This window comes from Roseococcus suduntuyensis, assembly GCF_014196305.1.
GTDB lineage: Bacteria > Pseudomonadota > Alphaproteobacteria > Acetobacterales > Acetobacteraceae > Roseococcus > Roseococcus suduntuyensis.
Map to the genome: position 1 here is coordinate 243,102 of NZ_JACIDJ010000004.1, position 57,671 is coordinate 300,772.

Sequence of the window (57,671 nt, forward strand, 5' to 3'; positions counted from 1 at the left end):
AGGAAGACGAGATGACCGGGCAGGGCCACGCCGCCCACCTGGACCCATCCCGACAGGGACCACAGGATGCCGATGAACGTCACCAGCAGCAGCAGGCAGTAGAACAAGGTGCTGGCAAGATCGACGGCGGCCTCGGTCGCGATGCGGATATCCTCGGCGATGCGCCCGTCCGGGTTGGCGTGATCGCCCGGAATACGTTCGGCCTGATAGTGCCGGGCATCGTTCATCCAATCCCCGATGACACGCGCCGTCAGCCAGCGCCGCCAGTCGAACTGCAGCCGCCGGCGGACCATAAGGTGCGCCGTGTTGGTCGCCATGGTGCCCAGCATGATGAGGACGAATATGCCGATCTGGTCCATGGCGCGGTCGGTCGAGCGCCGCTCCAGTGCGTCGAACAGATCGGCGGTCCAGATATTGAGCCAGACCACAAGCGCGACCTGGGCGACCACGAGCAGGGCGAGCGCCAACGCCAGCAGGCGCGGCCGCCAGCGCCCGCATTCTGTCCAGTAGGGACCGGCCAGCCTGATGAAGTCGCGAAAGAAGCGTTTCGTGTGGCTTGCTTCAGTGGTGCGGTTCATCGAACCTTCTTCCTGGCATCCCGGGCAGGTCGGACCCGGTTGGCCGATGCAGGCAGGGGCCGAACCCGCATGATTGCAGGGCGCGGCGCCTTACACCACCGTGCCGAACAGCGCGCCGATCCCGGCGGTCAGCGCCATTGCCAGCGCGCCCCAGAAGGTCACGCGCGCGGTGGCGCGCAGGACATTCGCGCCGCCTGCCTGGGCGCCGATGGCACCCAGCAATGCAAGGAAGGCGAGCGAGGCGGCAGAGACAATCCAGACGAGCAGATGGGTCGGTGCGACGACCACCATCAGCAGAGGCATGGCCGCGCCGACCGCGAAGGTCGCCGCCGAGGTCAGCGCCGCCTGGATAGGCCGCGCGGTGGTGATTTCGGAAATGCCGAGCTCATCCAGCGCATGCGCGCCAAGCGCGTCCTTGGCCATCAACTGCTCGGCCACCTGCCGGGCCAAGCCGCGCTCCACGCCACGGCGGACGTAGATGTCGGCCAGTTCCTCGTGCTCGAAGCCGGGGTTATCCCGCAATTCCTGGGTTTCCCGTGCCAGGTCAGCCTGCTCCGTGTCGGACTGGGAGCTGACCGAGACGTACTCGCCCGCCGCCATCGACATCGCTCCTGCGACCAAGCCGGCCACGCCGGCGATCAGGATGTCGCTCTGGGTGGCCGCAGCGGCCGCCACGCCTACGATCAGGCTGGCGGTGGAGACGATGCCGTCATTCGCCCCAAGCACCGCGGCCCGGAGCCACCCGATGCGCGAGACCAAATGGCGTTCCGGGTGCAGGTGCAGGCGCGGCATGTGATCTTCCTTGCGATGAGGGCGGCGCCGGCCGAGATCGGGCGGTGCTGCATCGCACCTCGCTTGCGGTCAGGGCGCACGACGCGGGATAGCTTCACGGGGCTTTGGCGTCGCAATGAAGAGCATGAAGCGCGCAAGGGGGCGCTTGAACAGAAACAGGTAGGCGACGTGCAGCCCGACGATGATCATGAGGAAGTTCGACAGTCCCTCATGCAGTTCGCCGACGATGCCGTGCTCCTGATCTTCGCCACGGGCTTCTGAGCCTCGCCAGCCTTCACGGCTGTCATCCCGCGCGTATGCCTGGCTCACGACGACGCTGGTTGCCATGCCGAGCGTCCTGCCGCGATCCATCGCAATTCCCGTGGCGGTGGCCAGGATCAGGCAGGCGGCGATGCCGGCCAACAGCGTCTTGCTGATGGCTGGGTGAGTAAAGGCATTGCCGAGCGTCAGTCCCTCGAACTGAGGATAGAAGCGTGACAGGCCCAGTTGCCGCAGGCCCGAGAGGGCCGCGACAAGGCGACCACCGATGATGATGGCGATGGCGTAGCCCAGTACGGCGTGGATCGAGCCCAGCTCGCCTGTCAGGAAGGCGGCAATGACCAGAAGGCCGAGTGTGGCGTGATAGGCCCGCAGGCCCTGCATGATGGACATGACAATCCTTGCGCAGCAGGCTGGGGATGCCGCATCTGGCCACGCTAAGCGTCATCGCCGCCGATGTCCTTGATGGGCGTCAATCTCTCAGACCGGAGGGGGCGCATTGAAATGGCGCTCACAGCCACGGGCGCACCTCCCATCATCCTGGACCAACTGTCGGCAAGAGAGGCGCTGCGTCGTCACCCCGCAGCTAGCATGACTGGCTCCAGATCTCATGGCCCGCGCCGCTGCGGATGCCGCCGCCGCGTTGAGGAGCCAACGGCGAGGGTGAGGGGCGGGCTGGCCATGATCAAGGCTGCGACGTCTGCTGCATCATCGGCAGGGCTGGTCATGGGTCGGTTTGGCGCAAGCGGATAGCTGCTGCCCAGCAGACCGCCGCCCAGGCGGCGCCAAGCGTCCAGCCGGCCAGCACGTCAGTCGGCCAATGCACGCCCAGATACACGCGGCTCACACCCACAATCGTTGTCAGCAGAACCGCGAGCGAAGCAATGAAGATCTTGATGCGTGGCTCCGGCTGGGTGCTGGCCAGCAGCGCGCCGATGGTCAGGAACACCGCTGCTGACATGGTGGCGTGGCCGCTCGGGAAGCTTGCGCTGAAGACACGGGCCGCGTGTGGTACCAAGTCCGGACGCGGGCGGTCGTACCAGGCTTTCAGGACAAGTTCGAGGCCCATCGCGCCGAGCGAAGCGACGACCAGGATCACTGCCTCCGCTCGCCGCCGTGCCAGTGCCAGAAAGCCGGTCACCGCCACCACCAGGAACACCATCACGCCGGAGCCGCCCAGCGCGGTGAAGTCTCGGAGGACTTCCTGTAGCCAAGGTGAACCAAGCGGATCCGAAGGTGCACCCGGAGCGCGAAGTGCCAGAAGCAAGCGCTCGTCCAGTGCCCTGGTGTCCCCTTCACGGACTTCACCGGCCAGGGCGAGGAAGGCCCAGACCGAGGCTGCGGCGCCCCCGAGGAGCGCGATCGGCAACAACTCCACCGGTTGCAGACGGGTCCGGGGCAGCCAGCGTCGCCACCCGGATGCCCCTGCCGGCCTTGATGGCATCTGCGTCAAGTTGGACCTGCCCGGGTGGCGAGTCGCTTCAGACTTCGGCCGCCATCGGACGGCCGACCGTGCGGGCGAGCAGCGCCGGATGCGGAGCGACCACCTTTCAGGCTGGCGGTGGCTGAGGATCCATCACCCATGCTTGTCGGGCACGCCGCCGCTCTGCACTGACCAGTCGGCAGGCTCGTCGTCCTGGTCCGCCTCGGCCACCGCCGATGTGGCCTGCACCTTGCCGGGCTTGTGATGGGCGGGCGCGTAGATCGCGTAGACCTGCATCGGTGTCGCCCCGATGTTGGTGATGTTGTGCCAGGTTCCAGCGGGAACGAGAACACACCAGCCGTTCGACACGTCCTGCTCGAAGGGCATGTCGTCCTTCGCTGGCCCCATCTGAACGCGGCCCTGGCCAGCATCGAGGCGCAGGAACTGATCCGTTTCCGGATGCGCTTCAAGGCCGATATCGCCGCCGACGGGGATCGACATGAGGGTCACCTGCAGATAGCGCCCGCTCCAGGCGACGGAACGATAATCCCGGTTTTCCTTCGTCGCAGTCTCGATGTCGAAGGATTGCGGCTTCGGACCATTGTCCTTGATCGTCATGGTGGCCTCTTTGCGAATGCTTCCGGGCGCGGCCCTTCGCTTCCGTGGCCGGTCGGTGACGTCCTTGCGTCAGTTCAACGCACGAGGCCGGCAAAGAGACAGTCATGGCTAAAAATGTAATTCGTCCGGCGGTTGGGTGTCTTGATGCAAGCTAGCCAGAATCGTCGCCGGCCTACGGTGCCGGCCACAGTTTCCAACCGGGCGACCCGGCTCTCCCTCGGCCTGCAGGAATCGGAACACGATGTCACCCCGTCGCCTGCCCCAGGGAAGCCGGCGCTTCGTAACGCCAACCGACAGCGTCGCCGTCGCCAGATCGAAGGTCGCCGCGGAGATGTTCCGCGCCATCACGCGCACGGTGTTGCTCGACCACACAGCCACCAGCGACGCCTGCGCCAAGTCGCCCGCCCGCGCTCCGTTCACCGTGACATCGAGCAGCGTCGTTGCCCCCGGCGCCAGGCTGGGCAGATCCCAGGACACCTCTGCGGCAAGCTCCCGTCGCCCTGAGCCGAACAGCGCCCCGGTCAACAGCGGCGTGCCGTTCAGCACCGCGGGCGCCCGGTGCCGGTTGATGGACATGGTCGCAGCCGCCTCGTCGCAGGTCTGCAGCACCTTCCGCCTAGCCCGAGCTATTCAGACTTTGTTGATGCCGACTTGGAATTATGGGGGACCCACGTGCCAGAGAGGCTAAGAATGCCCGTCTCCTACCCCCGTCACAGGCGCTTTGGACGCCGCCCAGCCATGCTGGTTCTATCCACGTTCAGCCTGGCGCTGCTTTGGACCCAGCCGAGTGACGGGGCGGGTTCCACGGCGGTGTTTTTCGACAGCATTGCGGAGGGACGGACGGATTTCGACAACCGCGTGACTGCGGCGGGTGGCACGGTCAGGATCGACCTGCTGAGCGGCCTGACCAGCGGCACGACAGCCTGGACACGCGGCGACTTCACAATCTCGGCGCCCAACGGCGTCAACCGCTCGACGCGCACCACCAGCTTCAACAACGTGCAGGGTCCAAGCGGCACCTTCAACAGCGGCGCCAGCATCCGCATGGTGGCGGACAACACCGATCCCGCCGGGAACGGCCTTGTCTTCGCCTTCGCATCCCCGATCAACGCCTTTGCGATCGAGCTGGAAGGCTGGGCGACCTGCTGCTTCCCCAGCGCGCTTTACATTGCCTTCGATGGCGGCACGCCCATCCTGATCGGTTCGGCCAATGCAACGACCGACAACCCGGGCGTGGCCCGCTACAATCAGACCATGAACCTCGTCGCCGCGATCCGCGACAGCGGCACCTTCTCCACCGTCGCCTTCTATGGCGACGCCACCGGCGACACGATGTGGGGCGGCGGCACGGTGCGCTATGCGCTGGTGCCGGTGGGCGGGCTGTCTGGCGGCGGCGGCACTGGCGACGGTGACGGTGGTGGTGACGGTGGCGGTGACGGCGGCGGCGGCGACGGCGACGGCACTGGCGAAGCTGGCGGCGGCGGTACTGGCGAAATTGGCGGTGGCAGCGTGATCGACGCAAGCCGCCTTTCGTTCAACGAACGCCAGGCGGCGGCGCAGGCCAGCATCATCGTCTTCCGCGGTGGCACCTTCCGGCCCGATGTCGCCGTATTGCTGTTGCAACCCGTCGTGGTGGAGGCGGCGAACGGAACCATCGACACCAGCCAGGGCGGGGTCATGCTGATGGGCTCCATCACAGGTGACGGCCAGTTGCAGGTGGTGGGTGGAGGGGTGCTGACGCTCCTGGGCACCGCCTCGAACACGGGCGGTGCGCTGGTTCAGCAGGGCACATTGTCGGTGCAAGGGCTGCTCGACGGGCCGCTGGTGGTCTTGGCCGGCGGCACGCTGACAGGCAGCGGCACGATCAATGGCCCGGCCACCATCGATGGTATGCTGTCCCCCGGCAATTCGCCCGGCATCATCATCTTCAACGGGCCGCTGCTGCTTGGGGCGGGGGCCACCACGCGGCTGGAGATCGACGGGCCGGGCACCGGCACGGGCAGCGGATCGCACGACCAGGTTATCGTGATGGGCGTGGGGACAACGCTGACGGCGGGCGGCACCATCGTCCCCGTGCTTCGGGACATCCCCGGCGCGGCCACCAACACCTTCACCCCCGTGATCGGGCAGTCCTTCCGCGTCATCCAGGCGCAGGGTGGGCTGCTGGGCAGTTTCGCAGGGCTCACGCAGCCCGCCGGCGGCCTGCCGGCCGGATCACGCTTCGACGCCATCTACCACGCCAATGCGCTGGACCTGGTGCTGACGCCATCGCGCTACGCGGACCTCGCGCCGCTCGGCCTGCGGCAGCGGGCGAACCAGGCGTCGGTCGGCGGCGCGATCGACGCCATCCGCCCCGCGGCGGGGCTGCGGATGGACAGCGCGGCCGCGAGTGTCTTCGGTCCGCTCTATTCGCTGCCGGCGCAGGCCATCCCGGCCGCCCTCGATCAGATATCCGGCGTGGTGCACCAGGATGCGCTGGCAGCATCGCTGACCCATCGGCGGATGTTCGGCGCAGCCACAAACCGGCGCCTTGCGGCGATCCGCAGCGGCGATGCGGGGTTGGTCGGAGCGCAGGGCGCCCTGGCGCCGCGCGTGACGCTGGACAGCGCGCGCACCGCGCGGATGTCCGTCTTGCCGGGCGCAGGCAATGGCGGCTGGGCGCCGCATGAGGCCACGGAGGATGGCTCGCGCGGCGGATTCGAGGGTTGGTCGGTCTGGGGCCGGGCGATCGGCGGCTGGGGCAGCAGGGGCGGCGACGGCAGGGCGCCGGGTTACGGGCTGCAGTCCGGCGGTGCGGTGGTGGGTATGGACCGCTCCTTCGCTCCGGGCCTGATCGGCGGCGTGGCTCTCGGCTTCCAGCGGGGCCAGGTGGATGGCGATGGCGCCACGGGCCGGGTGAACATCGAGAGCTACCAGGCCAGCCTCTACGGCCTTTATGCCCCGCCGACCGAGGCCGCGTGGAGGCCCTTCGCCGATGTCACACTCGGCGCCGGGCTCAGCCGCTACGACGCGCGGCGGACCATCGCCTTCGGCACGCTTGCGCGCCGTGCCATGGCGAACAGCCAGGGCACGGATGCGTCGGTGGAGGCCGGCATCGGCGTCTCCACCCGGATCGAGGGCATCGAGATCGAGCCGCGGCTGCATCTGCGCTGGGACCGCATCGCGCGGCGCGGCTTCACGGAAAGGGGGGCAGGGCTTCTGAACCTGTCGGTCGATGGGCGCACGGCGGATGCGCTGCGCGCCGGCGTCGGGGTTTCCGCGGCGCGAAACTTCGACCTCGGAAATGGTGTCAGGCTGCGGCCGGAGGCGCGGATCGGCTATGCGCGGGACATGCAGGATGGGACGGGCCGAGGCACGCACCGACTGGGCGGCGCGGCCTTCGGCGTGGAGTCCGCGCGCCCGGGCCGTGACCGCCTGATGGCAGGGATCGGCGTCACCGTCTTCCGCGGCGACAGCTTCGCCGCGGCGATGGATTTTGATACCGCGCGGACGGAACGCGGTTCGGAGCATGTCGCGACGATCGGCCTGCGCTGGGTGTGGTGACGAAAGCCCGGCGCTGCCGGGCATCGCGCCTTCACAACGTCGAGCAGGCGCTCGAGATGGCGCGGTTATGGAGTTGGTGGAAGGGCAGCGGACCGCCCGGGCTGGGGTGCTGCCCATCGTCCCGAACTGCCGGCGCGTGAGCTTCGGCAGCAGGTGCTGGAGCCCCTCATTCTGGCTCTCCAGTGCGTCCCACTCTGCCCATGGCTGCCTTGCGGCGCGTGGTTCTGATCGGCTGAGGTGCTTGGCTGCTGGGTGGCGCGAAAGTCCGTTGTCGCCCTAAAGCCTAGGTCGCGTGGACAAACTTGATCCATAGACGGATCGAGGAGAGCGCGGCGAAGCCGAGGAAGCTATCGGCGGTCTGGTCGTAGCGGGTGGCGACGCGGCGGCTGTTCTTCAGGCGGTTGATGAAGCACTCGATGCGGCTGCGCAGCGCGTAGAGCGGTCGACTGACGCTGTGCTGGACGTGGCGGTTCCGCTTGAAGGACCTCACCAACGCGGACGTGATGCAGTTCATGCGTGACATCGCGTCCGGCAAGACGACGGCCGACGTAAAAGCGACGCCATTCGGCCATCGGCTATCTCAGCCTGTAGCGTTCGAGCGCTTAGCCAGAACAGGCTGAATTTGGTGTCCATGGAACCGGCAGCAGACCGATCCGGAGCCACACGCGTTTGCCCTTTGCGGATCCTTGAAGCTCAGCCGGATAGAGAGCCGAATTCGTCCTCTGGTGGCCGTGGGTTCCAGCCCCACCCGGGATGCAACAGCCCTCAGCCGCGCGCCTCCTCCGGCGAAAACGTCGCGTGCCAGTGGCGCGCGATGTCCACCCCGCGGCAGAACCACACCCCTTCGCGCTGCCTCATATGCTCCAGAAGCCGCACCAGGCCCGGCGCGCGGCCGGGCCGACCGATCAGCCGGTCGTGCAGGCCGATGGAAAGCAGCTTGGGCGCGCCCCGCTCCCCCTCGAGGTAGAGCGTGTCGAATGCGTCGCGCATGTATTCGAAGAACTGCCCCGCCGTGGAGAAACCACTGTTCTCGTTGAAGCGATTGTCATTGGCTTCGTAGGAATAGGGAATCACCAGATGTGCCCCGCCCGGCATGTCCACCCAGTAGGGCAGCTCATCGGCCAGTGAATCCCGATCGTAGAGGAAGCCACCCGCCTCGCAGATCAGCCGCCGCGTGTTGGGGCCGGGCCGTCCGGTCATCCAGCCCAGCGGCGCTTCCCCGGTCAGGGCGCGCAGCAACTCGATGGCCCGGCGGATGTGCGCGCGTTCCTCCGCCTCGTCCACCGCGCCATAGTCGATCCAGCGATAGCCATGGCTGACGATCTCGTGCCCGCGGTCGAGGCAGGCGCGGACCAGCGCGGGATGCTGCTCCAGCGCGCGCACCACGCCCAGCACGCTGACCGGCACGTCGAAATCCCGGAAGATGTCCAGCACGCGCCACACCCCGCGCCGGCTGCCATATTCGAAGACGCTCTCCACCAGCGGCACGCGGCGACCGGCGAAGGTCGGCACGCCGATGTCGTTCAGCATGCCCTCCGAGACGGGGTCGCCATTGTCGAGCGTGGATTCGCCGCCGCCCTCCACGTTGAGGTTGAAGTTCACCGCGATGCGCGCCCCGCCCGGCCAGCGTGGGTCGGGCGGGAATTCGCCATAACCGACCAGGTCGCGCCGCCGCATGGGGTCGGGGCCGAGCGCCATCAGGCGGGCACCGCCAGCGGGGCGGCCATGGCGTCATGGCCGAAGAACCAGTCCAGCGCCTCCTCCGGCCCGCGCATCCAGGTGTTGGCGAGGGAAATGCGCTGCACCTCCGCCACCCGCGGAATACGCGTGGCGGCATAGTGATGGAAGGCCTCCGCCGCATCGTCGAATTCGTGCAGGCAGCGGGCCAGGGCCGCCGCGTCCTCGATGGCCGAAGCGCCGCCAGCCGCCATATAGGGGCGCACCGGGTGGCAGGCATCGCCCAACAGGACGGCGCGCCCCTGGTGCCAACGGTCATCGCGCGGACGGTCGCAGATCGGCCATACCGCGCATTCCGTCGCGCCCTCGACCAGGCGGCGCAACGCCGGCGTGGCCTGGTCGAAGCTGGCCAGGAAGGCGTCGCGCGGCAGGGGGCGCGAAAGGTCCGTGCCGTCCCAGTGCGCCCCCGGCACGCTCGCCATCACGTAGAGCTCGTCGCGCCGGCTTGTCAGGAAATAGCTCAGCGCGTGGCGGTCCGGCCCCCACCACTTCGTGCAGTCATCGACAGGCAGCCCGCCGAGCCGCGCCGTGGGGAAGATGGCGCGCTGCGCCATGCGCCCGGTGAAGCGCGGCGGCGCCTCGCCGAACAGCAGCGCGCGCAGCCGCGAATGGATGCCGTCGCCGCCGATCACGATGTCGGCCTCCAGCGCCTCGCCATTGGCGAAGCGCAGCGCGACGCCCTGCGGGGTCTCGCGCATGTCCTCCAGCCGGTGGCCGAGATGCAGGCTGCCGGGCGCCAGGGCAGCGCGCAGGATGTCATGCAGGTCCGCGCGATGGATGTTCAGGAATGCGGCCCCGAAGCGCGCCTCCGTCGCCGCGTCCAAGGGCAGGGCGAAGCTGGTTTCGCCGGTCACCCAGTCGCGGCTGAGGAAGGCGGCCGGACATATCCCGGTGTCCAGCAACGCCGCCTCGATGCCGAGATGCCGCAGCACCTTGACCGCGTTCGCGCTGAGAATGATGCCCGCCCCGATGCGCCCGAAGCCGGGCGCCTGCTCATGCACCGTGACCTGATGGCCGCGCCGCTGCAGCAGCCCCGCGACGGTCAGCCCACCAAGCCCCGCGCCGATGACGGCAATGCGTGTCCGAACGTGCAAGGCGGCCCCTTTTGACAGATCATTCGATATGGAATGATTTGCAGAGGCGTCTCTCCTGTCAAGGCGCTTCCTGCTGCTCCATGATCTGGGCGATGGCGTCGGCAAACCGCGCCAACTCCTCTTCCAGGCGGCGGCGGCCGTCCTCGCCCAGCGGCGCCAGGTGCCGCCATTGCACCTCGAAGACGCGGGGGATGGCCTCATTGATCACCGCCTCACCCGCGGCGGTGAGCTGAATTCGCAGGGTCCGACGGTCGCGCGGCTCAGGCAGCCGCGCGATCAGCCCCTGCGCCTCCAGCCGGTTCAGCCGGCTGGTGAGGCCCGCGCCGCTCAGCAGCAATCCGGTCGCGAGTTGCTTGGGGCTGAGCCGGTAGGGCTCGCCGGCGCGGCGCAGCGCGGTCAGCACGTCAAAGGTCCCGCGCACCAGGCCAAGCGGCGCCAGCACCTCGTCGATGAACCCGGTCGACTGCATCTGGATCTGCGCGATCAGCCCGTAGATCCGCACCGGCGCCGGATCGATGTCGGGGCGTTCGGCCTGCCATTGCCGGAAGATGGCGTCCACGCGCTGCTGCGCGTCGCGCCGCCCGGGGGCGCGGCGCGAAGGGACGGAAGAGGGAGAGGAAGGCCTGGACGCCAAGGACGACACCGATGTTGCGACGCCCCAACCCAAGCCCGGCCCCGCGATGCTGGCAAGCGTGGCACCCGCCGCCCGCGCGGCCGGTGCGCAGCACCTGGGCAGGCCTGCCCGGCAAGCGGGCAGTTCCGGCCCCACCGGCGGAGAAATCCCCGCGGGCCGCGTCCCGGACGGCCAGAAATACGCTTTCATTCGTAAGCGAATGATTGACGGAGCATCGCATGCCCACGACCCACCGCAGCGCCCGCCTCACCCGCCGCACCGGATGGCGCGCCCTTGGCGGCGCGCTGCTGGCCGCGCCCGCGCTGGCCCGGCACGGGCACGGGCAGTCGCGCCTGGAGGATGTGACGCTCATCACCGATTTCGGCTTCAACGGCCGCCACAGCTATTTCTACCTGGCGCTGGAGAAGGGCTTCTACCGGGAGGCCGGCTTCAACGTCAGCATCCTCCGCGGCCAGGGCTCGGCCGATGCGATCCGCCGCGTCGCAGCCGGCAACGCCACGTTGGGCTTCGCCGACGCCGGCGCGCTGCTGCTGGCCCGCGGCAACGACCAGGTGCCGGTGAAGCTCAGCGCCATCATCTATGCCTCGCCGCCCCAGGCGCTGTTCGCGCTGCAGGAACGCGGCCTTGCCGCGCCCGCTTCGCTGGCCGGGCGCACCCTGGCCGACACGGCATTCAGCTCGGTCCGGCTCCTGTTCGGCGCCTATGCCCGGGCGGCGGGCATCGATCCGGCCAGCGTCACCTGGGTCACGGCCGAAAGCGCCACCCTGCCCTCGCTGCTGGCGAACGGGCGCGTGGACGCGATCGGGCAATTCACCGTCGGTCAGCCGCTGCTGGAGGCGGTGACGGCCCCGCGCCCCCTCACCCGCTTCGCTTATCGCGACGTCGGGCTCGATTTCTACGGCAACGGGCTGATCGCGACCGAGAATACCCTCGCCACCCGTCCCGACCTGGTGCGCGCCCTGACGGCCGCGACGCTCAAGGGTCTGCGCGAGGCCATCGCCAACCCCGAGGAGGCGGGCGCCATCATGCACCGCGCCCATCGCCAGGTGCAGCCCGCGGTGGCGGCGGGCGAGACCCGCCTGGTGGGTGAACTGGCCAGCGTGCCGGGCCAGCCGCTCGGCGCCATCGACCCCGCGCGGGTCGCGAGCACGGTGCGCGTCATGTCCGACGCGTTCACGCTCCGCAGCCCGGTCGCCCCGGACGAATTGTTCGTCCCGGGCCTGGTGGGATGACACCCGCCGCGCTGGAACTCCTCGGCGTCACACGGCATTTCGGCAGCGGCGCCACGGCGGTGCATGCGCTGGGGCCGCTTGATCTCAGCATCGCGCCGGGCAGCTTCGTGTCGGTGCTGGGCCCCTCGGGCTGTGGCAAATCGACGCTGCTGCGGCTGGTGGCGGGGCTCGAAGCGCCCAGCGAGGGGCGGCTGCGCCGCGGCGGGGAGGCGCTGGACGGGCCATCCCGCCGCGTCGGCGTGGTGTTCCAGGAGCATGTGCTCTTCCCCTGGGCCAGCGTGCTGGACAACGTCCTGCTGCCGGCCGATGTCTACGGCCTGCCCCGCGCCGCCGCGCGCAGCCGGGCCCTGCACCTGCTGGAGCGCACCGGCCTCGCGGATTTCGCGGCGCAGCGGCCGCACAGCCTGTCGGGCGGCATGAAGCAGCGCGCCGCCTTCTGCCGCGCCCTCCTGCCCGACCCGGAAATCCTGCTGCTGGACGAACCTTTCGGCGCGCTGGATGCGCTGACGCGGGAAGAACTCTCGCTGGACCTGTCACGCCTGTGGGGCGAACTGGGGCGCACCGCCCTGCTCATCACCCATGACATCGAGGAGGCGATCCTGCTGGGCGACCGCGTCGTGGTGATGTCGGCCCGGCCGGGCCGCATCCGCGCCGACTTCGCCGTGGACCTGCCGCGGCCGAGGGGCGTGGACACCGCCTCCTCGCCGCGCTACCAGGAGATCAAGCGGGAGATCCGCGCCCTGCTGTTCCAACGCGCATGAGGCAGCTTTCGACACCGCTGATCTGGCTCACGCTCGTTCTGGCCTGGGAGGGGGCGGTTCGCGCCCTGGCCGTGCCGGCCTGGCTGCTTCCAGCGCCCAGCGCCATCGGCGCCATGGGCTGGGAATGGCGCGCCGAGCTTCTGGCCAACACGCTGGTCACGCTGCGCGAAACGGTGCTGGGGTTCGCGCTGGCGCTCGGCCTTTCGGTGCCGCTCGCGGTGCTGGTGGCGTTCAGCCGGCTGGCGCAGCGCGTGGTCTACCCGATCCTGCTCGGCCTGCAATCGGTGCCCAAGGTGGCGCTGGCGCCACTGGTCACGCTGTGGTTCGGCATCGGCGAATGGCCCAAGATCGTGATCGTGGCGCTGGTGTGCTTCTTCCCGATCCTGGTGAACATCATCGCGGGTTTCGACGCGGTGCCGCGTGCCATGCTCGACCTGATGCACGCCATGCGTGCCTCGCCCGCCGCCACCTTCCGCCGGCTGCGCCTGCCCATGGCGCTGCCGTATTTGTTCACCGGCTGCAAGGTCGCGATCACCTTCGCGGTGATCGGCGCGGTGATCGCGGAATTCGTCGCCGCCCAGGACGGGCTGGGCTACCTGATCCTGATGGCGTCAGCGCAGTCGCAGACACCGCTGGCCTTCGCGTCCATCCTCATGCTGACGCTGATGAGCATCCTGCTGTTCCGGCTGATCGAGATGGCCGAGCGGCGCCTCGTGGACTGGAAGCCATGAGCGCGTCGTCTCCTTGCCACCCCGCGCAACCTGGTCGCATGGTCCAGATTGCAACACAGTGAGGGATCACGACGGCCCAGCGCCACCGCGCCTGGCTGCAGGCGGAGGAGGCACGGGCACGGCTGAAGGCGGATTGGGCGGCCTTCTTCGAGGAGTTCGACGTGCTGATCGCCCCCTGCTCGACCGTGGCCGCCTTTCCGCTGGACGAGGCACGACCGAGGGAGGAGCGCGTGCTGCGCGTGAACGGCCGCGACCGCGACTACAATGACCAGCTCTTCTGGGCGGGTCTGGCCACGCTGCCCTCCTTGCCGGCCACTTCCGTGCCCATCGGGTTGAACGGCCAGGGGCTGCCGCTCGGCGTGCAGGTCATCGCCGGCGCGTGGGAGGATCGGACGGCCCTGGCGGCGGCGGCCATCGAGGCGCTTCGACCCGCCACATGGCCGCCGGGCTTCGCATAGGGGCGGCCGCGCCCACTCACTCCGCCGCGCGCGCCTGTTCGAAGAAGCGGTTTTGCGGCCGCTTCAGCCGCAGATGGTCCCGCAGGGTGGTGCCGGTGTATTCGGTGCGGAACAGGCCGCGCCGCTGCAGTTCCGGCACCACGCCCGTCACGAAATCCTCCAGGCCTTCGGGCACGTGCGGGAACATGATGTTGAAGCCGTCGCAGGCGCGGGTCTCCAGCCATTCCTCCATCTCGTCGGCGATGCTGGCCGGCGTGCCGACCATGGCCGCCCCGGCATAGCCGCCGATGCGCTGGGCCAGTTGCCGCACCGTCAGCCCCTCGCGCTCCGCGAGGCGGATGGCGCGCTCGCGCCCCGATTTGCTGGATTCCGTCTCGGGGATGTCGGGCAACGGGCCGTCAGGGTCGAAGCGGCTGGCATCCACGCCGAGCAGGGAGGAAAGCGAGCCAATCGCGCTTTCATAGTGCACCAGCGCATCGAGCCGCGCCCGCTTGGCCCGCGCCTCCTCGATGCTCTCGCCCACCACCACCAGGCAGCCGGGCAGGATCTTGAGCTGTTCCGGGTCCCGCCCTGCCGCGGCGGCGCGGGACTTCACATCGGCGTAGAAGGCGCGGGCATCCGCGATGGGGCCGCCGGCGGCGAAGATCATCTCGGCCGTCTCGGCCCCGATCTGCCGCCCGGCCTCGGAGGCGCCGGCCTGCACGATGACGGGCCAGCCCTGGACGGGCCGCGCCACGTTCAGCGGGCCGCGCACGCTCAGCTCCGGCCCCTTGTGGTCCAGCACATGCATGCGCGCGGAGTCCCAGAAGATGCCGCTCTCCTGGTCGCGGAGGAAGGCGTCGTCGGCGAAGCTGTCCCACAGCCCCGTCACCACGTCGTAGAATTCGCGGGCGCGCTTGTAGCGTTCGCCATGGGCCATGTGCGCGTCCTGGCCGAAGTTCAGCGCCGCATCGGGGTTGGCGGTGGTGACGAGGTTCCACCCCGCGCGGCCATTGCTGATGTGGTCCAGCGAGGCGAATTTCCGCGCGACATGATAGGGGTCATTGTAGGTGGTGGAGGCGGTGGCGATCAGCCCGATGCGCTCCGTCACGGCGGCGAGTGCCGGCAGCAGCGTCAGCGGGTCGAAGCTGGTGACGGTGTGGGAACGCCGCAGCGCCTCGATGGGCATGTTCAGCAGCGCCAGGTGGTCGGCCATGAAGAAGGCGTCGAACTTGGCCGCCTCCAGCCGCTGGATCAGGTGCTTGAGGCGCGGGAAGCTGAAATTCGCATCCGCCCAGGCGCCCGGCCAGCGCCAGCCCCCGGTGTGGATGGTGACGGGGCGCATGAAGGCGCCGAGGTGAAGCTGGCGTGTGGGCATGGGGTGGAACTCCTCGATCCATCAGCCTCGGCGGCGGCGCGCCGTCCTGGCGCGCCGGAGAGATGAGCATGTGCGCGCCGCCTCGCCAGGGTGCGCGAACCGGATGGGTGCCATGCGGCCTCGTGCGGGCGGCGGGTTCGCGGCGCTACGCGCCAGGAATGACGGCACCGCCAAATTGCCGCTCGACGAAGGCGCGGACCTCGGGGTGGGCATAGCCCTGCGCGAGGCGCCGCGCCCAGGGCTGCGTGTCATCCGCGCGCCGCACGACGACAAGGACAGTGTAAACGCTCTGCTCCGTCTCCCGCGCCAGGGCATCGCGCAGCGGGTTGAGGCCCGCGGGCACGGCGAAGTTCCCCGTAATGGCGGCGGCGTCCACATCCTCCAGCGCGCGCACGATGGAGGCGGCCTCCAGCTCCACGATGCGAAGCCGGCGCGGATTGGTGGTGATGTCCGCCACCGTGGCGCGGTGGTCGGCCCCCTCGCGGAGGCCGAAGGCCCCGTTCTGCGACAGCAGCAGCAACGCGCGGCCGCCATTGGTCGGGTCGTTCGGGATGGCGATGCGCGCCCCATTGGGCAGGGCGTCGAGGGCGCGATGGCGGCGCGAGAACACGCCCATCAGCGTGAGCACCGTGCGGCCGACCGGCACGAAGTCATAGCCGCGCTGGGCGCGCTGCGCCTCCAGGAAAGGCAGGTGCTGGTAGGCATTGGCGTCGAGGTCACCCGCGGCCAGCGCGGCGTTGGGCTGGATGAAGTCGTTGAACTCGACGGCGCGCGTCGCGAAGCCCTCGCGGGCCAGCACCTCGGACACCTTCTCGAAGACCTGGGCGTGGACGCCCTGGGTCACGCCCACGCGCAGCGGACGCGCAGCGGTGCCGAGGGCAGGTTGCGCCATGGCGGCGGCGGGCAGCAGCGCGGGCAGCGCCAGCAGGGAACGGCGGTGGAACGGCATGGCTGCTCTCCTCAGAAGGCCGGCACCACGGCGCCCTGGAAGGTCGCCTGCACAAAATCCTTCACCTGCTGGTTCTGGTAGGCCGCGACCAGGCGGCGCACCCAGGGCGCCTCTCCCGCCCTTCCATCCCCATCCCGAGATCAGAACATGACCCATCCCTTCCTGCGCCGTGCCCTCATGGCCGGACTTGGCGCCGCGGCGCTGCCCGTAGACGCCCAGCGCACCCAGCCGACCTTCGCCTATGACTGGGATTTGCGCCCGGTCCCGTCGCTGGCCACCGCCTGGGAGCAGTCGGGGAATGGCCTTACGCTTGGCTCATGCGGGCCTCGATGCTGACGATCCTGCGCCAAGACCATGTTCGGACGGCGCGCGCGAAGGGCCTTTCACAGTTCCGGGACGAGGTGGTGCACGCGGGACGATGCGCTGCTGCCAATCATCACCGCCATCGGGCTGCAGGCAGGCAGTGTCATGGGATGGGCGTGCTGGTGGAGACGGTCCTCTCCTGGCCAGGCCCAATTTGGCGGACCCAAATGGCTTCGAAACATCGACCTCTGCCTTCGGAGACGCGGCTCGACCCCTTATTGCGGGCATCACAACCTCGGTGTTGGGATCGAGCCAACCCCAGACCAGCACTCGCTCGTGATGACAGTAGGCTACGCTCCTTCTGCAATTCCGGCCCTGGCACCATTCCTTTTCCGCCACGCTTTCTTTTTGTCGCCGCCCCCGCGGGCGCGGACGAGGCGGGCTACGCGGGCCTTGAAGACAGCGTGGACCACCACTGGGGGCGGCTCTTCCTGGCCGCAGGCCTGGCGATGCTGCGGAATCTCGGCCTGGAACTCGGCCGCGATGCCGAGAGTGGCATCGCTCCGCCGCACAGAAATTCCTGCGCGCACAAGTCGAAAACATCCCCTACTTCTGATGAATGTTTCGACGCTGCTGCGCCGTCAAAGCTGCACGAGGTCGGCGAATTTGGCCCTGAAGCGTTCATGGACGTCAGAGGGCGCCGACGCCTCCAAATGATGGCAGAAGGCAAAGAGATCGTTGAAACATGACATTGTGGGCGGATCTTTATTTTCGATGATATGACCATAAGTGCGGATCATCAGATGCACCGTATTGGTATTATGAAAGAATTCATGAAACAATAAATCTTCCACATTATTATGCCCAGCCGATCCGACAAGAAGAACGGAACGTATAGCAAGATTTTTGATGTGTTGCGCTGCAACATAATCGCCTTCACGCAACAAAATAATGAATTTTACAGCAAGTCCTGCAATAATTCCATAGCCTGATTGATAGCGTATCGGATTGCTGGAAGCCAAATCCAGGCTGTACAGGCCCTCCACCAGTGTCAGATGATAGTCCAGGGTCTCTTCCAGAGCCACACGATCGCCAATGCCGATGGCCGCATGCCAGAGGGCGGAATTCATCGAGAGCCGAACCGAAAAGCGGTCGTATCGAATCGAATGATGAACACCGAGCGAATCAACCAGGCCGCGATGCGCAAGCAAAAACTCCATTGACCGGCGCAGCGCTGCCAGGTCATCCGTCTCCAGACACTTGTAGGTGTGAGCGATCGCGCAGTTGAGCCGATGGGCTGGGCTGACGGCGGGCGCCTCCATGATCGCCCCCAGGATGCGCTTCTGTTCCTCGAGCGATGGCGGCCTTGTGTCGCGGAAGCTGTAGAAGGTGAAGAGATCGATGGAGGAGCAATCCGGCGTGTCTTTCACAAGCTCGGCGAAGAGACCCTCGCTGGCGAGTGCGGTGCTTTCGGGGAAGATGGCAATTCCTTGCGCGCCGACCGCGGCCGCCAGCTGCGGGTCCGCGATGCGGAGGTGGCGCAGGACGGCGAGATAGATCCCTTCGAACACGTGGCGATGCCGGGACCACCGGATCGCCGGGGCGGACCAACGCTGGATCAGCGCAGCAGCCTCCGGCAGGCGGCCGAGCAACAGCAAAGCCATACAGCGCTGGGCGGCCGCCTTTGGCTGATCCTGCAACTGTGGGGTTTGCTCACCCAGCAACCGCAGGGCCTGCTCCGGCTGGCCGGCGCCATTGTAGAGCTGCGCCAGCTCGATGATCAGGCGAGGCCGCTCGGGGCCCGTGGCGCCGTCCAGCCCTTGGCTGATCGTTCGGATGGCATCTTCCCAGCTGCCCTGCCGCGCCAAGGCGCGGGCCTGCGCCCTGATGTCCTCCATGTCCTCCCGTCCAATCTCAGGCCACCGACACTGCCGGCAAGCCCAGGAGTTCGACTTGCCGCGCGCAGTGGCGCAGCACCTGCGGCCCCCGCAGGTTCGGTCCGATGACCGCAGGGCGACGGTAGAGCCAGGCCTCCGGATTCTCCACCGTGGTCGGCTCCCCAGCGGCGATGGCGGTGATCGCACGAACGAAGCCGGCCACTTCCGCGGCCGCGGAGCGGCCCTGCATCAGCCGTGCGCCTCCCGCCGAGAGGTCCGAGGCCAATTCCCGGTGGACCAGAAGCGCGGCGATCGCCTCGGCAATCGACTCGGGCGTCTGGTGCGCCAGGAGGCAGCCTTGCTCCGGCAGGTCGAGCAGGTTGTTGCTGCGATAGAGATCCACGACCGGCAGGCCGCAGGCCATCATCTCGAAGGGAATGCGTGACGGGTTCGAGGAGCTCATGCAGACGCCGACCGTGCTGTCGTTGTAAAGTCGTGCCAACTCCTCGGGTGGTATGATGCCGAGCTGCTCTGCCTTGAACCACAATGGAATCTTTTTCCCGCCATAGAGGCGGATCGGCACATCCGGAAAATTCGCGGCGACGATCCCGAGCGCCTCGATCAGCAGATGGGTGCAGCGGCGTGGCTTTTCCGGCTGCAAGATGGCGCAGATGCCGGGACTGCGCTCCGACATGGACCGTTGCAGGCTGTACACCGCCAGATCGACACCGAAATCCATCCGGTATGGGCGGTTGCCGAAATTCTGCGTCAGCGTCTGGTTGAGCCACCGGCCAAGCGTGATCGTCTCAAGTCCGAAAAGGTAGCCATTCTCGCCGGCGATGAAACTGTCGCCCATCGGGTGGAACATGGACTCGTAGTCTTGCACGAGATAGGCGCGCGAACGGGCGGGGGCGTCGCGCGCGATGCGGGCCGTGTCCCAGCGAGTGGCGACCACCATGTCGGGATTGCCCAGATCGGACGGCCAGTGGCGCACCGGCAAGCCCTCGATCCCGTAGAAGCTGGCGAGCTCGGCCTCGGCATCGCGCCCTTGCTGGGGCGCGTCGACGAGCACCATGTCCACGTCCATTCCGGCGTCGCGCAGCGCCACAGCGTAGTTGAAGATGGTACGCAGGCCGCCGGAGCCGTGGATCGGAGCTGGTGACAAGATGCAGATGCGCATGGGGTGTCCAATCAATGCAGCAGGCGGCGAAGGCACAGGATCAGGCTGGTCTCACAGGGCCCGGGATGAAGCGGCAGCAGAACCGAGACCGACCCGCCAGGCGCCACGATGACCGCGCCATCCGGCCCGGCCTCGCCGCCCAGGATCTCGGCCGGAAGCAGATGGACGCTGCGCGTCATCTCCCCGGTGAGGGCATCGCGCCGCGCCACGAGCACCCGCTCGACCCGCACACCTGGCTCGTCGCCGTAATTCACCCAGTGTAGCGCCAACGGTCCGGCGTGGTGGAAGGTGGCATGGGAAATCGCCACACCATCGGAAGCAAAGGAGTAGTCCACCCCGAGGTCTTCGACGATGACACCCGCCGCGATCAGATGGAGGCGTGCGGCCTGCCAGATATCGTCGCCTTGAACCGCGGCGCCGCGGGACTGTGCGATGACACTGTCAAAGGCATGCGGTCGAGCAAGTTGGAGCAACCCGAACACCCAATAGATCGGCAGGCGATGGATTTGCCGCGGCGTCGCATAGCGCACAAGCTCGATGAAGTAGGGGTCGCAAATGGTCTCGCTCGCGGTCGAGCCGTTGTTCTCGTCGTGCACCCAATCACCGATCAGCTTGAGCTCGTCCGCCGACGGCACCACGGTAAGGCGCCCCAGTAGCAGACGCAACGCGGGCACCATCAGAGAGAGCGACCAGGCGGCCGATCGGTCGGCATGTCGCTCCACCTGGTCCAGATAGACCTTGCAGAAGTCGCGTACTCGGCCGCGCAGTTCCGCGAGGAAACGGTGCTGCGGGCCCGCAGCCGCCGCAACCCCGAAGATGACCCCCCCTTCCGCGTCGTAGCCCTCGACGGAGCCGACATCGGCCGAGCAGACCTGTTCCAGAATCTCCTTGCAGCGCAGGGTGACCCGGCATTCCGCGCGCGGCGCGCCCATCTCGAACAGAAAGCCACGGGACAGCGTGCCCAATGCGGTCTCAGCGCCTGCAGCCTCGTCAGTGGCCAGGTAGAAGCCGATCGAGACCTCGGGCCCACCAATGTGGCGCAGCGCGTTGCGCAGCACGGTCTGCGAGCGCGTGGTCCAGCCCAGGTCCACAAAGGCGGCGCGGCTTTCCCGACCGAGTTTGGCCTCGGCGCCGATGCGGGCGAGGTAACGCGCCAGGTCGGTACGTGTCCGCTCCGCCCAAGCCGCTACGGCGGCCTGTACGCGCTTGCTGCCCGCGAGGAATCCGAGGATCTGCGCGCCCGCCGGATCGCCACGGCGAATGGGGAGATGGCGCAGGCCGTGGGGCACCTCGGTCACGGTCTCCGGCGCACCGATGCGGGTGAGGAAAGTGCTTGCACTCATCGGGGTGCGCCGGCCGAAGAAATACGCCTCGAACTCCGTGACGTCCAAGCTGCTAAACAGAGTGGGATAGGTGACGGCACGAGAGGTCAGGAAGGGCGTCGCCCGGACCGGGATGTCGAGACGTTCGGCGAAGAGATTCAGGAGTTCCGCGAGGAAAAGCCCCTCCCGGGTCAGGCAAAGCAGCGTGTCGATCCCGGCGGCCACCGCCTCGCGCAGGGTCCATTCGGCAAAGCCTGCCAGCAACGGCCCGACCGTGAGCAATCCGAGCTCATCGGCCAGTTCCGCCTTGCCCTGGAGGCCGATCGTCTCGTGCCACACTTGCCGCCGCAGAGCGTCGATGCCGCAACGCACGGGAGCCTCCTCCCAGGCGACGCCCAGCAGGCGGGCCACCTGAATCTCCCCGTTGAACGTTCCTGCCGCGATGTCCCGGCATTGCGGCACATGCACGGGGGTGGCGCCGATCCGCTTGGCGCCACGGACATCCGCGTCGTGGTTGTCACCGATATGAAGGACATCCGTAGGCAAGGCGCCGAAGCGTTGGGCCGCGACGGCGATCAGTCCGAGGCTCTTGCCCAGCCCCTCGTCGTGCGACGAGACGATCGCGTCGAGCGTGACCGTCGGGTCGGCCGCCCGCAGCAGCTGGGCCAGTTCTGCCGCGGTGAAGTACGTGTCGGAAACATAGGCGTAAGGCAGGCCGCGGCTGCGCAGGCCTTCCAGCACGCGCTGTGCGGTGATGTCCGGCTGCAACGCCTCCTGCTCGACCGCAACCTCGACCGAAACCAGCGAGGCGACGTCCTGCGCATGCAGCATGAACATGGGCAGCAGCCGCTCATAGATCGCGGCGAGGCCGATCTCGGTGGAGGCCATCCGTCGCCTCGCCTCCATACGCAGGACGTGCTCCGCCTGCCGTCGCGCCACGCCGAAGCTCGCCGCACCCAGTCCGAGCTTCAACACGCCGCGGCGTTCGAAATGGTCTCCGACCAGAGAGAACAAGTCGCTCGGTGTTCGGCAGGGTCGCCACAGCGTCGTGTCGAAGACATCAAGAGTGACAAGGGAAGGTCGCCGGCGATCAATCAATTCGAGGATTTGGGCAGCGGCGGATTGGACCGGGCGGCGGAAGGGAGCGTCGCGGTCGCGCAGGATAAGCGCAGGGGCGATCGGCTGAGCGTCTGGCAAGATCGGCAAGCCCCCCAAATGGTCACGATATGGTCGGGTGCCGGAACAAAGAGCCTGGCGGACAATCCGTCATGGCTGCCTCGGATGATGTCGGCGTCTTGCGGCTCCAGCCTGATCTCGCGGACCAGACCGCCCGAACGAAGTATGGCGAGGCGCGCGTTCGGTGGCACGAACGGATGCTTCAGTTCGATCGAATATCCGAACATGGCCTCCCCGAATCCGATCTCGTGAAGGTCCCGTCGGTAGCGGTCGGTCCGCACGACAAAGGCCGGCTCATCGTCGAACGTGACCTCGATCTCGACCCTGCGGCCCGCCCCGGGGTGCCAGGCCCAGCCCTCCAGCCGGCGGCCATCATAGACCTTCCCCTCGAGATGCGCCTTGTGGAAGAAGCCGAGGCTGACTTTGCGGTCGAGGAGGACGGGCCCACCTTCCACCCGCACCACGACATGTCGTGAGACGTCACCCTCCTGAGGCAGCATGGCATGAAACCCGCAAAACACATGAGTGGCGGCTACGGGCAGGGGACCGTTCCAGCGCTCCTTGGCGGGAATTCTGCAAAGACGTTCCCCATCCACCAGAATTTCGACGACAGCGGCTTCTTGCTGTTGCGTTCGAGGCATGAACCAGCCGGCGATTCGACGGCCACGCACGTCCGCAAAGCCCATGGTAGCCTGCAGTGGTAATGAGGACGCCATCAAGTCATCCGCCATCGAAATTATCCCTGCTATCTCCGGTAGCGTGTCCAAGGGATCAAGATTACTGTCTAGTAGATATTCTACGGCCCCATCGGATTTTCGCGTGATCCATGCAGGACGGGGCGCTTACCGGGTGCGGCGGCTGGACATTCCAACGGCCCGGCGCTCCGGACGAGAAGGTGGATGTTGCGCTTGCCCACCTCCGGCACTTCGCGGTTCATCCCGACTGGAAGCGCAGGCGCATGCGGGATTTGACCGGCTGCTCGGCTAGGGCCTCAGGTCACCGGACGCCTTTTCGTTCACGCATCTCGGTCCGATCGGGAAGGCACGACAACGGACACCACCTCAGGCTTGGAGCGGGATGCGTGGGGGTGGACTCACCGAAAACGTTGGATCCCGCTCTCAACAAAGGTTGGAGCAGGCGGCATGAACGCATGTGAACGCCGCATGCTCAAGGTTGGGTCCGTCTGTTGATGTGCATCGCGCGGCGGCGGATCAGGCCCGAACTCTCCATCTCGACGCCACTGGTTGAGGCCGCCATGTCAGGCGGCGCTTGGCTGCGAGGCGTGGCGTGCGCTCACGCTAGCCGCATGTTCAACGCACACGATACCATCAGACAATTGCTCCGCCCCGCGACGCTTCTTCACTCTCCCGCCCATGCGGAAGGGATCCTGGCCACGCGCCTGCATCCCCCTTCGCGAACAATGGCAACAAGGACAGTGTCATGGCATTTCGCAACGGCCTTGCGTCACTTCTTCGCCCGGAAGACTCGGTTCTGGTCATGATTGACCACCAGCCCTACCAGCTCGCGAACCTGGGCAGCCACGACAAGCACATGGTGGTGAACAATTCGGCGGGGCTGGTAAAGGCCGCGAAGGTCTTCGGCGTTCCCACCATCCTGACCAGCGTGGTCGAGGACCGCGGTGGGCACATCTTCCCGCACATCACGGAGGTCTTCCCGGGCCAGAAGGTGATCGACCGGACGCTGATCAACACCTGGCAGGACCCGAAGGTGGTGGATGCGGTCAAGGCCACCGGGCGCAAGCAGCTGGTCATCGCGGGGCTATGGACCGAGATCTGCGTGGCGATGCCCGCCATCCAGGCCGCCGGCGAGGGCTGGGACGTGACGGTCATCACCGACGCCTCCGGCGGCATCACCAAGGAGGGGCATGAGGTGGCCATCCAGCGGATGATCGCCGCCGGCATCAACATGATGACCTGGGTGGCGCTCGCCTCGGAATGGCAGCGCGACTGGGCGCGGGCCGAGACCGCCACGGCGCTGAACGAGGTCGTCCTCCAGCACCTGGCCGGCAGCGGCATCGCGTATCTGTGGGAGCAGCAGCTGCTCAACACGCCGGTGCCGAGCGCGGCCGGCTGACCCGGAGGGGATGGCAGGCTGCTCCACGAGGCGTCAGCCACGCGGGCTGGTGGCTTGGCGGGCCTCGTCATCCCCTTCCGGCGGCGCCCCGTCGAGTGCCCCGCCACGCGGCGCGGCACGCCCCTCCTGAACCCAGAAGGTGCCCGATGTCCCTGGATCAATTCCCTGTCGGGCTGGCCCTTCGCCCGGACCGAAACGGTCGAGATTCAAGTCATCCCGCTCGGCAACGGCATCTTCGCCGTCAGCTGGCGGGAGAAGGACGGTGCGACGGTCACGAATGTCCAGGACCATGATCGTGGCCTGGTCCATTCCTTCGCGACTCTGCCGGACGGCACATTCCTGCGGATGAGCGGAAGCTTCGTGGTCAGGCGGCCCGCGGATCGCGCCTCGGATGATCGTCCGCAGCGCAACAAGGCGCTGGTGCTGGACGCGATGACCTCGCTCTTCCAGCGGCATGACGCATCGGCCGTCGAACGCCTCTACGCCCCGGACTATATCCAGCACAACCCCGGCATTCCGCAGGGCCGCGACGCCTTGCGGAGGCTCGTCGCCGGCCTGCCTGAGGAGGTCTTCTACGAGCCCGGCCTGATGGTGGCCGAGGGCGATCTCGTCGCCATCCATGGCCGCATTCGCGGCTGGGCAGAGGTGCCGCAGATCGTGGTCGACATCTTTCGGATCCAGGACGGGCGGCTGGCCGAGCATTGGGATGTGCTGCAGAACGAGATACCGGCGGCGGAGGCCCTTGGCGGCATCACGATGTTCGATCCCGGGGAGCATCATCCGCGCAAGGCGGGCTCGTAGACCTCAGGCGAAAACCTGTTCGTCCTCTTGCCCGTCCTCGCTCCAACCTCTCATAGGCTGGAGCCTCCAACAAACCGGGGGCGGTTCCGTTCAGCTCGGCGATGCGGGGCGGACATGCAGCGTTTCCCGTCCTGACATTTCACCCCCCTGCGCTTGCGCGGCGAGGCGCGCCTGGTCCCGCCGCCGTATGTCATCGACGGCTTCCTCGACGTCGAGGTGGGCGAAACCCAGTGCGCGCAAGCTTTCCGCGCCCATCCGATAGGCGGATTCCACGGTTTCCCTTATCTGGTAATCGACGCCCGCCTGGATCAGAACCCGGGCGTTGCCCCGATCACGGCTGCGAACAAGCAGTTTCGCCTGAGGGAACTCATGCTGCGCCAGCTCCACGATCCGCAAGGCCGCCTTCGGATCGTCCACGCAGATCATGATCGCATCGGCCTCGCCCGCGCCTGAGTGGTGCAACGTGTCGAGCCGCGAGCCGTCGCCGAAGAAGACCTTGAACCCATACTGGTCCGCCTCGCGGATGCGATCGGGATTGGTGTCGATCACGGCGAGTTCGACGCCCCGCGACAGCGGCGCCTGCGACGCCATCTGGCCGAACCGCCCGAAGCCGATGAGCAGGATGCGCCCCTTCAGGTCGCGGGCGGGATCGATCCCGTCCATCGAGGTTTCGGTGCGCAGCAGCCGATCGGTCGCCAGCATCAGCAGCGGCGTCAGGCCCATGGACAGGATCACGACGGTGGCGAACAGGGCGTTCTCGCGCGCATCGATCACCCCGCCCGAAGCCGCCGTCGCATAGAGGACGAACGCGAACTCCCCGCCCTGCAGGAACATGGTCGTGCGGCGCAGCGCGGCCTGGTTGGCGCTGCGGAACAGCCGGGCGACCGCGTAGATGACGCCGCCCTTCGCCGCCATGAACACGACCAGCATGGACAGCAGGAGCGGCCACTCGGCCGCGACGATGGAGAGATCGAGCGACATGCCCACGGCGAGGAAGAACAGGCCCATCAGCAGGCCGCGGAACGGTTCGATGTCGCTTTCGATCTGATGGCGATAACTCGAACCGGACAGCATCACGCCGGCCAGGAAGGCGCCCATCGCCATGGACAGGCCCGCGGCTTCCATAAGAAGGGCCGAACCCAGGACCACGAGCAGCGCCCCGGCGGTGAGAACCTCGCGCGTGCGGGACCGCGCCAGCAGCGAGAAGAACGGGTTCAGCCCCCAGCGCCCCACGGCCAGCAGCGCCAGCAGCGCGGCGAGCGCCACGAGGATGCCGATCCATCCCGACTGTCCCTGAGCCAGCGGGGACATGAAGGCGACGACCGCCAGGAGCGGCACGATCATCAGATCCTCGAAGAGGAGGATCGCGACCGACTTTTGCCCCTCGGCGGTCGACATCTCCCCTCGGTCCTGCAGCACCGACATGATGACGGCCGTCGATGACAGGACGAAGCCGGCGCCGGCGATGAAGGCGACCATGGCGGGCAGGTTGAAGAGCATCAGGCCCGCCAGGGTGAGCACGGCGGTGGCGGTGAAGACCTGGACGAGGGCCAGTCCGAAGATCCGGCCTCGCATCGCCCACAGCTTGAGCGGGCGAAGTTCCAGTCCGATCACGAACAGGAACATCACCACGCCGAGCTCGGAGAAATGCAGGATGGACTGCGCGCCGGTGATCAGCCCCAGGACCGAGGGGCCGACCAGCAACCCGGCGGCGAAGTAGCCCAGCACCGAACCAAGGCCCAGGCGCTGGAACAGCGGAACGGCGATGACGGCCGCCCCCATGAGAACGACGGCGGGACCGATCATGTGTCCCAGGCTGGCATCAGCCATTGGGTTCTGCCTCCGAAAGGCTCCGCCGGAGCCATCGGGCCGCCTCCTCGACATCGGCGGCGGTCAGTTCATGGCCGGCCGCAAGCATCGCGGCCTCGACCGCCGCGCCACGCGCCGTCAGCTCGCCCGCGAGCCTTGGCGTGGCCGGGACGAAGCTGTCTTCGCGTCCATCCAGCATGAGCACCCGCGTCCGCGAGAGGTCCGCGGCCGGGGGCGCTTCCAGGGGCTGGGTTGCACGCATCAGGACCGCGCGGCGCAGGATGGCGGGATGAAGCTGCATCACGGCGGCGAGAAAATTCGCGCCGTTGGAGTAGCCCATGAAGACGAGCCTGTCCGGGTCGAGCCCGTAGCCGGTCACGGCGCCATCGACGAAGGCGGCGAAGGCGTCCGCCTCGCCACGGATGTCGGCCTGGTCGAAGCGCGTGGCATCGAACCGGCGGAACCAGCGATGGTTGCCCTCCTCGGTCGCGCGGCCGCGCACGCCCAGCAGCGTCGCATGGGGCGCCGCGCGACGCGCCATCGGCATCAGGTCCGTTTCGTTTCCGCCCGTGCCATGCAGGAGAACCAAGGTCGTGCCGTCCGGATGCGGCGGACGGTTGAAGCGGTGAATGAAGGGGAGATCGCGGACGGGGAGCCGCTCCTCGCCGGGCAGGGCGAACTGGGGCAGCATGGCCTTCAGATCCTCGGCGCGGGCCGCTTCGCCCGGCGGCAGGAACAGCGTCCGGCCGAGCGCATCAGGCGCTTCGTCCACGGTCATGCCGGGCCCATCGGTCGCATGCTCCATGAGGATGCCGGCCGGGTCGCGCACATAGAGCGACAGGAAATACTTCCGGTCATGAACCTCGGTCGGTCCATGCGCCTGGAGCGAGAGCCGCATGGACCGGAGTTCCCCGACATCGGCCGCGCGGAAGGCCACGTGGTCGGGCACGCCGGCCCCGGGAACGGAGGGCACGAACCCCGAAACCTCCCGGACATCCACGGCATCCGTGTCGGAGAGCATGCGCTGCGTCCGTCCATCGCGCGGCCCGGCGGCGTAGCCGAAGCGTGCGAGGAATCCCGCGGTGGCTTCCGCCTTGTCCGTGAGCAGGGTGACGCCGCGCAACCGGGTGGGGGCGGCCGGCAGCGGGGCGGGTGTCGGCATGTCGGCGCCGACGAGCTTCACGATCAGGCCGTCGGGATCCTTCAGCCGAAGAACGGGCTCGCCGAACTCGCGCGACGGCCCCTCCACCGGAATGCCGGCGGCGAGCGCCCGGGTCACCCAGTCCCCCACCGAGCCCGGCGGGATGGCGAGTGCCACTTCCGACACCTGTCCGATGCCGGTGCGCCCGCGGCCGGCGGCCTCCCACACCAGGAATGTCAGCAGCGATCCGGGGCTGCCCAAGGCGTCCCCGTAGACCAGGTGCAGCTGTTCGGCATCGGCGTAGCCGCCCGTCCGCTTCACGAGCCGGAGGCCCAGGAAGCCCGCATAGAAATCCACATTCGCCTGCACGCCGGCGGTGATGCCCGTGACGTGATGAATGCCGCTGGCCGTCACTTGCCCGCCTCGCGGGCAAGGACCGCCTGCACGGCGGGGTCGACCTCCAGCCGGTCATGCAGCGCCTGCACGTGGGGGTATGGCCCAAGCCCGCCGGGCAGCATCTTCCTGGCCCAGCGGCTCATCGGGAAGGCGTAGGCGTCGATCACCGAGCGGCCGCCATCGAGGACATGCTCGCGTCCGTCGAGGTGGCGGTTCAACAGGTCGAACTGCTTCGCGACCAGCTTGTGCCCCGCCTCGACGACGGCGCGCCGGGCCGCCTCGCCCTCATCCGTCGTGTAGCGGAAGGGCATGAAGACGGGCCAGAAGGCCGCGTGAACATCCGAGGTGAGAAAGGCCGACCAGCGATGCGCCTCGGCCCTCGCGCGCGGAGTGTCGCCCCCCGACAGCCTGGCCTCCGGGTGCTTCTCCGCCAGGTAATCGAGGATCGCGGCGCACTGCGTCAGCAGCCAGCCGTCATCCTCGCGCAGCGTCGGCACCGCGCCGGCCGGATTGACGGCGAGCAGTTCCTCAGACCCGTGCCGGACCCTGACGGCCTCATAGGGCGCGCCGATCCATTCGAGAACGATGTGCGGCGCCAGGGAGCAGGCGCCCGGGGCGTAATAGAGCGTGGGCATGGTGTCGTGTTCCTATCCGTATCCAGGGTAGAGACTGATCCGCGGAACCCGCCCTTCCGGCTTCGCGCGCCTTGCCAGCAGGCCGCCCCTGCGCGGCGCCTCAGAGCGGCTTCAGGCCGCGCTCGATCGCGGCGCGCCGCGGCTCCAGGAACGGCGGAAGCGACAGGCGCTCGCCGAGCGCCTCGAGCGGTTCGTCGGTGGCGAAGCCCGGGCCGTCGGTGGCGATCTCGTAGAGGATGCCATTCGGCTCGCGCGTGTAGAGGCTGCGGAAATAGAAGCGGTCCACCGGCCCGCTGGAGGGGATGCGCAGCCGTTGCAGGCGCTCGACCCACCCGTCGTATTCGTCGTCGCGCACCCGGAAGGCGACGTGATGGACGCCCCCTGCCCCGGGCTCCGCCTGCGGCAGGCCCGGCTCGACCCGCACATGGAGTTCCGCCGCAGGGCCGCCCTCGCCCATCTCATAGACGTGGACGGTGACTCCGGCCGCGTCCGCCGCCGCGTAGCGCCGCGCCGGGCGCATCGCCATGACCTGGGTGAGGAAGGCATCGGAGGGGGCGAGGTCCGGCACGCTGAGAGTGATCGGGCCAAGGCCGCGGATCTGGTGCGCCTCAGGCACGGTGCTGCGGGCCCAGGGGTGGAAGGGGCCGGCGCCACCATCGTCGAGCAGCGTCAGCCGCTGGCCTTCCGGATCCTCGAAATCGAGCTGGAGCCGCCCGTCCACCTCGCGCACCGGCTGCTGCGTGACGCCGTGCTCGGCGAGGCGCGCGGCCCAATATTCCAGCGTGGGTGCGCCGGCGACGCGCAGCGCCGTGCGCACGATGGCGTGGGTGCCGCGACGCTCCCGCCCCACCGGCCAGTCGAAGAAGGTGAGGTCGGTGCCGGGGCTGGCCGCGCCATCCGCGTAGAACAGGTGGTAGGCGCTGGTGTCGTCCTGGTTCACGGTCTTCTTCACCAGCCGCATGCCGAGCACGCGGGTGTAGAAGTCGTGGTTGCCGCGCGCATCGGCGGACACGGCGGTGAGATGGTGGATTCCGTGAAGCTGCATCGTGGTCTCCTTCGTCATGTTCGTCACCCTCCCGCACCTATAGCGCGACCAGGTGCGTGACGCGGGGCGGTTCCGTGCCCTCGTGCAGCGCCGTCACCGTCGCCTGCAGCGCCTGGTCGGCCACCGTGACCCGGTGATGCTGGCGCAGATGCTCGGCCCAGCTCGCGACGACGAACCATTCCACCACGCGCTCGGGCGCCTCGGTGTCGGCAAAGACCGCCCAGGCCAGCGCGCCATCCCGCCGACGCGTGGCGCCCAGCGGGGCGATCGCGGCACGGAAGGCGTCCTGGCGCTCCGGCGCCACCCGATAGACGATCTGCACGGCGACCGGGCCGCGCTCCGGCGCCATCGGCATCAGGGCTTCCGGCGCCGCCCAGTGGTGCGACGGATCGAGGCTCTCGCTCCCTGCGGGCAGCGGCAAGCGCCGCATGGCCAGCGCCGCCGCGGTGCCCAGGGCCGCGGCCAGCAGCAGGGCCGTGGGCACGCTGGTGAAGCTCGCCACCTGCCCCCAGGCGAGGCTGCCAAGCGTCATCCCGCCGGCGAAGACCGTGAGATACAGCGCAAGCCCACGCGCCCGCACCCAATTGGGCAGGACGGATTGGGCCGTGGTGTTGACGGTGGTCAGCACCGCGATCCAGGCGGCGCCGGCCAGCAGGCACAGCAGCACCGCGGCGGCTTCGGACGGGATCACCGCCAGGCCCGCCTGTGCCGCGGCGCTGCCCAACGCGCCGGCCAGCATGAGCCCCTCCGCCCCGCCCAGGCGCCGCCGCAACCAGGGCAGTGCCAGCGCGCCGCCCACGGCGCCGGCGCCGATCGCGGCCAGCATCACGCCATAGAGCGCGGGCCCGCCGCCCAGCACATGGCGCGCCAGCAGCGGCAGCAGCGCCCAATGCGCGGCGCCGAAGAGGACGAACACGGCGGAGCGCAGCAGCACGCGGCGCAGCGGGGCGGAGTTCGCCGCATAGCGCAGCCCCGCCCGCATCGCGCCTGGCAGCGTCTCGCGCGGGCCTTCGACCACCGGCGCCTGCCGACGCCACCAGAGCAGCGCCGCGATGACGATGACGTAGCTCAACGCATCCACCAGGTAGGTCGCCGCGACGCCGAGCGTCGCGAGGATGAGCCCGCCAAGCGCCGGACCGATGGCGCGGCTGACATTGATCCCCATGGAGTTCAGCGCCACCGCCGCGCCGAGGTCGGCGCGCGGCACCATCTCGGGCACCGAGGATTGCCAGGCCGGCGCCGCCAGCGCCGCGCCCACCCCGCCCATGAGCACGAGTATGATCAGCAGCCACGGCGTCATGAGGCCGAGCAGCGTGACAACGGCCAGGGTCAGGGACACGGCGCCCAGCAGCACCTGCACCCAGATCAGCAGCCGGCGCCGGTCCAGCAGGTCGGCCAGCGCGCCGGCCGGCAGGGCCAGCAGGAAGACCGGCAGCGTGGCGGCGGCCTGCACCAGCGCCACCATCAGCGGCGAGGGCGCGAGCGAGGTCATCAGCCAGCCCGAGGCGACATCGCGCATCCAGGTGCCGACATTGCCGATGACGGTCGCGGTCCAGAGCACGGCGAAGACGCGGTGGCGCAGGGGTGCGAGCGCGCTACCGGACGGATTGGCGGGGCTTGCGCTCATCTCACACCGCCCAGCAGCCGCAGCCGAGGGCACCCCAGAACCCCTGCTGGTCACGCACCGGCGCCTCCAGTCTTGCCCAGGCATGGGCATGGCCGTGCACGCCGCAGGCGCTGCCGCAGCCGCAGGCGGCATCGGCGTTGACGCGCTCGGCCACGAAGCCCCGGCGCATCCCCTCGGCGCGGCGCTGGTAGCCGCCGAAGGTCCGGACGGGCGACCAGTCGGGCAGCACCGGCGGCGGGGGCGGCGCCAGCGGCGCGAAGCCACCGGCGCCATAGACCACCTTGCCGCCGAGGATGGTCAGCACCGCCTTAAGATGCGCGATCTCGTCCTCGGGCACGCCGAAGTAATCGTCCGAGAGCACGGCGAGGTCGGCGAGCTGCCCGGGCGCGATGCGGCCCTTCTTGCCGGTCTCGGTCGAGAACCAGGTGTTGGCCTCGGTCCAGAGGCGCAGCGCCTCCTCCCGGTCCAGCCGGTTGGCGGGCGAATGCATCCGCAGCCCGCCCACCGTCCGGCCGGTCACGAGCCAGGCGAGACTCACCCAGGGGTTGTAGGTGGCGACGCGCGTGGCGTCCGTCCCGGCACCCACCGGCACGCCGGCCGCCAGCATGCGCCGGATCGGCGGCGCGCGCTCGGCCGCTTCGGTGCCATAGCGGGCGGCGAAGTCCTCGCCCTGAAAGGCCAGGCGGTGCTGCACGGCGATGCCGCCGCCGAGCGCCGCGACGCGGTCGATGTTGCGGTCGCTGATCGTCTCGGCGTGGTCGAACATCCAGTGCAGCCCGCCGATGGGCTGGTCGCGGTTGACCTTCTCGAACACGTCGAGCGCGCGGCTGATCGTCTCGTCATAGGTGGCGTGCAGGCGCCAGGGCCAACGGTTCTCCACCAGCTTGCGCACCACCGCTTCGAGCTGGCCTTCCATGTTCTCCGGCAAGTCTGGGCGGGGTTGGCGGAAATCCTCGAAATCCGCGGCGGAGAAGACCAGCATCTCGCCCGCGCCGTTGTGACGGAGGCTGTCGTCGCCCTGGCCCGGGCTCACCATCCGGCCCCAGCGGGAGAAATCCTCCAGCTCCTCGCCGGCCTTCTGGGTGAAGAGGTTGTAGGCGATGCGCAGCGTCAGCTCGCCATCGGCGTGCAGCGCGCGGATGATCGCGTAGTCGTCCGGGTAGTTCTGGAAGCCGCCGCCGGCATCGATGACACTGGTGAAGCCGAGGCGGTTCAGCTCCCGCATGAAGTGGCGCGTGGAGTTGCGCTGCGCGTCGGGATCGAGCTTCGGGCCGCGCGCCAGGGTCGCGTAGAGGATCGTCGCGTTGGGCTTGGCGAGCAGCAGGCCGGTCGGGTTGCCGGCCGCGTCGCGCTGGATCTCCCCGCCCGGCGGGTTCGGGGTGTCGCGCGTATAGCCCACCGCGCGCAGGGCGGCCCGGTTGAGCAGCGCCCGGTCATAGAGGTGCAGGATGAACACGGGCGTGTCGGGCGCCGCCGCGTTCAGCTCATCGAGCGTCGGCAGGCGCTTCTCGGCGAATTGATGCTCGGTGAAGCCGCCGACGACGCGCACCCAGTGCGGCGATGGCGTCGCCTGCGCCTGGCGGCGCAGCATCGCCATGCCGTCGGACAGCGAGGGCACGCCGTCCCAGCGCAGTTCCAGGTTGTAGTTGAGCCCGCCGCGGATCAGGTGCGTGTGGCTGTCGATCAGGCCCGGGATGACCCGCCGCCCGCCGAGATCCACCCGCCGCGTTCGCGGGCCGGCCAGCGCCACCGCCTCCGCCTCGGTGCCGGCGAGAAGGACCTTCCCGTCCTTGATCGCCACGGCCTGGGCCAGCGGGTTCGAGGGGTCGAGCGTCGTGATCCGGCCGTTGAGCAGGACGAGATCGGCTTCGGATGTCTCTGGCACGGTCTGGGCCTCCTGGCAGTCGTGGCTTCCGGTCAGGCAAGCGGCGGGGGTTGCGACGGGTCGTCCGGCCTCGTGTTTCGCCCTGGCAGTTGTCCCAGCACGTGCTGCGAGCAATCGGCCAGGCCGATCGAGGCGAGCAGGGATTCGCCGTTCATCAGGTGGCGCACGACCGGAACGAGCTGTTCACCGACCAGGATGCCCAGCAGGCCGAGCAGGGCCACGACCGGGGGCGCCGGCGAGCGGACGCCGAGCAGGCTGTAGACCACGCCGACGAGCAGGCCGGCGCCGAGCGAAGCGAGGTACATGGTCATGCGCGCGCTCCTCGAGCGTCAGGGGATCAGCACGACGCGGCCGAGGATCTTGTTGTCCTCGGCATGGCGATGGCCGGCGGCGATCTCGGGGAGTGCGAAACGCCGCCGCGCCGATGGTTTCGCACCCCGCGGGGTCAGGCCGCATCGCGTACGAAGGCGAGGAGGTCGCGGTTCAGCACATCGGCATTCACCGTCAGCATCCCGTGCGAGAAGCCCGGATAGCTCTTCAGCGTGCCATTCTTCAGCAGCTTGACCGCGATCCTGGCCGAACTGTCGATCGGCACGATCTGGTCGTCCTCGCCGTGCATCACCAGCGTGGGCACGCTGATCACCTTCAAATCCTCGGTCTGGTCGGTCTCGGAGAAGGCCTTGATGCCCTCGTAATGCGCCTTGGCGCTGCCGATCATGCCCTGCCGCCACCAGTTCTGGATCACGCCCTCGTGCACCGTGGCGCCGGGGCGGTTGAAACCGTAGAACGGGCCGGAGGGCAGGTCGCGGAAGAACTGCGCGCGATTGGCTGCGAGTGCCGCGCGCAGGCCGTCGAACACCTCCATCGGCAGCCCGCCCGGATAGGCCGCGGTCTTCAGCATGATGGGCGGGATGGCGGCGACCAGCACGGCCTTGGCGACGCGCCCGGCGGGCTCGCCATGCTTCGCCACATAGCGCGCGACCTCGCCGCCGCCGGTGGAGTGCCCGATATGCACAGCGTTGCGCAGGTCGAGGTGCTCGGCCACGGCGAAGGCATCCGCCGCGTAGTGGTCCATGTCATGGCCGTCCGAGACCTGGGCCGAGCGGCCATGGCCGCGCCGGTCATGCGCGACGACGCGGTAGCCGTTGTGCAGGAAGAACAGCAGCTGCGCGTCCCAGTCGTCGGAGGAGAGCGGCCAGCCGTGGTGGAACACGATGGGCTGGGCGTCCCGCGGACCCCAGTCCTTGTAAAAAATCTCGACGCCGTCGGAGGTGGTCACGATGGGCATGGTGGCTGGTCCTTCCGGGTTGGGATTGCTCTGTGCCTGGGCAGCCCGCGGCAACCCGGCGGGAGCGACCATCGCGGCCGCCCCGGTTCCATCGCCTGCCGCCGGCCCGGTGGCAGGCACAGGGCGACGAAGTGTCGTCCCGCTGACGCCGCAGCTCGGCTCAATGGCCTTCGGAGGCCCCGAACATCCTCTTGGCGTAGGTGATCCCGAGGCCGTAGGCGCCACCGAGCTGTCGCGCGATGCCGGTCGTCAGCTCGTAGGTCTCGCCACGTGCCCAGTCGCGCTGCAGCTCCAGCAGGTACTGCAGGGAGGTCATGGGCTGCGCGCCCGCCTGGACCATGCGGTCCATGGCGCGGTCATGCGCCTCGGCCGAGATGTCGCCGCATGCATCGGCGATGACATAGACCTCGAACCCCTGATCAATGGCCGAGAGCGCCGGGCCCACGATGCACACCGAGGTCCAGAGACCGGCGAGCACGAAGCGCGGCTTGCCCAGGCGGTTGACCTCGGCGATCACGGCCGCGTCTTCCCAGGTGTTCATGCTGGTGCGGTCGAGCATGGGCTTGCCGGGGAAGGCGTCCGCGATCTCGTCGAACATCGGACCGGAGAAGCTGCTTTCCGCGACCGTCGTCAGGATGGTCGAGACACCGAAGCCCTGCGCCGCACGCGCGACGAGGGCGGCGTTGTTGCGCAGCGCCACGGCGTCGATCGACTTCGTCGCGAAGGCCATCTGGGACTGGAAGTCGATCATGATCAAGGTGTGGTCGTTCGGCGTCAGCAGCTGCTTCCCTGGGGTTGTCGTGGCTTCGGGGATCGCCTGCATAGAATCGCTCCATCTTCGGAGAGGCGGGCAGCCGGAGCGCGGATGCGCTCGGCCGGGACGCCTCTGCATGGGCGGAGATTGGAAAAGCAGGCCGGGTGGGAGCAATTGTCCCATGGTATCGAGCGCATTGAATCTGTGGCTACCAGGGGCAGGCTCCCCGCGGCACGAGGCCAAGTGCGGTCAGGCCCGACGCGCAATCGCCGAACGGATGCACGCGAGCAGCACGTCAGGCCGCACCGGCTTGGGCAGGTAGCAGCGCACCCCCGCATCAAGCGCGCTGCTTCGGGACGCCTCGGTCGCGTGTGCGGTCATGATGATGGTTGGCACCGGCGTGCCGCTGCCGAGCAGATGCCGATACAGATCAAGCCCCCCCATGCCAGGCATCCGCATATCCACGATCAGGCAGGCGGTCACAGCAAGGTCGCTGGATTGCAGGAAAGCCGAAGCACTCCGGAACTCCGCCACCGCATAGCCCAGCGATCGGACCAGTGCGGCAACCGCCTCGCAGGCCGCCTCGTCGTCGTCCACGATCGCCACGAGAGGTGTACTGTCCATCCTGCCCTTTGCCGATGGCGCCGGTCTTCCGTCCCTTCGCAGATCCGCGTCTGGCCCGGCATGCGACGGCGCGCGGGCGTCGCTGCCACGCGGGACGATCCCGCCGACCCATCCTCGGTCCGTGGATCGGGTCGCAGCAACTATACCAAGGTATGCGGCCTAGACGTTCCGGCCGTCGGCGGACAATCGGTCAGCCATGCGCACCAGTTCCGGCAGTGACCTGGCCTGCATCTTCGCCATCACCTGGGCGCGGTGGACCTTCACCGTCACCTCCGCAAGCTCGAGCTCCGCGGCAATCTGCTTGTTCATCTGCCCGGCGGCGACAAGCGCCATGACCTCGCGCTCCCTGGCGGTCAGCGAGTCGAAGCGTCCCCGCAAGGCGGCCAGTGCGGTGGCGGCGGCACGGCGGTCACTGTCGAGTTCAAGGGCGCGATGCACCGCATCAAGGAGATCCTGATCTCGGAACGGCTTGGTGAGGAACTCGATCGCCCCGGCCTTCATCGCGGCCACCGACATGGGGACGTCGCCATGTCCCGTGATGAAGACGATCGGAAGCAGGATCCCGTCCGCCACAAGCTGTCGTTGCAGGTCAAGCCCGCTTTGGCCCGGCAACCGCACGTCGAGCACGAGGCATCCCACCGCATCCGCAAGGCGCTGACGGTGCTCGAGCAGGTCCCGTGTACACTCGAACGCCTCCACCACATGGCCCACGGAGCGCAGCAGGCTTTGCAGCGCCTCGCGGAGCGCCAGATCATCATCCACGATGAAGACGACGGATGTCATCGGACGGGCTCCTTGGCCAAGGCAGCCGGGCTTCCGTCGCAGGGCAATGCGAAGTGGAAAACCGCGCCGCGGGGGGCATTCTCGGAGGCCCATAGCCGGCCGCCATGCGCGTCAAGGATCAGGCGGGAGACGGTCAGTCCCACGCCCAGGCCGTTGGGCTTCGTCGTGAAGAATGGCTGGAAGAGGCGGTCTGCGTGCTCTGGAGGAAGGCCGATCCCGGAATCGGCAACCGAGACGATCACCTCACCGGCCGACATGGCCGTGGATCTGACCAGAAGGACCCGCTCGCCGCTGGTCACCGACCTCATGGCGTCGATGGCATTCGTGACGAGGTTCGCGATGACCTGCTCGATCTGCACCCGGTTCCCCGGCACCCACGGCAGATCCGCGTCCAGGTCGGTCTGCATGACGACATGCGCCGCCCGGCATTCGTCCCTGTAGCAGTCCAGCACGTCGCGAATGAGCTGATTGATGTTGAGTTGCGCGTGGTCCTCCCCGCGCCTGCTGAACGTGGTGCGGATGCCTTCGACCACCTTTCCGGCACGGTGGCCGTCCCGCGCGATGCGCGTGAGCGCGGCGCTCGCCTCATGCACATCGGGCTGCTCCCGCGCCAGCCAGCGCAGGCCGGCATCGGCGTTGGTGACCATGCTGGCCAGCGGCTGGTTGATCTCGTGCGCGACGGCGGCCGAGAAGGCCTGCAACGTCACGAGCCTGTCCTCGTTCGCACGGCGCTCGGCCGCGGCGGACCGGGCAAGCCTGGCGGAGAGGGACGCGGCCTCGGCCAGCAGCAGGATCAGGATCACGCTCGCGGCGGTGAGGCTGTAGAGCCGGCCCGCCCACCAGCCGACGCTGAATTGCAGGCCGGCGCTGACGAATGACAGCAGGAACAGGTCGATCGTGAGGGCGCAGATGACCACCAGCAGGCAGAGATCCAGGACCGATCGTCCCAACAGCCCGAGCAGCACGATCAGCACCGCATACAGGACAAGGGCGACGACAGGCACGTACATCCAGACATGGGTGATCCGCCGGCTGTCATCCACGAAACGCGGCAGCAGGTCATGGTTGCCGAGGATGATCCAGGTGACGCCGGCGACCACTGCCGCGACCGCCGCGATGGACCCGACGATCAACGCTGGAACCAGCCTGCCAGCAGGCACTTCCCTGGCGCCCCGCAGCATGGCGTATGCCAGCAGGAAAAGGGGGCAGCCGATGCGTCGCATCGCGGCGATCGAAGCCGTCGTCTGCTGCCCTGCCTCGGCAAGTCCCAGCGATGCGAGCACGGTGGGGAAGGAGAGCGCCCAGGGAACGGCCATGAAACCCGAGTAGAGATAGGCGATGGCCAGCACCAGGATCGCCGGGGACCGCTGGACGGCGAACAGCGACAGGAGCAGCGCCGCGGTGATCATCTCCGTGGTGAAGACCGCGGCGGTATAGGCCAGCACCATGGGCTCGCTGCCTTCGAGCCTGTTCCGCGCGAAGGGCGCGACCAGCAGCATCGCGCCCAGGAGAACGGCGATCACACCGAGTGCGAAGAATTTCTGGTCCCTGTTCGGTGGGGAATTGGAGACCAGCAACGCCTGATCGTTCCGCCCCCCTGGGCTGGCTGGTTCCACCTGTGTCCCCGGTCTTGTGATCTTGACCCCGCTGCTGCCAGCAAGGCGGCCGCAATACGCGCCATCTATACACCAAGGTCATGTTCGCCGAGCAACCGATGCATGGCACGTGCCGATCGGCCCGACCAGCCTGGCCGCGGCAGCACCACAATTTCGGAGGCTGTACCAGACGAGGAGGATCGTACGAGTGCGGCCCCCCCCTGCCGGACTGAACCGCCCGGGTTTGCCGGAAGCGTCAACCAACTCGGCCATTTCGCGCTGACCGCTCAGCTCATGCCGCTGCTGATGCGGGGAAGGGACCGGCCTGGCGGGAAGCCCCCTTCACGCCGACGGCAAGACAGGCGCGGCGCGGAGGCGCCGGCCCGTCACAGCGTGCGCGCGTGCGGCAAGGTTATGCGGCGTCCGGCACGCGCGCGATCACCTTGATCTCGAAGTCGAACCCGGCGAGCCAGGTGACGCCGACCGCCGTCCAGGTGGGATGGGGCGCCTCCGGGAAATTCCGGTTCTTGACCTTCATCACCGTCTCGATCTGCGTGGCGGCGTCGGTGTGGAAGGTGGTCACGTCGAGGATGTCCTCGAAGCCGCACCCCGCCGCCGCGAGCGTGGCCTTGAGGTTGTCGAAGGCACGCTCGACCTGGCGCTCGAAGTCGGGCTCGGCGCTGCCGTCCTCGCGGCTGCCGACCTGGCCGGAGACGAACAGCAGGTCACCGGAGCGGATAGCGGCCGAATAGCGGTGCTTCTCGTAGAGGGCCTGGCGATCGGGCGAGGGGAAGAAGGCTTGGCGCCTGGTCATGTTTCGGTTCCTTCCGTGTGGCGGGGAAGCGGGGGCGTCATGCCTCGCGCTCCGTGTGGCCGGTCGCCGAGGCGACGGGCGCAGGCGTGCCCCGTCGCCGCGCCAGCGCGCGCGCGACGACGTAGAACACCGGCGTGAACAGCAGCCCGAAGAGGGTCACGCCCAGCATGCCGTAGAACACCGCGACACCCAGGCTCTGCCGCATCTCCGCCCCCGCGCCGGTGGCGATGGTCAGCGGCAGCACGCCCAGGATGAAGGCGAGGCTCGTCATCAGGATCGGGCGCAGCCGGGTGCGCGCGGCGGCCACAGCGGCATCCCAGCGGCTCGCGCCCTCGGCCTCCGCCTGGCGGGCGAATTCCACGATCAGGATGGCGTTCTTGGCGGCGAGACCCACCAGCACCACCAGCCCCACCTGCACCAGCACGTTGTTGTCCAGGCCTGCGTAGCGAACGCCCAGTAGTGCCGCCAGCACCGACATGGGCGCGATCAGCACGATGGCGAGCGGCAGCAGCCAGCTCTCATACATGGCGGCCAGCACGAGGAAGACGAAGACCACGGCGAGGCCGAAGGCGATGGGCGCGGTATTGCCCACCAGCTTCTCCTGCAGCGCCATCTCCGTCCATTCATAGGTGAAGCCCTCCGGCAGGGCTTCCGCCAGCACGCGCTCCATCAGCGCGATGGCCTGACCGGTGGAGACGCCCGGCATGGCCGCCCCCTGCAATTCCACCGCGGGGAACAGGTTGTAGCGCGGCATGCGATAGGGGCCGGAGGTCTCCTGGAAGGTGGCGAGGCTGCCCAGCGGCACCATCGCACCGCTCTCGCTGCGCGTCCGCAGCCGGGCGATGTCCTCGATGCCGGTGCGATACGGCGCGTCGGCCTGGGCGGTCACGCGCCAGGTGCGGCCGAGCAGGTTGAAGTCGTTCACGAAGGCGGAGCCGAGATAGACGCCCATCGCCTCGTGCACGCGGCTGACCGGCACACCCAGCATCTCCGCCCGCGCGCGATCAATATGCGTGCGCACCTGCGGCGTGGCGGTGTTGAACAGGCTGAAGGCGAAGGCGATGCCGGGCGTCTGGTTGGCGGCGCCCATCACCGCGTGCAGCGCGGCCTCCATCGCCTGCGGGCCGCGGCCGGCGCGGTCCTGGATCATCAGCTTGAAGCCGCCGCCGGTGCCGATGCCGGGCACCGAGGGCGGGGCGAGGACGAAGACCAGCGCGTCCGGGTCGCCCATCAGCCGGCCCTGCAGGTCGGCCAGGATGCCGCCGGCGGTGAGGCCCTGCGCGGAGCGTTGCTCGAAGGGCTCCAGGCTCGCGAAGATCACGCCCGAATTGGGGGCGTTGGTGAAGGTGGCGCCGTCGAAGCCCACGAAGGCCACGGCGCTCGCGACACCCGGCGTCGCCATGATGGCATCCGAGGCGCGCCGCACCACGGCATCGGTGCGCGAGAGGTTGGCGCCGGGCGGCAGCTGGAAGGCCGCGATGAAGTAGCCGCGGTCCAGCGGCGGAATGAGGCCGGTGGGCGTGGCCGTCACGGTCCAGCCCGTGGCCGCCAGCAGCCCGCCATAGATCAGCATGAGCAGCACGGGGATGCGCACCAGCCGCCGCGTGAGCCCGCCATAGCCGATGGACATGCGGTCGAAGAGCCAGTTGAAGCCGCGCGCGAAGGCGCCGAAGGGCCGCAGCAGAAGCGGACGCGGCCCCGCGTGATGCGCGTGCGGCTTGAGCATGATGGCCGCCAGTGCCGGCGACAGCGTGAGCGAGACGATGGCGGAGAAGATGGTGGCCACCGAGATGGTCACCGCGAACTGCTGATAGAAGGCGCCGGAGATGCCGGGGATGAAGGCCGTCGGCACGAAGACCGCGACCAGAACCAGCGCGATGGCGATGAGGGCGAAGCCCACCTCGTCCATCGTCCGGCGCGCGGCCTCGATCGGCGAGAGACCCTCACCCATGTGCCGCTCCACATTCTCCACCACCACGATGGCGTCATCCACCACGATGCCGATGGCGAGGATCAGCCCGAACATGGTCAGTGTGTTCAGCGTGAAGCCCAGCGCCAGCAGCACCGCGAAGGTGCCGATGATGGAGACCGGGATGGCCAGCAGGGGAATGATGGCCGCGCGCCAGTTCTGCAGGAACAGGACGACCACCAGCACGACCAGCAGCACCGCCTCGGCGAAGGTGACGAGCACCGCCTGCATGCTCTGCGCGATGAAGCGCGTCGGGTCATAGACGATGCTGTAGCCGATGCCGGCGGGGAAGCTGCGCGCCGCCTCCTCCATGCTCGCCCGGACGGCCGCGGCCGTGTCCAGCGCGTTGCTCCCCGGGCGCTGGAAGAGCACGATGGCGGTGGCGAGCTGGTTGTTCAGCAGCGCGTTCACCGTGTAGTCGTTCGCGCCGATCTCGACGCGCGCCACGTCGCGCAGGCGCAGCGGCGCGCCGCCTTCGCCGGTCGCGATGACCTGCTCGCCGAACGCCTCCGGCGTGGCGAGGCGGCCTTGCGTCAGCACCGCGAATTCGAAGGCGCCGGCCGTCTCGGCGCGGGGCGCCTGGCCCAGCGCGCCGGCGGCCACCTGCACATTGGTCGCGCGCAGCGCCTGCACCACCTCGCCCGCGGTCAGCCCGCGCGCGGCAATCCGGTCGGGGTCGAGCCAGACGCGCATGGCGTAGTCGCGCGCGCCGAACATCTGCGTGTCACCGATGCCCTCGATGCGCGCCAGGCGGTCGCGGATGTTCAGCGTGGCGTAGTTGGAGATGTATTCATGGTCCCGGCTGCCATCGGGCGAGGTGACATGGATCACCAGGAGGAAATCCGGGCTCGCCTTGCGCACGGTGATGCCGAGGCGGCGCACCTCCTCCGGCAGGCGCGGCTCGGCCACCGCCACGCGGTTCTGCACCAGCACCTGCGCCTGGTCCCCATCCACGCCCTGGCGGAAGACGACGGTGACGGTGAGCCGCCCATCGCCCGTCGCCTGGGAGGAGACGTAGAGCAGCCCGTCCACGCCGTTCACCTCCTGCTCGATGGGGCCGGCCACGGTCTCGGCGATCGTCTCGGCGGTGGCGCCGGGATACATCGCGGTGATGGTCACGCTGGGCGGCGCGATCTCGGGGTATTCGGACACCGGCAGCCGGAAGGCCGTAATGGCGCCGATCAGCGTGATCGCGATGGAGATCACCGCGGCGAAGACCGGGCGGTCAATGAAGAAGCGGGCGAAGCGCATCGGGGCGGCCTTTGACGGGGACGGTGAAGGGTCAGCGCTGGGCGGCGGCGGCGAAGGGGCCGGGGCCGATATTCCCGGGCTCCGCCGTCACCCGCATGCCGGGGCGCGCGCGGTGCAGGCCGCCGATGATGACGCGGTCCCCGGGTGCCAACCCGCTGCGGACCACGCGCAGCCCCTCGCTGAGCTGTCCGAGGCGCACCTGGCGCGGCGTCACCGTGCCGTCGGGGGCCACGGTCAGCACCATGCGCCCGGTCTGGTCGGCCATGACGGCGGCGTCGGGCACCAGCAGCGCCGGTTCCTCGCCGGTCGAGAGGCGGATGCGGGCGAAGCCGCCGGGCGTCAGGAACAGGTCCGGGTTGGGCATCACTGCGCGGATGCGGATGGTGCCGCTGCGCGGGTCGAAGGCGCTGTCCACGAAGTCCACGCGGCCCTCGCGGCTGAACTCGGCCTCATCCAGCAGGCGGAGCTGGATGGGCAGGCTCGCGCCGCGCAGCCCGGCGCGGGCGGAGCGCGCCTGGCGGAGATACTCGGCCTCGCTCGCGTCGAAGGTGACGTAGACGGGGTCCAACGCCAGCAGCGTCGTCATCGCGGTGGCACCCTGCTGCACCAGGTTGCCGGCATCCACCCGGCGGTCGCTGACGCGGCCGGGGCGCGGGGCGCGGATTTCGGAGAATTCGAGGTCCAGCGCCGCCTGGCGCTCGGCGGCCTGGGCGGCGGCCAGCCCGGCCTCGGCCTCACGCAGATTGGCGCGGCGGGTGTCGATCTCCGCCTGGGGGGCGATGCGGCTGGCGGCGAGGGGCTCGTAGCGCGCCACCTGCTGCCGCGCGAGGAGGACGCGTGCCTGGTTGCGGGCCACCTCGGCGCGCGCATTCTCCAGCGCGATGGTGAAAGGGCGCTGGTCCAGCGTGAACAGCAGGTCGCCGGCGCGGACGATGGCGCCGTCGGTGAAATGCACCTCCGCCACCTGGCCGGAGACGCGCGGGCGGATTTCGACGCGCGCGGAGGGCTCGATGCGGGCGGTGTGTTCCTGCCACTCGGTCACGGGGCGCGAGAGAGGTGCCGCCACGGTGACGGAGGGCGGCGCGGGCTGCGCCAGCGCCATGGGCGCGGCGACTATCATGGCGGCGCCCACCGCCGCGCCCTGGAAGCGGGACAGCCAGGACAGCCATAGGCTATCGTCTTGCGTGAAGGCCTTGCGCGTGGGGGGGGTCATGGCCTATCTCCTGATGATACCGACCGGTTCGTATCAGATAGAGTTACCGGTCAGTATCAGCAAGTGACCATTTTGCGTTGCCGCATGAACTTTAGGCAAGGAGGATCGAGATGCCCGGCGACACCGCCGCCCAGCCGCCCGCTGCCCATCCCCCCGCTGCGAAGCCCCCCGCTGCCAAGCCCAGCGCGGCCGACCGCATCCAGGACGCGGCGCGGTCCTTGTTCGAGCGTCAGGGCATCCGCGCCACCGGCGTCGAGGAGGTGTGCCGCGTGGCCGGCGCCACGAAGATGAGCCTCTATCGCAGCTTCCCGAGCAAGGACGCGCTGGTCGCCGCCATCCTGGCCGAGGATGCGGCGGAGCATGACGCCTGGGTGGCCGAGAGCGTGGCCAAGGCACCGGATGCCGAGGGCCGCCTGCACGCGCTGATCGAGGCCATGGCCGTCGAGGTCGAGACGCCCGGCGTCTGCGGCTGCCCCATGCTGCTGGCGCAGGCGGAGTTCCGCGACCCGGCGCACCCCACCTACCAGGTGGTGGCCGAGTTCAAGCGCGGCCACCATGCCCGCATCGAGGCCTTGGCCGCGCAGGCGGGGGCCGCGGCGCCCGCGCTGCTGGCGGACCATCTCTCCGTGCTGATCGAGGGCGCCATCGCCGCGCGCAGCTATCTGGGCGAACCGCGCGCGGCGGCGTCACTGCGCCAGTGTGGCGCGGCGCTCATCCGGGCGGCGCTGGGCAGGGGCTGACGGGCGCGCCCCCCCCACGCCACCATCCGGGTTTCCGCGCGCTCCCCCCGTGCCCATATGTTGCAGATGATCCCCATATCCGTCCTCGACCTCGCCCCGGTGCCCGAGGGCAGCGACACTGGCCAGGCCCTCCACAACGCCCTCGATCTCGCCCGGCATGCCGAGGCGGCCGGCTACCGCCGCTACTGGATGGCCGAGCACCACAACATGCCCGGCATCGCGAGCGCCGCCACCGCCGTCGCCCTGGCCCATGTCGCGGCGGGCACGCGGCGCATCCGCATCGGCGCGGGCGGCATCATGCTGCCCAACCACGCGCCGCTTCTCATCGCCGAGCAATTCGGCACCCTGGCCGCGCTGCACCCCGGCCGCGTGGATCTGGGCCTGGGCCGCGCGCCCGGCACCGACCAGGTCGCCGCGCGCGCCATGCGCCGCAACCTCACCGCCGATGTGGACCAGTTCCCGCAGGATGTGATGGAGCTGCTGGCCTATTTCCGCCCCGCCATCCCCGGCCAGGCGCTGCAGGCGGTGCCCGGCGCCGGCGAGGAGGTGGCCGTCTGGATCCTGGGGTCCAGCACCTTCGGCGCGCAGCTCGCGGCCCATCTGGGGCTGCCCTATGCCTTCGCCTCGCACTTCGCGCCGGGGCAGATGATGCAGGCCATCCAGATCTACCGCGAGCGCTTCCGCCCCTCCGAATACCTTGCCGCCCCGCGCGTGATGCTCGGCCTGAACGTCTTCGCGGCCGAGACCGACGCCGAGGCGCGGCGGCTGTTCTCCTCCCTCCAGCAGGCCTTCGTGAACCTGCGCAGCGGCCGGCCGGGCAAGCTGCCGCGGCCGGTGGAGGGGTTCGAGGCAAGCCTCGACCTGCGGGCGCGCGCCACGCTGGACCACGCCCTCGCCTGCTCGGTCGTGGGCGGGCCCGAGACGGTGCGCCACGGCATCGCGGAATTCGTGGCGCGCACCGGCGCGGATGAGCTGATGGTCACCGCGCAGATTCACGACCACGCCGCGCGCGTGCGGTCCTTCGAAATCCTGGCCGAGGTCCATGCCGCGCTGGACGCGGTGGCGTAGCGAAGTTCAGCGCAGCCCGGCCCAATCCCCGGGCCGGATCTGGCCCAGCAGGGTGAAGCCTTCCGCGCCGCCCGGGCGCACCACCCAGGCCACGCCCATCGGCTCGGGATAGATGCCCGTCGCGGCCTCGAAGGGGTCGTCATGGCCGACCAGCACAGTGTTGCGCCCGGCGGGCGGCGCGGCCGAGAGCAGCGGGCGCAACCGGTCGCGCATGGCGGCGCGCTGGGCCGCGCTGTAGTCCTCGGCCGGCTCGAAGTTCAGCGCGGCATCCTGGCGGTGGCGGCCGAAGGCCAGGTCGGCGGTCTGCCAGGCGCGGCAATACTGGCTGCTCACCACCTCCCCCACCGGGATGCCGAGGCGCTGGAAGGCGGCGCCCAGGGCGCGGGCCTGTTGCCAACCTTCCTCGCCCAGCACGCGCTGGGTGGTGCACTGGCCCATCACGGCGCTGACCTGGTCGGCGCCCTCGCGCTCGGTCGGCGCGTGGCGAAGGTAGATCACATGGCCGCCGCGGCGCAGCGCCTCCAGCAGGCGCGCGGGCGGCTCAGGCGCGGCAATGTCGGTGGGCGGGTCGGCGGCGAGGGCAAGGTGCGGCGGCAGGGCGGACAGGGTCAGCGCCAGGAGGGTGCGGCGTTGCATGGCAGGGTCTCCGGGTGGGGAAGGGCACCGGCGGCAGGTTAGTGTTATTGCGAATCAATCGCAATTAGGCCGTCGGCGCGCTTTCCCCTTCCCCCTCCGCCGCCACGCGGCGCAAGCTGCCCCGCCCGCGCCGGAGACCGCCATGACCCCCCGCCAGCCCCGCCCCGCCCTCGGCGCACCGCCATGACCGACGCCGTGCTGGACGATGTCCACGCCTGCGTCTTCGACGCCTATGGCACGTTGTTCGACTTCGCCTCGGCCGCCGCCGCCTGCGCCGATACCCTCGGCCCGCGCGGCCCGGCCCTGACCGCGCTGTGGCGCGACAAGCAGCTGCAATATTCCTGGCTGCGCGGCCTGCAGGGCCTCTACGCCCCCTTCTGGCAGGTGACGGGCGAGGCGCTGGACCACGCGCTGGACGCCATGGACCTCGCCGGGACGCCGGGGCTGAGGGACCGGCTGATGGGCCTCTACCTGAAGCTCGACCCCTTCCCCGAGGTGCCCGCCCTGCTGCCAGCGCTGCGCGGGCGGGGGCAGCGCATGGCCATCCTCTCCAATGGCTCGCCGGATATGCTGGGGCCGGTGGTGGAGAATGCGGGGCTGACGGCGATGTTCGACGCCGTGCTGTCGGTGGACGCGGTCCGGACCTACAAGACCGACCCGCGCGTCTATCGCCTGGTGGAAGATCGCCTGGGCCTGCCGGCCGCGCGAATCGCCTTTCTCTCCTCCAATGCCTGGGACGCGCACGCCGCGGCGGCCTTCGGCATGCAGGTGGTGTGGTGCAACCGCCAGGGCCAGCGGCCGGAGCGGCTGCCGGGCGTCATCGCGCGCGAAATCCGGAACCTGTCAGAACTGCCGGCGCTGTTGGGATAAGGGGCGGGTGCGGGAGGGAGGTGGAGTGGTCGGAGCGGCGGGATTCGAACCCACGACCCCCAGTCCCCCAGACTGATGCGCTACCAGGCTGCGCTACGCTCCGACGGCGCTTCCCTTATCACCCGTGGCGGGGATGTCAAAGAGGGGCAGGGTCACCCAGCGCATGGTCCTGGCGCATGCCCGCCTCGCGCGCCCGTGCGGCCAGCAGCTTGAGCGCGCCCGGCGGCATGGGCGGGCCGGTCAGGTAGCCCTGCACCAGGTCGCAGCCCAGGCGGCGCAATTCCGCCAACTGCGCCGGCGCCTCGACGCCCTCGGCCACCACCTCCAGGCCCAGGCCGTGGCCCAGGTTGATCACGCTGGACACCACCGCGGCCGCCTCGGCCTCCTGGCCCAGGTCGCGGATGAAGCTGCGGTCTATCTTGAGGCGGTCGAAGCGGAAGAGGCGCAGATAGGCCAGCGCCGAGAAGCCCGTGCCGAAATCATCCAGCGCCAGCGCGAATCCCGCGGCGCGCAAGCCGTCCAGCCGGTGCTTCACCGCCACCGTGTCGTCGACCAGCACGCCCTCGGTCACCTCGAACTCGATGCGCGCGGGCGGGACGCCGGCCTCGGCCAGCACGGAAAGCGCCTGGTCCAGGAAGCCGTCGCGGCGCAGCTGCATGACCGAGAGGTTCACCGACAGGCGCGGAATCGCGGGGTCGCGCAGCAGGGCCACCGCCTGGCGCAGCACCAGCAGCGCCACGTCGGAGATCACGCCCATCTCCTCCGCCAGCGGGATGAATTCGGCGGGCGAGATGGCGCCCAGCCGCGGGTCGTCCCAGCGCACCAGCGCCTCGGCCCCGCGCAGCGTGCCCGTGCGCGCGTCGAATTGCGGCTGGTAATGCACATGCAGCAGCCCCTCGCGCAGGGCGCGCAGCAGGGCGGCCTCCATCGCCAGCCGGTGCTCGTGCTGGCGGTCGAGGCGCGGCTCGAACATCAGGGCGCGGCCGCGGCCCTCGCGCTTCGCGGCGTGGGTGGCGGCGTCGGCGTGGCGCAGCAGCGCGTCCAGCGTGGTGCCATGCGCGGGCGACAGCACCATGCCGGCCGAGACGTCGAGCCGGATCTCGCCGCCCTCCAGCAGCACCGCCTGGCGGACGGCCCGGCGCAGCCGCGCGAAGAGACGCAGCGCCGGGCCGCGGGCCTGGGCCGGCATCTCGGCGGGGGCGGACACCAGCAGGACGAACTGGTCGCCCTCCAGACGGAACAGCCGCGCCTGCTCCTGCGTGTCGCGCAGCCATTCGCCCAGGCGCTGGGCGGTGGCGGCGAGAAGACGGTCCCCGGCGGCGTGGCCCAGGCCCATGTTCACACGCTTGAAGCGGTCGAAATCCAGCACCATCAGCAGCATGGGCTGCGCGGCGAGCAAGGCGGGCGCCTCGGCCAGCAGGGCGCGGCGGTTGGGCAGGCCGGTCAGCGCATCGGTGTGGGCGGCGATGGCGGCCTCGCGCTCACGCGCGGCCAGGGCCCGGACGGTGCGGCGCAGCCGCCAGGCGGACCAGAAGGCCGTGAACCCCACCAGCACCACGCCGACCCAGACGAAAGGCAGGACGTCCTGGCGCAGGGCGCCGCCGGGGCGCTGGGCGTCCCAGGCGAGGCGCAACACCGGCGCGCCGGTGGCGTCGGGCAAGGTGAGGGTGGCGAGCCCCTCCTCGGCCAGCACGGGGGCGACGCGCAGCCCCGCCAGCATCTGGGCGCTGGACAGGCCGCGCAGGAAGGCCGGGCTGTCCAGCCAGCGCAGCATGACCACGATGGGCGGCGGCGGCGGTGGCAGGTTCCCGATCTGGGTGGCGGGGATGATGGTGGCCAGCGCCACCTGGGCCGGCCGGCCGGAGAGCCGCGTCGTCAGCAGCAGGCGCAGCCCCTGCCCCTGCGTGGTGCCGAGCGTGGTGGCCTGGGGCCGGTGGGCATTGCGCTGCCCGCGCAGCGCCGCGATGGCCGGCGCCAACTGCGCCAGCATGGGCGCGGCCTGGGCGGGAGGCAGCACCTCGCGCCCCGCCAGCGCCAATTCCAGGAAACCGTCGGGCCGGACCAGCAGCGCCACATCCTGCTGTAGCAGGCCCATATGCCGGGCCAGTTCGCGCTGGGCCCAGCGCGGGTCGGGCTCGGCATGGAGGTTCGCCGCGGCCTCGTCCGAGACGGCGAAGGGTTCGAGCAGACGCAGCGTCTCCTGCCCCTGCAGCTGGATGGCCTGGGCGAGGCGCCGCCCCTCCTCCTCGCGCGCCAAGGCGTCCGCCTGCCAGCCAGCCATCGTCAATGCACCGAGGCCAAGCAGGCCGGCGGCGACCAGGGCGAGCAGAGGCCTGAGCAGCAAGTCGGCCCAGGATGCCGGCACGACGGGGACCGGAATGGGCAGTGGGGCCTCCTGGCCGCTTTTGCGGCCGATGCTGACGTGGCCAGCATACCGGGCACCGAGGATTGCGCGCAATCGCCGTTGAGCCACCAGATATTCCCCAACCGCAAAAACAACAGTGAATTCCACAACCTGCGCGAGCATGTGGTGGCGTAAAAAAAAAGCCCGCCACCCCGGGGGGCGGCGGGCAGTCAATACAGGGAGGCTTCACGTCTGGGAGACGAAGGATCGAAAACGACCCTATCGGCGTCAATCAACCGATACAGGCAATGTAATCGCTCCCGCGTCATGCGGATGTGTCAAATCTTCGGGCCAGTCATGCGCCGGACGAAGGGATTTGCCGCAGAAAAGTCACGCGAAGCACATAAATTCATGCAACCCTGACGGGTATTTTGCGGTGCCCTTGCGCGATGAGCCCGTCACCCTTGGGCCTGGGTCAATTCCGTCACCAGGAAATCCCGGAAGACCGAGACCCGCTTCGACGCCCGCATCTCCTCCGGGTAGACGAAATAGGCGTTGATCTTGGGCGCCTTCAGCTCCGGCAGCACGGCCACCAGCCCGTCCAGCTCCGGCCCCATGTAGTCGGGCATGGCGGCGATGCCGAGGCCCGATTGCACCGCGCGCAGCATGCCGTTCAGGCTGTTCACCTCCACCGAGCCGCGCCGCCCCTGCCCCATCTTGCGGCCGATCTCGGCCAGCCAGTTGATCTCCTCGACCGGCGGGCGGTAGTCGCCCCAGACGATGAGGCGGTGCGCGTCGAGGTCCTCGGGCCGCTGGGGCATGCCCATGCGCTTCAGGTAGTCGGGGCTGCCAACCACCTTCCAGCCGAAGGTGGCCAAATGCCGCTGGATCAGGTCCGGCTGGCGGGGGGCGTGCATGCGGATGGCGACATCCGCCTCGCGCATGGCCAGATCCAGGTCGGCATCATCCAGCACCACCGAGACGTTGATCTCGGGATAGGCCTCCAGGAAGCGGTGCAGGCGCGGGGCGAGCCAGGAACCGCCGAAGCCCGTGGTGGTCGTGATCTTGAGGCGCCCGGCCGGGCGTTCGCGCCCCTCGGTCAGCAGGGCCTCGGTCATGGCGAGCTTGGCGAAGACCTCGCGCACCGTGCGGTTCAGGGTCTCGCCCGCCTCGGTCAGGATCAGGCCGCGCGCGTGGCGGTGGAACAGAGGCACCGAGAGTGCCTCCTCCAGCGCCTGGATCTGCCGCGACACGGCGGATTGCGAGAGGGCAAGCGTCTCGCCCGCATGGGTGAAGGAGCCCGCTTCGGCGACCGCGTGGAAGACGCGCAGCTTGTCCCAGTCGAGCGGCATCACGCGGCCGCCTTCTGGGCGCCGGCCTCGATGCCAGCCAGGAACTTCTCCGCGTCCAGTGCCGCCATGCAGCCCGTGCCGGCGGCGGTCACGGCCTGGCGATAGACATTGTCCGCCACGTCGCCGGCCGCGAAGACGCCGGGGATGCTGGTGCGGGTGCCGCCCGGCGTCACCGCCAGATAGCCGCTCTCGTCCATGTCGAGCTGGCCGCGGAACAGGGCGGTGGCGGGGTCATGGCCGATGGCCACGAAGACGCCGTCCACCGGCAGCTCCCGCCGCTCCCCGGTTTTCGCATGGCGCAGCGCCAGCGCGCGGGCCACGGGGCGGGCGGCCTCCGTGCCCAGGACTTCCTCCGTCACCATGTCCCAGAGCACGGTCACGTTCTCCTTCGCGAAGAGGCGCTGCTGCAGGATGCGCTCGGCCCGCAGCGAATCGCGGCGGTGCACCAGCGTCACGTGCCGCGCCAGGTTCGACAGATAGAGGGCCTCCTCCACCGCGGAATTGCCGCCGCCCACCACGGCCACGTCCTTGCCGCGGAAGAAGAAGCCGTCGCAGGTGGCGCAGGCCGAGACGCCGAAGCCCGACAGGGCGGCCTCGCCCGGGATGCCGAGCCAGCGCGCCTGCGCACCCGTCGCGATGATGATCGAATCGGCCAGGACCACGTCGCCGCCATCCAGCTCGCAGTGGAAGGGCCGCTGGGCCAGGTCCACGCGGGTGACGAGGTCATACTGGATCTCGGTGCCCACATGCTCGGCCTGGGCGCGCATCTGCTCCATCAGCCAGGGGCCCTGGATGGCCTCGGCGAAGCCCGGGTAGTTCTCGACATCCGTCGTGATGGTGAGCTGCCCACCCGGCTGCAGCCCGGCCACGAGCATCGGCTTGAGGCCCGCGCGGGCGGCGTAGATGGCGGCGGTATAGCCGGCGGGCCCGGCGCCGATGATCAGGAGGCGGCGAGAATGAGTTGCGGGCACCTTGGGGCTCCGGCTGCTGGCGTGTCCAAAACGCATATCTGCCCATCTTGGCGCGCGCCACAAGCGGGACGCTTGCAACCGCGCACATCCGCAAGGATATTGCGCGGCATGTCGCCCCAAAGCAACGAAACTCCGACCTCCGCCGCGCTTGACGCGATGGATCTGCGCATCCTGGCCGAACTTCAGGCGGATGGGCGAATCACCAATGTGGAATTGGCGCAGCGGGTGGGGCTCTCCGCGCCCCCCTGCCTGCGCCGCGTGCGCCGGTTGGAGGAGGCGGGGGTGCTGCGCGGCTACCATGCCGAGCTGGACCCGCAGGCGCTGGGCTTCGAGGTGACCTTCTTCGCCATCGTGGGCCTCGAAAGCCAGAAGCTGGCCGTGCTGGACGCCTTCGAGGCCGAGGTCACGGCCTGGCCGGAGGTGCGCGAATGCCACATGATCCGCGGCGGGGGCGACTTCCTGCTGCGCCTGGTCGCGCGCGACACCGCCCATGAGAACGAGCTGACGGGCCGGCTGACCGGGGCGCAAACCGTGCTGCGGGTGCAGACCCTGCAGACCATCCGCATCGGCAAGAACGCGCCCGGCGTGCCGATCTGGCCACTCGCCGACAAGGCCTGACGCGAAAGGCGATTTTCGCGTTGGTTGCACGTTCCGCATAAAATTCATCGCCTGTGGCTCAGGAACGACATTGTGTGCTTGCGGCCACACATGGCGGGAAACCTACCGGAAGCGGGGCGGCAGGCTTGGAACGCCACGCGAATTCGACGCATAAAAACCTGGAGATTCGAAGAACGGAGAGCGGGTAGATGAAAAAGACGATCCTCGGTGCTGCGACGCTGGGCGCGATGGCCCTGGCCGCGACCGGCGCCTCCGCGCAGACGCAGCCGGCCACCGGCTTCTATGTCGGCCTGGGCGTGGGTGCGAACTTCCATTCGCATGAAAATGGCAATCTCGGCCCTGTGGGCGGCCGCATCGACTTCCGCACCGGCCATGTGGTGGTGCTGAACGCGGGCTACGCCTTCGGCAACGGCATCCGCGCCGAGATCGAGGCCGCCTACCGCGAGAACCAGGTGGACCACATCTCGGTCGGCGGCGTGCGCGCCAACCGCCAGCAGGGCTGGCTCCGCCAATATGGCGTGATGGGCAACGCCTATTACGACATTCCCGTTGGCGTGAACCTGGGTGGCTTCTCCATCAACCCCTATGTGGGTGCGGGCCTCGGCTTCATGTGGAGCGACTACGACGACGTGCGCGGTGACTTCACCGCCTCGACCGTCGCGGTCATCAAGGGTTCGGGCCGCCTGGCCTTCCAGGGCATCGCGGGCATCGCGGTCGGTCTCGACGCCGTCGCCCCCGGCCTGTCGCTGACCACCGAGTACCGCTACCTGAACACCCGCGAGCGTGACGCCCGTTCGGCGCGCTTCACGCCGACCGAGGTGCGCGGCAGCTTCCGCGGCGACAACCACAACCACGCCGTGCTGCTCGGCCTGCGCTATGCCTTCGGCACGCCGGCGCCCATGCCGGTCGTGGCCCCGGCACCCGCCCCGGCCCCGGCCCCGGCCCGCACCTTCCTGGTCTTCTTCGACTGGGATCGCGCCGACCTGACCGACCGCGCCCGCCAGATCATCGGGGAGGCCGCCACCAACGCCCGCACCGTGTCCTCGACCCGCATCGAGGTCTCGGGCCACGCGGACCGCACCGGTGCCGCCGCCTACAACCAGCGTCTGTCGGTGCGTCGCGCCGAGGCGGTGGCCGCCGAGCTGGTGCGCCGTGGCATCAACCGGAACGAGATCACGATCCAGGGCTTCGGCTTCGATCGTCCGCTCGTGCCCACCGCCCAGGGCGTGCGCGAGCCGCAGAACCGCCGCGTGGAAATCGTCCTGCGCTGAAGCGCGGGACTCTCTTTGCCGGAATTGGAAAGGGGTGCCGAAAGGCGCCCCTTTTTCGTTGGGCGCCGTCACTGCCGACATGAAAAAGGGCGGCCCCGAAGGACCGCCCTGGCAGGGCAAACGGCCATGGTGGCTCAGCCGCGCCGGACCACGTAGCCCCCCGCCTCGCTCGCCGCGATGATGGCGTCGCCCTGGGCGGCATCGCGCACTTCCACCATCAGGTGCAGCTCCGTGCTCTGCACCGTCGGCGCGCCGAAAAGCTGCTGGTGCTTCACCTCGATCACATTGCCGCCCACGTCGGAAATGCGCTTCGAGATGTCGGCCAGCACGCCCGGCCGGTCCGGGATGTCGAAATGCAGGCGCAGGATGCGCCCGTCGCGCAGCAATTGCCGCAGCAGCACGTTGGAGAGCGCGCGCGCGTCAATATTGCCGCCGCAGACGGTGGTGCCCACCACCCTTCCCTTGAAGCGGTCCGGGTGGGTCAGCACGGCGGCGAGGCCCACGGCGCCGGCGCCCTCGGCCACGACCTTGGCGCCCTCGGCGAGCAGGGCGACGGCCTGTTCCACCGCGCGTTCGGGCACCAGCAGCACCTCCACGCCGAGCGACTTCAGGATGGTCACGGCGCGCTCGCCCACATCACGCACCGCGATGCCCTCGGCGATGGTGGGGCCGCCCACCGCGACGGGCTGGCCCGCCAGGCGCTGGGCCATGGCGGGGTAGCCCTCCACCTCCACGCCGAAGACGGGCAGGCCCGGCCGCAGCTCCGCCAGCGCGGTGGCGACGCCCGAGCACAGCCCGCCGCCGCCGACCGGAATGGCCAGCACCTCGATCTCCGGCGCGTCCTCCAGCATTTCCAGCGCCATGGTCCCCTGCCCCGCGATCACGGCCGGGTCGTCATAGGGGTGGATGAAGGTCAGGCCCTCGCGCAGCGCCAGTTCATGGGCGTGGGAGGCGGCCTCGGCCAGGCTCTCGCCGAACAGCACCACGCGCGCCCCCCAGAACTCGGTGCGGACCACTTTGGTGGCGGGGGTGAAGCGCGGCATGACGATGGTGGCGGCGACACCGGCCAGCTGCGCGTGGCGCGCCACCGCCTGGGCGTGGTTGCCGGCCGACATGGCGATGACGCCCGCCGCCTTCTCCCGCGCCGTCAGCAGCGCGAGGCGGTTGGCCGCCCCACGCTCCTTGAAGGCGCCGGTGGCCTGGAGGTTGTCGAGCTTCAGCAGCACCCGCGTGCCGGCGGCGCGGCTGACGGCCGGGTTCTCCAGCGTGGGCGTGCGGATCACGGCGCCCTTGATGCGCTGGGCCGCGGCACGGATGTCGGCGAGGGTGACGGCGGGCTTGGTGCCCAGCGCCACCGCGGCGTCTGCGGACATGTGGGTCGCCTTCAGCTGTAGGCGACGGCCGTGATCTCCACGGCCCGCGCGCCCCCGGGGGCCGGGACCTCGACGCTATCGCCCACCGTCTTGCCCATCAGCGCCTTGGCGAGCGGGGAGGAGAGCGAGATGGAGCCCGTCTTCATGTCGGCCTCATACTGGCCGACGATGCGGTAGGTGGTCTCCTTCTCCGTCTCCTCGTCCACGATGGTGACTCGGGCGCCGAAGCGCACCTGGTTGCCCGTGATCTTGGAGACGTCGATGACCTCGACCGAGGGGATGATGGATTCGAGTTCGCCGATGCGCCCCTCGATGAAGGACTGGCGTTCCCGCGCGGCGTGGTATTCGGCGTTTTCCGAGAGGTCGCCATGGGCGCGCGCCTCCGCGATCGCGCGGATGATCGCCGGGCGCTCCTCGGATTTCAGATGCCGCAGTTCCTCTTCCAGCTTGGCCAGCCCCTCGGCGGTCATCGGGAACTTCTGCACGGGCAGTCTTCCTTCAAAGATGCCCTTCGCGCCGGTGAAACCCGTTGCACACCGCCGGCGACGAAGGGGGGAGGGGTGGGTGCCTGATCGCCCCCACCCGTGAGGTCAGAATGACGTGGTAGAGTAGGATTGGAGGGGCGCCACATCAAGGCTCTGCGTGCGCAGCGCCGTGATGGCGCCCACCGCCGCGCGGGCACCCGCCATGGTTGTATAGTGCGGCACCCCCTGCGTGAGCGCCGAGCGGCGGATGTCGAAGCTGTCCGACACACTGCGCCCGCCACCGGAGGTGTTGATGACAAGTTGGATCTCGCCCGACTTGATGGCGTCCACGCAATGCGGCCGGCCTTCCAGCACCTTGTTCACCAGCGCGACCTCCAGCCCCGCCTCGCGCAGGCGGGATGCCGTGCCGCGGGTGGCCATGATGCGGAAGCCGAGGTCCGACAGGCGGCGCGCCAGGCCCACCGCGGCCGCCTTGTCGCCCTCGCGCACGCTGATGAAGGCGGTGCCGGATTCCGGAAGCTTCACCCCCGCCCCCATCTGCGACTTGAGGAAGGCGCGTTCGAAGCTGGTGTCGAGGCCCATGACCTCGCCGGTGGACTTCATCTCGGGGCCGAGCAGCACGTCCACGCCCGGGAAACGGTTGAAGGGGAAGACGGCCTCCTTCACCGCGACATGTCCGGAGACGGCGTCATCGTCCAGCTTGAATTCGGACAGCTTGGCACCCGCCATGACCCGCGCGCCGATCTTGGCGACGGCGACGCCCGTGGCCTTGGCCACGAAGGGCACGGTGCGGCTGGCGCGGGGGTTCACCTCCAGCACGTAGATCTCGCCATCCTTCACCGCATACTGCACGTTCATCAGGCCGCGGACCTTGAGCGCGCGGGCCATCGCCTCCGTCTCGGCCTTCAGCTCGGTCACGATGGAGGGCGGCAGCGAATAGGGCGGGAGCGAGCAGGCGCTGTCACCCGAATGGATGCCGGCCTCCTCGATGTGTTCCATCACGCCGGCCACATAGACCTGGCCATCGGCGTCGGCGATGCAGTCCACATCCACCTCGATCGCGTCCTGGAGGTACTGGTCGATCAGGATGGGATTCTCGCCGGAGACGCGCACCGCCTCCACACCGAAGCGGCGAAGCTGTTCCGCGTTGTGGGCGATTTCCATGGCGCGGCCGCCCAGCACGTAGGAGGGGCGGACCACCACGGGGTAGCCGATGCGCGCGGCTTCCGCCTCGGCCTCGTCCAGGTTGCGCGCCGTGCCGTTCTGCGGCTGCTTGAGGCCCAGGCCGCGCAGCAGAAGCTGGAAGCGCTCGCGGTCTTCCGCGATGTCGATGGCCTCGGCACTGGTGCCCAGGATGGGGATGCCGGCCTTGTCCAGCGCCTGGGAGAGCTTCAGCGGCGTCTGCCCGCCATATTGCACGATGCAGCCCATCACCTCGCCGCTCTCCTGCTCGCGGCGGATGAGCGCGATCACGTCCTCGGGCGTCAGCGGTTCGAAATAGAGGCGGTCGGAGGTGTCGTAGTCGGTGCTGACCGTCTCGGGGTTGCAGTTGACCATGATGGTCTCGAAGCCCGCCCCGCCATGCTTGGCGCTGAGCGCGTAGCAGGCATGGACGCAGCAATAGTCGAACTCGATGCCCTGGCCGATGCGGTTCGGCCCGCCACCCAGGATGACCACCTTCTTCGCGTTCGTGGGGCGGGATTCGCAGACCGGGTCGCCGAAGCCGCCCTCATAGGTGGAATACATGTAGGGCGTGTCGGAGGCGAATTCCGCCGCGCAGGTGTCGATGCGCTTGTAGACGGGGCGCACGCCCAGCGCCTCGCGCGCGGCCATCACCGCCTCCTCCTTCTGGCCGGTGATGCGGGCGAGCTGCTTGTCGGAGAAGCCCAGCGCCTTCACCGCGCGCAAGGCTTGCGCGGTGCGGGGGAGGCCCTGCGCGCGGACCACCTTCTCGGCCTCCACGATGCGCGCGATCTCGCGGATGAACCACGGGTCGAACTTGCAGGCGGCGTGGATGGCGTCCACCGACATGCCGGCGCGCAGCGCCTGGGCCACGGTCAGGATGCGGTCCGGCCGGGGGATGGCGAGGCTGGCGTGGAAAGCCTCCGGGCTGCCATCGCCCGGGGGGGCTTCCTCGTCGAGGCCGGAGAGGCCCGTCTCCAGGCTGCGCAGCCCCTTCTGGAGCGCCTCCGCGAA

Annotated in this window: 49 protein-coding genes, 1 tRNA gene and 1 pseudogene (2 of these 51 cut by a window edge); 12 read left to right on the forward strand and 39 right to left on the reverse strand. The window is 69.2% G+C overall.

The window, feature by feature from the left end:
* The 6 genes from GGQ83_RS13325 to GGQ83_RS13350 form a co-directional block, all read right to left on the reverse strand.
* On the reverse strand, nt 1–578 hold the 5' portion of the coding sequence (locus tag GGQ83_RS13325; RefSeq protein ID WP_184384797.1) for an ABC transporter ATP-binding protein/permease. Its footprint begins 1,246 nt before the window's first position; only the first 578 of its 1,824 coding nucleotides appear in the window; the start codon lies at nt 576–578; its stop codon lies beyond the left edge, outside the window.
* A gap of 90 nt (nt 579–668) precedes the next feature.
* Nucleotides 669–1,370, reverse strand: a complete 702-nt coding sequence (locus GGQ83_RS13330) for a VIT1/CCC1 transporter family protein (RefSeq protein ID WP_184384800.1) — start codon at nt 1,368–1,370, stop codon at nt 669–671.
* Between the two features lie 69 nt (nt 1,371–1,439).
* Nucleotides 1,440–2,021, reverse strand: coding sequence for a cytochrome b/b6 domain-containing protein (locus GGQ83_RS13335; protein WP_184384802.1), 582 nt, complete (start codon nt 2,019–2,021; stop codon nt 1,440–1,442).
* A gap of 331 nt (nt 2,022–2,352) precedes the next feature.
* On the reverse strand, nt 2,353–2,997 hold the full coding sequence (locus GGQ83_RS13340; protein WP_207018210.1) for a phosphatase PAP2 family protein: 645 nt from the start codon (nt 2,995–2,997) through the stop codon (nt 2,353–2,355).
* Nucleotides 2,998–3,204: 207 nt separating this feature from the next.
* Complete coding sequence (locus GGQ83_RS13345; protein ID WP_184384804.1) at nt 3,205–3,669, reverse strand: cupin domain-containing protein; 465 nt, start codon at nt 3,667–3,669, stop codon at nt 3,205–3,207.
* A gap of 108 nt (nt 3,670–3,777) precedes the next feature.
* Nucleotides 3,778–4,278 carry a hypothetical protein gene (locus GGQ83_RS13350; RefSeq protein WP_184384806.1) on the reverse strand — a complete coding sequence of 167 codons (501 nt, stop codon included), beginning with the start codon at nt 4,276–4,278 and terminating at the stop codon, nt 3,778–3,780.
* 129 nt (nt 4,279–4,407) lie between these two features.
* Between GGQ83_RS13350 and GGQ83_RS13355 the strand changes: the two genes are divergently transcribed.
* The gene (locus GGQ83_RS13355; RefSeq protein ID WP_184384808.1) at nt 4,408–7,212 is read left to right on the forward strand and encodes an autotransporter family protein; all 2,805 of its coding nucleotides are present in this window, start codon (nt 4,408–4,410) and stop codon (nt 7,210–7,212) included.
* 283 nt (nt 7,213–7,495) lie between these two features.
* Here the strand turns inward: GGQ83_RS13355 and GGQ83_RS13360 are convergent.
* The 4 genes and pseudogenes from GGQ83_RS13360 to GGQ83_RS13375 form a co-directional block, all read right to left on the reverse strand.
* Nucleotides 7,496–7,663 (reverse strand): annotated as a pseudogene (locus GGQ83_RS13360) (IS5/IS1182 family transposase); the annotation flags it as partial.
* A gap of 314 nt (nt 7,664–7,977) precedes the next feature.
* Nucleotides 7,978–8,910, reverse strand: a complete 933-nt coding sequence (locus tag GGQ83_RS13365) for a polysaccharide deacetylase family protein (protein WP_207018221.1) — start codon at nt 8,908–8,910, stop codon at nt 7,978–7,980.
* Nucleotides 8,910–10,043: an FAD-dependent monooxygenase gene (locus GGQ83_RS13370; RefSeq protein ID WP_184384810.1), complete on the reverse strand. Its 1,134-nt coding sequence runs from the start codon at nt 10,041–10,043 to the stop codon at nt 8,910–8,912. Before GGQ83_RS13370 ends, GGQ83_RS13365 begins: the two co-directional genes overlap by 1 nt.
* Nucleotides 10,044–10,101: 58 nt before the next feature.
* Nucleotides 10,102–10,602 (reverse strand): MarR family winged helix-turn-helix transcriptional regulator, encoded by a 501-nt coding sequence (locus GGQ83_RS13375; protein WP_184384812.1) that lies wholly within the window; start codon nt 10,600–10,602, stop codon nt 10,102–10,104.
* A gap of 293 nt (nt 10,603–10,895) precedes the next feature.
* Between GGQ83_RS13375 and GGQ83_RS13380 the strand changes: the two genes are divergently transcribed.
* From GGQ83_RS13380 to GGQ83_RS13395, 4 genes are all read left to right on the forward strand, one after another.
* Complete coding sequence (locus GGQ83_RS13380) at nt 10,896–11,909, forward strand: ABC transporter substrate-binding protein (protein WP_184384814.1); 1,014 nt, start codon at nt 10,896–10,898, stop codon at nt 11,907–11,909.
* Nucleotides 11,906–12,670, forward strand: a complete 765-nt coding sequence (locus GGQ83_RS13385; protein ID WP_184384816.1) for an ABC transporter ATP-binding protein — start codon at nt 11,906–11,908, stop codon at nt 12,668–12,670. The genes GGQ83_RS13380 and GGQ83_RS13385 overlap by 4 nt, the downstream gene beginning before the upstream one ends.
* Nucleotides 12,667–13,401 (forward strand): ABC transporter permease, encoded by a 735-nt coding sequence (locus GGQ83_RS13390; RefSeq protein WP_184384818.1) that lies wholly within the window; start codon nt 12,667–12,669, stop codon nt 13,399–13,401. The genes GGQ83_RS13385 and GGQ83_RS13390 overlap by 4 nt, the downstream gene beginning before the upstream one ends.
* A gap of 95 nt (nt 13,402–13,496) precedes the next feature.
* Entirely contained in the window at nt 13,497–13,859 is a 363-nt protein-coding gene (locus tag GGQ83_RS13395) for an amidase family protein (RefSeq protein WP_221223518.1), read from the forward strand.
* A gap of 16 nt (nt 13,860–13,875) precedes the next feature.
* Here the strand turns inward: GGQ83_RS13395 and GGQ83_RS13400 are convergent, their stop codons facing one another.
* The 6 genes from GGQ83_RS13400 to GGQ83_RS13425 form a co-directional block, all read right to left on the reverse strand.
* Nucleotides 13,876–15,216, reverse strand: a complete 1,341-nt coding sequence (locus GGQ83_RS13400; RefSeq protein ID WP_184384820.1) for an LLM class flavin-dependent oxidoreductase — start codon at nt 15,214–15,216, stop codon at nt 13,876–13,878.
* Between the two features lie 145 nt (nt 15,217–15,361).
* Nucleotides 15,362–16,165 (reverse strand): MetQ/NlpA family ABC transporter substrate-binding protein, encoded by an 804-nt coding sequence (locus GGQ83_RS13405; protein ID WP_184384822.1) that lies wholly within the window; start codon nt 16,163–16,165, stop codon nt 15,362–15,364.
* A gap of 944 nt (nt 16,166–17,109) precedes the next feature.
* Nucleotides 17,110–18,366 carry a tetratricopeptide repeat protein gene (locus GGQ83_RS13410; RefSeq protein WP_184384824.1) on the reverse strand — a complete coding sequence of 419 codons (1,257 nt, stop codon included), beginning with the start codon at nt 18,364–18,366 and terminating at the stop codon, nt 17,110–17,112.
* 16 nt (nt 18,367–18,382) lie between these two features.
* Entirely contained in the window at nt 18,383–19,525 is a 1,143-nt protein-coding gene (locus tag GGQ83_RS13415; RefSeq protein ID WP_184384826.1) for a glycosyltransferase family 4 protein, read from the reverse strand.
* An 11-nt stretch (nt 19,526–19,536) separates the two neighbouring features.
* Entirely contained in the window at nt 19,537–22,044 is a 2,508-nt protein-coding gene (locus GGQ83_RS13420) for an HAD family hydrolase (RefSeq protein WP_184384828.1), read from the reverse strand.
* Nucleotides 21,942–22,754, reverse strand: coding sequence for a hypothetical protein (locus tag GGQ83_RS13425; protein WP_184384830.1), 813 nt, complete (start codon nt 22,752–22,754; stop codon nt 21,942–21,944). Before GGQ83_RS13425 ends, GGQ83_RS13420 begins: the two co-directional genes overlap by 103 nt.
* 766 nt (nt 22,755–23,520) lie before the next feature.
* On the opposite strand from GGQ83_RS13425, the gene GGQ83_RS13430 reads away from it, so the two are divergent.
* Both GGQ83_RS13430 and GGQ83_RS19950 read left to right on the forward strand, forming a co-directional pair.
* Nucleotides 23,521–24,117 carry a hydrolase gene (locus tag GGQ83_RS13430; RefSeq protein WP_242535148.1) on the forward strand — a complete coding sequence of 199 codons (597 nt, stop codon included), beginning with the start codon at nt 23,521–23,523 and terminating at the stop codon, nt 24,115–24,117.
* 54 nt (nt 24,118–24,171) lie between these two features.
* Complete coding sequence (locus tag GGQ83_RS19950) at nt 24,172–24,918, forward strand: nuclear transport factor 2 family protein (RefSeq protein ID WP_207018223.1); 747 nt, start codon at nt 24,172–24,174, stop codon at nt 24,916–24,918.
* 90 nt (nt 24,919–25,008) lie between these two features.
* Here GGQ83_RS19950 and GGQ83_RS13440 read toward each other — a convergent pair whose 3' ends face one another.
* The 15 genes from GGQ83_RS13440 to GGQ83_RS13510 form a co-directional block, all read right to left on the reverse strand.
* Nucleotides 25,009–26,748: a monovalent cation:proton antiporter-2 (CPA2) family protein gene (locus GGQ83_RS13440; RefSeq protein ID WP_184384834.1), complete on the reverse strand. Its 1,740-nt coding sequence runs from the start codon at nt 26,746–26,748 to the stop codon at nt 25,009–25,011.
* Nucleotides 26,741–28,282, reverse strand: coding sequence for a VOC family protein (locus GGQ83_RS13445; RefSeq protein ID WP_184384836.1), 1,542 nt, complete (start codon nt 28,280–28,282; stop codon nt 26,741–26,743). The genes GGQ83_RS13440 and GGQ83_RS13445 overlap by 8 nt, the downstream gene beginning before the upstream one ends.
* A complete protein-coding gene (locus tag GGQ83_RS13450; protein ID WP_184384838.1) occupies nt 28,279–28,899 on the reverse strand; it encodes a glutathione S-transferase family protein in 621 nt (206 codons plus the stop codon). The genes GGQ83_RS13445 and GGQ83_RS13450 overlap by 4 nt, the downstream gene beginning before the upstream one ends.
* 100 nt (nt 28,900–28,999) lie before the next feature.
* Entirely contained in the window at nt 29,000–29,962 is a 963-nt protein-coding gene (locus GGQ83_RS13455; RefSeq protein WP_242535149.1) for a ring-cleaving dioxygenase, read from the reverse strand.
* Between the two features lie 19 nt (nt 29,963–29,981).
* The gene (locus GGQ83_RS13460; RefSeq protein WP_184384840.1) at nt 29,982–31,571 is read right to left on the reverse strand and encodes an MFS transporter; all 1,590 of its coding nucleotides are present in this window, start codon (nt 31,569–31,571) and stop codon (nt 29,982–29,984) included.
* A gap of 1 nt (nt 31,572) precedes the next feature.
* The gene (locus tag GGQ83_RS13465; RefSeq protein ID WP_184384842.1) at nt 31,573–33,456 is read right to left on the reverse strand and encodes an amidohydrolase; all 1,884 of its coding nucleotides are present in this window, start codon (nt 33,454–33,456) and stop codon (nt 31,573–31,575) included.
* Between the two features lie 32 nt (nt 33,457–33,488).
* A complete protein-coding gene (locus GGQ83_RS13470) occupies nt 33,489–33,767 on the reverse strand; it encodes a DUF1427 family protein (protein ID WP_184384844.1) in 279 nt (92 codons plus the stop codon).
* A 134-nt stretch (nt 33,768–33,901) separates the two neighbouring features.
* On the reverse strand, nt 33,902–34,744 hold the full coding sequence (locus tag GGQ83_RS13475; RefSeq protein ID WP_184384846.1) for an alpha/beta fold hydrolase: 843 nt from the start codon (nt 34,742–34,744) through the stop codon (nt 33,902–33,904).
* A 160-nt stretch (nt 34,745–34,904) separates the two neighbouring features.
* Nucleotides 34,905–35,567 (reverse strand): hydrolase, encoded by a 663-nt coding sequence (locus tag GGQ83_RS13480; protein WP_184384848.1) that lies wholly within the window; start codon nt 35,565–35,567, stop codon nt 34,905–34,907.
* Between the two features lie 180 nt (nt 35,568–35,747).
* A complete protein-coding gene (locus GGQ83_RS13485) occupies nt 35,748–36,095 on the reverse strand; it encodes a response regulator transcription factor (protein WP_207018224.1) in 348 nt (115 codons plus the stop codon).
* 186 nt (nt 36,096–36,281) lie between these two features.
* Entirely contained in the window at nt 36,282–36,905 is a 624-nt protein-coding gene (locus GGQ83_RS13490) for a response regulator transcription factor (RefSeq protein ID WP_184384851.1), read from the reverse strand.
* Entirely contained in the window at nt 36,902–38,482 is a 1,581-nt protein-coding gene (locus tag GGQ83_RS13495) for a sensor histidine kinase (RefSeq protein WP_207018237.1), read from the reverse strand. The genes GGQ83_RS13490 and GGQ83_RS13495 overlap by 4 nt, the downstream gene beginning before the upstream one ends.
* Nucleotides 38,483–38,912: 430 nt before the next feature.
* Nucleotides 38,913–39,314, reverse strand: a complete 402-nt coding sequence (locus GGQ83_RS13500; protein ID WP_184384853.1) for a RidA family protein — start codon at nt 39,312–39,314, stop codon at nt 38,913–38,915.
* A gap of 37 nt (nt 39,315–39,351) precedes the next feature.
* The gene (locus GGQ83_RS13505) at nt 39,352–42,534 is read right to left on the reverse strand and encodes an efflux RND transporter permease subunit (protein WP_184384855.1); all 3,183 of its coding nucleotides are present in this window, start codon (nt 42,532–42,534) and stop codon (nt 39,352–39,354) included.
* Between the two features lie 31 nt (nt 42,535–42,565).
* Nucleotides 42,566–43,747 carry an efflux RND transporter periplasmic adaptor subunit gene (locus tag GGQ83_RS13510; protein ID WP_242535150.1) on the reverse strand — a complete coding sequence of 394 codons (1,182 nt, stop codon included), beginning with the start codon at nt 43,745–43,747 and terminating at the stop codon, nt 42,566–42,568.
* A gap of 110 nt (nt 43,748–43,857) precedes the next feature.
* Between GGQ83_RS13510 and GGQ83_RS13515 the strand changes: the two genes are divergently transcribed.
* Complete coding sequence (locus GGQ83_RS13515) at nt 43,858–44,487, forward strand: TetR/AcrR family transcriptional regulator (protein WP_184384857.1); 630 nt, start codon at nt 43,858–43,860, stop codon at nt 44,485–44,487.
* Nucleotides 44,488–44,553: 66 nt separating this feature from the next.
* Nucleotides 44,554–45,555, forward strand: a complete 1,002-nt coding sequence (locus GGQ83_RS13520) for an LLM class flavin-dependent oxidoreductase (protein WP_184384859.1) — start codon at nt 44,554–44,556, stop codon at nt 45,553–45,555.
* A 6-nt stretch (nt 45,556–45,561) separates the two neighbouring features.
* Here GGQ83_RS13520 and GGQ83_RS13525 read toward each other — a convergent pair whose 3' ends face one another.
* Nucleotides 45,562–46,191, reverse strand: coding sequence for a histidine phosphatase family protein (locus tag GGQ83_RS13525; RefSeq protein WP_184384861.1), 630 nt, complete (start codon nt 46,189–46,191; stop codon nt 45,562–45,564).
* 183 nt (nt 46,192–46,374) lie between these two features.
* Between GGQ83_RS13525 and GGQ83_RS13530 the strand changes: the two genes are divergently transcribed.
* Complete coding sequence (locus GGQ83_RS13530; RefSeq protein WP_184384863.1) at nt 46,375–47,061, forward strand: haloacid dehalogenase type II; 687 nt, start codon at nt 46,375–46,377, stop codon at nt 47,059–47,061.
* Nucleotides 47,062–47,087: 26 nt separating this feature from the next.
* Here the strand turns inward: GGQ83_RS13530 and GGQ83_RS13535 are convergent.
* The 4 genes from GGQ83_RS13535 to trxB all read right to left on the reverse strand — a co-directional run bounded on the left by GGQ83_RS13535 (nt 47,088) and on the right by trxB (nt 51,764).
* Nucleotides 47,088–47,164: transfer RNA gene (locus GGQ83_RS13535), tRNA-Pro, on the reverse strand.
* A 33-nt stretch (nt 47,165–47,197) separates the two neighbouring features.
* Nucleotides 47,198–49,405, reverse strand: coding sequence for a putative bifunctional diguanylate cyclase/phosphodiesterase (locus GGQ83_RS13540; RefSeq protein ID WP_184384865.1), 2,208 nt, complete (start codon nt 49,403–49,405; stop codon nt 47,198–47,200).
* A 458-nt stretch (nt 49,406–49,863) separates the two neighbouring features.
* Nucleotides 49,864–50,757: a LysR family transcriptional regulator gene (locus tag GGQ83_RS13545; RefSeq protein WP_184384867.1), complete on the reverse strand. Its 894-nt coding sequence runs from the start codon at nt 50,755–50,757 to the stop codon at nt 49,864–49,866.
* Entirely contained in the window at nt 50,757–51,764 is a 1,008-nt protein-coding gene (gene trxB / locus GGQ83_RS13550; RefSeq protein ID WP_184384869.1) for a thioredoxin-disulfide reductase, read from the reverse strand. The genes GGQ83_RS13545 and trxB overlap by 1 nt, the downstream gene beginning before the upstream one ends.
* Nucleotides 51,765–51,836: 72 nt before the next feature.
* Here trxB and GGQ83_RS13555 point away from each other — a divergent pair, with 72 nt between their 5' ends.
* On the forward strand, nt 51,837–52,346 hold the full coding sequence (locus GGQ83_RS13555; protein ID WP_184384871.1) for an Lrp/AsnC family transcriptional regulator: 510 nt from the start codon (nt 51,837–51,839) through the stop codon (nt 52,344–52,346).
* Between the two features lie 188 nt (nt 52,347–52,534).
* Nucleotides 52,535–53,617, forward strand: coding sequence for an OmpA family protein (locus GGQ83_RS13560; protein ID WP_184384873.1), 1,083 nt, complete (start codon nt 52,535–52,537; stop codon nt 53,615–53,617).
* Nucleotides 53,618–53,751: 134 nt separating this feature from the next.
* Here GGQ83_RS13560 and GGQ83_RS13565 read toward each other — a convergent pair whose 3' ends face one another.
* The 3 genes from GGQ83_RS13565 to carB all read right to left on the reverse strand — a co-directional run.
* Nucleotides 53,752–54,990: a threonine ammonia-lyase gene (locus GGQ83_RS13565; protein WP_184384875.1), complete on the reverse strand. Its 1,239-nt coding sequence runs from the start codon at nt 54,988–54,990 to the stop codon at nt 53,752–53,754.
* 11 nt (nt 54,991–55,001) lie between these two features.
* Nucleotides 55,002–55,475, reverse strand: a complete 474-nt coding sequence (greA, locus tag GGQ83_RS13570) for a transcription elongation factor GreA (protein WP_184384877.1) — start codon at nt 55,473–55,475, stop codon at nt 55,002–55,004.
* A 105-nt stretch (nt 55,476–55,580) separates the two neighbouring features.
* Nucleotides 55,581–57,671, reverse strand: the 3' portion of a protein-coding gene (gene carB / locus GGQ83_RS13575; RefSeq protein WP_184384879.1) for a carbamoyl-phosphate synthase large subunit. It continues 1,167 nt past the right edge of the window; the window shows 2,091 of its 3,258 coding nt (coding positions 1,168–3,258); the start codon falls outside the window, past its right edge; the stop codon is at nt 55,581–55,583.

Bases quoted from the DNA above. Each gene is read 5' to 3' on its own strand.
- GGQ83_RS13355 (WP_184384808.1), top strand. From the start codon at position 4,408: ATGCTGGTTCTATCCACGTTCAGCCTGGCGCTGCTTTGGACCCAGCCG.
- GGQ83_RS13400 (WP_184384820.1), bottom strand. From the start codon at position 15,216: ATGCCCACACGCCAGCTTCACCTCGGCGCCTTCATGCGCCCCGTCACC.
- GGQ83_RS13475 (WP_184384846.1), bottom strand. From the start codon at position 34,744: ATGCCCATCGTGACCACCTCCGACGGCGTCGAGATTTTTTACAAGGAC.
- GGQ83_RS13500 (WP_184384853.1), bottom strand. From the start codon at position 39,314: ATGACCAGGCGCCAAGCCTTCTTCCCCTCGCCCGATCGCCAGGCCCTC.
- GGQ83_RS13460 (WP_184384840.1), bottom strand. From the start codon at position 31,571: ATGAGCGCAAGCCCCGCCAATCCGTCCGGTAGCGCGCTCGCACCCCTG.
- GGQ83_RS13330 (WP_184384800.1), bottom strand. From the start codon at position 1,370: ATGCCGCGCCTGCACCTGCACCCGGAACGCCATTTGGTCTCGCGCATC.
- GGQ83_RS13410 (WP_184384824.1), bottom strand. From the start codon at position 18,366: ATGGAGGACATCAGGGCGCAGGCCCGCGCCTTGGCGCGGCAGGGCAGC.
- trxB (WP_184384869.1), bottom strand. From the start codon at position 51,764: ATGCGTTTTGGACACGCCAGCAGCCGGAGCCCCAAGGTGCCCGCAACT.
- GGQ83_RS13380 (WP_184384814.1), top strand. From the start codon at position 10,896: ATGCCCACGACCCACCGCAGCGCCCGCCTCACCCGCCGCACCGGATGG.
- GGQ83_RS13545 (WP_184384867.1), bottom strand. From the start codon at position 50,757: ATGCCGCTCGACTGGGACAAGCTGCGCGTCTTCCACGCGGTCGCCGAA.
- GGQ83_RS13530 (WP_184384863.1), top strand. From the start codon at position 46,375: ATGACCGACGCCGTGCTGGACGATGTCCACGCCTGCGTCTTCGACGCC.
- GGQ83_RS13455 (WP_242535149.1), bottom strand. From the start codon at position 29,962: ATGACGAAGGAGACCACGATGCAGCTTCACGGAATCCACCATCTCACC.
- GGQ83_RS13490 (WP_184384851.1), bottom strand. From the start codon at position 36,905: ATGACATCCGTCGTCTTCATCGTGGATGATGATCTGGCGCTCCGCGAG.
- GGQ83_RS13515 (WP_184384857.1), top strand. From the start codon at position 43,858: ATGCCCGGCGACACCGCCGCCCAGCCGCCCGCTGCCCATCCCCCCGCT.
- GGQ83_RS13415 (WP_184384826.1), bottom strand. From the start codon at position 19,525: ATGCGCATCTGCATCTTGTCACCAGCTCCGATCCACGGCTCCGGCGGC.
- GGQ83_RS13390 (WP_184384818.1), top strand. From the start codon at position 12,667: ATGAGGCAGCTTTCGACACCGCTGATCTGGCTCACGCTCGTTCTGGCC.
- GGQ83_RS13520 (WP_184384859.1), top strand. From the start codon at position 44,554: ATGATCCCCATATCCGTCCTCGACCTCGCCCCGGTGCCCGAGGGCAGC.
- GGQ83_RS13335 (WP_184384802.1), bottom strand. From the start codon at position 2,021: ATGTCCATCATGCAGGGCCTGCGGGCCTATCACGCCACACTCGGCCTT.
- GGQ83_RS13430 (WP_242535148.1), top strand. From the start codon at position 23,521: ATGATTGACCACCAGCCCTACCAGCTCGCGAACCTGGGCAGCCACGAC.
- GGQ83_RS13480 (WP_184384848.1), bottom strand. From the start codon at position 35,567: ATGCAGGCGATCCCCGAAGCCACGACAACCCCAGGGAAGCAGCTGCTG.
- GGQ83_RS13345 (WP_184384804.1), bottom strand. From the start codon at position 3,669: ATGACGATCAAGGACAATGGTCCGAAGCCGCAATCCTTCGACATCGAG.
- GGQ83_RS13425 (WP_184384830.1), bottom strand. From the start codon at position 22,754: ATGGCGGATGACTTGATGGCGTCCTCATTACCACTGCAGGCTACCATG.
- GGQ83_RS13365 (WP_207018221.1), bottom strand. From the start codon at position 8,910: ATGGCGCTCGGCCCCGACCCCATGCGGCGGCGCGACCTGGTCGGTTAT.
- GGQ83_RS13510 (WP_242535150.1), bottom strand. From the start codon at position 43,747: ATGACCCCCCCCACGCGCAAGGCCTTCACGCAAGACGATAGCCTATGG.
- GGQ83_RS13560 (WP_184384873.1), top strand. From the start codon at position 52,535: ATGAAAAAGACGATCCTCGGTGCTGCGACGCTGGGCGCGATGGCCCTG.
- GGQ83_RS13470 (WP_184384844.1), bottom strand. From the start codon at position 33,767: ATGACCATGTACCTCGCTTCGCTCGGCGCCGGCCTGCTCGTCGGCGTG.
- GGQ83_RS13450 (WP_184384838.1), bottom strand. From the start codon at position 28,899: ATGCCCACGCTCTATTACGCCCCGGGCGCCTGCTCCCTGGCGCCGCAC.
- GGQ83_RS13525 (WP_184384861.1), bottom strand. From the start codon at position 46,191: ATGCAACGCCGCACCCTCCTGGCGCTGACCCTGTCCGCCCTGCCGCCG.
- GGQ83_RS13405 (WP_184384822.1), bottom strand. From the start codon at position 16,165: ATGCCGTTCCACCGCCGTTCCCTGCTGGCGCTGCCCGCGCTGCTGCCC.
- GGQ83_RS13440 (WP_184384834.1), bottom strand. From the start codon at position 26,748: ATGGCTGATGCCAGCCTGGGACACATGATCGGTCCCGCCGTCGTTCTC.
- GGQ83_RS13385 (WP_184384816.1), top strand. From the start codon at position 11,906: ATGACACCCGCCGCGCTGGAACTCCTCGGCGTCACACGGCATTTCGGC.
- GGQ83_RS13505 (WP_184384855.1), bottom strand. From the start codon at position 42,534: ATGCGCTTCGCCCGCTTCTTCATTGACCGCCCGGTCTTCGCCGCGGTG.
- GGQ83_RS13555 (WP_184384871.1), top strand. From the start codon at position 51,837: ATGTCGCCCCAAAGCAACGAAACTCCGACCTCCGCCGCGCTTGACGCG.
- GGQ83_RS13565 (WP_184384875.1), bottom strand. From the start codon at position 54,990: ATGTCCGCAGACGCCGCGGTGGCGCTGGGCACCAAGCCCGCCGTCACC.